Here is a 56,295-nt window from a genome sequence, read left to right on the forward strand (position 1 = left end):
CACCGTACGGACCAGGACGACCGATACCGCCACGCTGGCCGCCTTCGGCGTCGCGCTGGCGGCCGGCTCGCTGGTGCTCGAATATCCGGAGCTCATGCCGCTGTAAGCGGGAGGACCGGGTGGGGCGCGAAGCGCTCATACCCGTCCGATAGCCTCAACGGCCAGTGAGCCTCAAAAGGACTGTCTGGCCAGTGTTAGTTCAGAAGGGGAACCACACACATGCCCAAGATCAAGGTAGAGGGTCCCGTCGTCGAGCTTGACGGCGACGAGATGACCCGGATCATCTGGCAGTTCATCAAGGACCAGCTGATCCTTCCCTACCTCGACGTCGACCTGAAGTACTACGACCTCGGGATCGAGCACCGCGACGCCACCGACGACCAGGTGACGATCGACGCCGCCAACGCGATCAAGAAGTACGGCGTCGGCGTCAAGTGCGCCACCATCACCCCGGACGAGGCGCGGGTCGAGGAGTTCGGCCTGAAGAAGATGTGGAAGTCCCCGAACGGGACGATCCGTAACATCCTCGGCGGCGTCATCTTCCGCGAGCCGATCATCATGTCCAACGTGCCGAGGCTCGTCCCCGGCTGGACCAAGCCGATCGTCGTCGGCCGTCACGCGTTCGGCGACCAGTACCGCGCCACCGACCTGAGGATTCCGGGCGCGGGCACGCTGACCCTCACCTACACGCCCAAGGACGGCTCGGAGCCGATCGAGCTCGACGTCTACGACTTCCCGGGTTCCGGCGTCGCGATGGCGATGTACAACCTGGACGAGTCGATCCGCGACTTCGCCCGCGCCTCCATGCGGTACGGCCTGGCCCGTAACTACCCGGTCTACCTCTCCACGAAGAACACGATCCTGAAGGCCTACGACGGCCGTTTCAAGGACATCTTCGCCGAGGTCTTCGAGAGCGAGTTCAAGGCCGAGTTCGAGGCCGCGGGGATCACCTACGAGCACCGCCTGATCGACGACATGGTCGCCGCGGCGATGAAGTGGGAGGGCGGCTACGTCTGGGCCTGTAAGAACTACGACGGTGACGTCCAGTCCGACACGGTCGCCCAGGGCTTCGGCTCGCTCGGCCTGATGACCTCGGTCCTGATGACCCCCGACGGCCGGACCGTCGAGGCAGAGGCCGCCCACGGCACCGTGACCCGTCACTACCGTGAGCACCAGAAGGGCAACCCCACCTCCACCAACCCGATCGCCTCGATCTTCGCGTGGACCCGTGGCCTTCAGCACCGCGGCAAGCTCGACAACACCCCCGCGGTGAGCGACTTCGCCGCGAAGCTTGAGCAGGTCTGCATCGAGACCGTCGAGGGCGGTCAGATGACCAAGGACCTGGCCCTCCTCGTCGGCGGCGACGCCAAGTGGCTGACCACCCAGGACTTCCTGGCGGCCCTGGACGAGAACCTGAAGAAGAAGATGGCCTAGCCATCCCCGCGGAAGGGCCGCCCATCGGGCGGCCCTTTTCGATTTACGGGCCGCCCCGTCCGGGGAGCACGCCGTCAGGGTGCCGTCACGGCGCCGAGCACGATCAGGTCGTCGTCGGCGAGGCCGGTCACGCGGTGCGTCCGTCCGGTGACGGCGTCCACCCGGAAGAAGCCGGTGGGATGACCGCCTGCCTTGTCGGTCATCTTGACGACGACCTCGCGGGCGCTCAGCCAGCCGATGACCTCTGCCTTGGCGGGATCTGCCTTGGCGGGATCGCTCAGGGCGGGGAGCGGGAGGTGCCTGGACACCAGCCGCGACCGGGCGTCGATGATGTGGAGGCTGCCGGCCTCGGCACCCTCGGTTCCGACGGCGGCCACATGCCTTCCGCTGGGGGAGTCCCGCCAGACGCGGTAGTTCTTGCGGAGCCAGCCGGCGGCCTTCTCCGCGGCTGTCTCGTGCCCGGCGGGCAGGAGGGTCGTGGTCCCGGTGGTGAAGTCGGTCCGCAGCCGGCGCTTACCCAGCTGGACGGTGAAGTGGAGGCCGTCCGGGGAGACGCTCACCCGGGTGCCGTTCTCGGTGTCCGAGGGGACCAGCACGGGCGACAGGTACCGTTTCACGCCGCTGTGCAGATCGTGGGCGACGTACCGTCCCTCCGCCGCGCTCAGGTAGGCGATGCGATGCCCGTCGGAGCTGACGGCCGGACTCAGCGGCCAGGAGTCCCTGCCGTCGCTGTGCGCCAGCCGCTCCGCCGCGTCGGGAACGCTCATCGTGGACTCGCAGCGGTCCCGGCCCTCACAGGTCACGGAGCCGGGCGCCGAGCCGCCCGAGCCGCCTGAGCCGCTGCCGGCCAGCTTCAGTGTCCAGCCCGCGCAGACGACCTTCCCCGCCTGCGCCGGCGCGGCACCGTCACCCGCGGGAACGGTGCCGCCAAGACATCCGTCGGGGACCGCGTAGCGGATCGCGAGGGAGGTGCGCGGAGCCCGCCACGGCTGGAGGTCGGAGGCCGGCTCCGGACTGGAGGTGGGCGCGGCCTCCGTGGACTCCGTGGGAGTCGGAGGGGCCGGGTTCCGCTCGCCCAGAGCCGCGTTCCACGCGTGTCCCTGGGGGAACAGGGCGAAGGCGGTGATGAGGCCGATCGGGATGAGGGCCGCGACCGCAGTCAGGAAGGCTCCGCGGTTGCGGCGGCGCCGTAGCGCGCGCATGGACCGCGCGGTGAGGTCGGGGACCGATGCCTCGCCCGCCGCCGTGGCCATCCTCTTCTTCAGCCGGTCCACGTTGCCCTTGGTGAGTGTGGCCAACCCCTCGGTGATCTCTGATTCCACGGTCTCCACGGGGATGCCGAGGACGGTGGCCATCTCGGCGTGGGTCCTGCCGTCATGGAGGCAGGCGACGAGGAGGAGGCGCTGCCGGGGCGGGAGCCGTACCAGAGCGGTGGCTCCTGCGGCGGTCGGCCGGTGGAGGAAGCGGCGGTACAGGGCGATGTGGGCGTGCGTGCTGGAGTCCTCCCAGGGGGGCGGAGGCCAGCTGAGGCCGACCGTGCGCAAGGACCACAGGGCCAGGCGGATGGCCTGCTCGTGGCTGCCGGTGAGGAGGAGGGCCGTGCCGACGAGGGAACGCTGATCGCGCTGGATGAATTCGCGATAACCGATATATCGGCGCATGGGGGATTTGCTCCGGCTTGCCTGAGGGACGGTCAACGGTAGCGATCTAAGCGGCTGGAGTGCCAGCTTGGGGCGATTGTTGGTAATTGAGGAGGTCGGCGTGTCCGGCGCACCGCCTGCCGCCATGGCGGTGGCGGAGGCGGAGGCGGAGGTCACTTCGGGATAACGCCGCGGGCGGACGGGTCAAGGCATCGTAAAGTTTGGCTGGTTGGAGATTTACTAGACCATAGGGACGATGATGCCGGAGATCGCGCCGCTGGAAGCGGGGGAGCCGCGCCAATTGGGGCCGTTCCGTATCGTCGGCCGGATCGGCGAGGGCGGGCAGGGCGTCGTCTACCTGGGCGTGAAGGAGTCGGGGGAGCGGGCGGCGGTCAAGCTGCTGCACGTGAAATTCTCCGGCGACACGATCGCCAGATCCCGGTTCGCCCGGGAGGCACGGGCCGCGCAGCGGGTCGCCTCGTTCTGTACGGCGGGTGTGGTGAACGTCGATCTCGAAGGCGACACCCCCTACATCGCCAGCGAATACATCGAGGGCAGGTCGTTGCAGGAGGTCGTGGAGACCGGCGGACCGCTCCGGGGCGCGGAACTGCAGCGGCTGGCGATCGGCACGGCCACCGCTCTCACCGCGATCCACCACGCCGCGATCGTGCACCGCGACTTCAAGCCGGACAACGTGCTCATCGCCCCCGACGGTCCCCGCGTGGTGGACTTCGGCATCGCCCGCATCATCGACTCCACCGGCACGATAACCAGCCGGGCCATCGGCACCCCGGCCTACATGGCGCCCGAGCAGATCTCCGGCGACGACGTCGGTCCGTACACCGACGTGTTCGCATGGGGGGCGACGATCGCGTTCGCCGCGACCGGGGAGATCGCCTTCGCGGGCACCTCGATCGCGATGGTGCTGAACCGCATCCTCAACCACGAGGTGGACGTCGGCGTCATGCCGGAGCCACTGCGCGGAGTGGTCCGTTCCGCGATGGCCAAGTCGCCCGCCGCACGTCCCTCGGCCGACCAGATCCTGCTCCGGCTGCTCGGCCACCCCGAGACCGTGGACGCGTCACCGGCCGTTCTCAACGAGGGGGTTCAGGTCGCCGGTCCGGACACGGACGAGGCCACCAACCTCATACGCGTGCCGAGACCCCCCTCGGACCGGCTCGCCCCCCGTAAGCCGTCCCCGCCGCCGACCTGGCGGAACACGATCCCGGACCAGGACACGGATCCGGGTCCGCCCCGGCGTCCCCGCCGGGGGCGCTGGATCGCCGCCGCCGCCGTGGCCGTCGCGCTGCTGACCGCCGGCACGGTCACCGTGGCCGTCAACGGCTGGCCGCCGCGCTTCGGCGCCGCCGCCGGGCCCACCGAACCCGCTCCGGCGACGTTCGCCTCGGTGGCGGACAAGGCGGCGAAGACCGGCAGGCTCACCGTCGGCATGCGTGACTTCCTGCCGGGCATCGCGCTGAACAGCGGCGGCAGGTGGAGCGGATTCGAGGTGGACCTCGCCACCGAGATCGCCGCGGCGCTGGGGGTGCCCGCCGGCGGCATCACCTTCCGGGCGACCAGCAGGGAGGAGCGGCCGAGGCTGCTGGCCACCGGCGACCTCGACCTGGTCGTCTCGACCTACTCGATCAACGACACCGACGGCGTCACGTTCGCCGGGCCGTACTATCTCGCCCACGTCGACGTGCTCGTCAAGGACGGCTCCCCGATCCTGTCCGCGGCCGACCTGGAGGGCAGGCGGCTCTGCCAGCCCGCCTCCAGCGTCTCGGTCCGCGTCCTGCAGGGCAGGGTGAGGCAGCTGACGCTGGTCCCGGCCGCCACCTACACCGACTGCATGAACAAGTTGCTGGCCGGCGAGGTCGACGCGGTCCCCGGCGACGACCTGGTGCTGGCCGGATTCGGCAACCGGGAGAGCATCGGCTACAAGGTGCTCGGCCTGAAGCTGACGGACGAGCGCTACGCGGTGGCCATAAAGAAGGGCGACAAGCGCACGTGCAAGGCCGTGCAGGGCGTGATCGCCGACCTGTACAGGAGCGGCATGATGAAGAAGCTGCTCGACCGGCACTTCTCCAAGGTCGCCTTCGCCACCCGTGAGGACGGTCTCCCGGCCATGGCTAGCTGCGGCTAGAACCCTCGATCCGGTCCGCGGTCTCCCGGGCCCAGTCCCGTATCGTCCGCATCTGGCGGATTCCCAGGTCCAGGGCGTACTTCCCGAACTGCGCGTTCTCGTGTGAGGTCTGCTGCGCGGCCCGGAGGTCGTGGAGAGCCTCCAGCTCGGCGAGCTTGGCGCCGTAGGCCTCCGCCTCGGCGCGCAGCAGCGCCGCGGCCTCGTGCGGTTCCAGAGTGGGCAGCAGGAAGGCGCGGAGCGCCCCCTCGTCACGGAACGACCGTGAGGGCTCTCTCTCGATCAGCCACGCGCGCAGCTCCCGCGCGCCCTCCTCGGTGATCGCGTAGGTCTTCCGGCCGCGCGGCCCCTCCTCCTCGACCGTGATCAGGCCGTCGGCGGCCATCTTGTTCAGCTCCGGATAGATCTGGCTGTGCCGGGCCTGCCAGGCGTAGTTGATCGAGCTCTCGAAGAGTTTCGTGAGGTCATAACCGCTGGCGGGACCGGAGACGGTCAGCAGACCGAGGAGCGCGAACCGAAGGGACATGGCTCCATCATATCTATGGATTGACATGTAAGAAGTGACACGTCACCATCAACATGTGTCTAATGACTTATTGACCCCCTTGGAAGGGACACGTCCCAAGAACGGGCTGCTCCTGCTCGCCGTACTCGGCGGGATGTTCCTCGCGATGCTCGACCAGACGATCGTGGGCACCGCGCTGCCCCGGATCACCCAGGAGCTCGGCGGCTCCGGCCTCTACACCTGGGTCGTGACCGCCTACCTGCTGACCTCCACGATCACCGTCCCGCTGTACGGCAGGCTGTCGGACACCTACGGGCGCAAGCCGCTGCTGCTCGTCGGCGTCGTAGTGTTCCTGCTCGGCTCGGCCCTGTGCGGTCTCGCCCAGGACATGACCCAGCTCATCGCCTTCCGCGCGCTGCAGGGCCTGGGGGCGGGCGCGCTGCTGCCCCTCTCCCTGGCGCTGGTGGCCGACCTGTTCCCGCCGGACAGGAGCGGCCGGGTCCAGGGCGCGCTGGGCGGGGTGATGGCACTGAGCTACATCGCCGGCCCCTTCCTCGGCGGTGTCTTCACCGACCAGGCCGGCTGGCGCTGGGCCTTCCTGGTCAACCTCCCCATCGGCCTGGCCCTCGTCGCGATCATCGTGGTACGGCTGCCGCACGTCGCCGGCCAGGGGCGCGGCGTCCGCCCCGACTACCTCGGCATCGCGGTGTTCAGCGCGGCGATCAGCCTCCTGCTCCTCGGCCTGACCGAGAAGGGTCTGGACGGCCACACCTGGACCAGCGGGCCCGTGCTGTGGCCCCTCGTGGCCGCTGCCCTGCTCCTGCCGCTGTTCGTGCTCGTCGAGCGCGGTGCCGCACAGCCGATCGTCCCCCTGGAGCTGTTCCGCAACCGGACCTACACGCTGGCCAACATCGCCTCGTTCATCACCGCGTTCTGCCTCTACGCCGCGGTGGTGTTCCTGCCGCGCTACTTCCAGGAGGCCATGGGGCTCAGCGCCACCGACTCGGGGCTGCGCATATATCCCCTCATGCTCGGGATGGTGGCCGGCAGCGTGATCACCGGTGCCCTCATCTCCAGGACCCGGCGTTACAAGCCATGGCTGATCGCCGGGCCGTTCCTCATCGCGCTCGGTGCCCTGCTCTGCGCCGGGCTCACGGTCGAGACCCCGGGTCTCGCGCTCGCCGGATGGATGGCGTTGCTCGGCCTCGGCATGGGACCGATGCTGTCCGGCCTGACCGTGGCGGTCCAGTACGCGGTCCCGGCCCGGTTCATCGGCACCGCCAGCGCGAACCTGACCTTCTTCCGGCAGATCGGCGGCTCGGTCGCGCTGGCCCTCGCCGGAACCCTCTACGCCTCCGTGGTCCGGGACGAGGCGCCCGCCCACGGATTGACCGCGGCCCACGCCGCCGCCACCGCCACCGTCATCCCCTGGCTCGCCGCCGGCGGGGCGATCGTCGCGATCGCCGCGCTGGTCACCCTGCCCGGAGGCCGGATCAAGGCACTCGCCGCAGGACCGCCGACGCTGGACGGGTAACATCCGAGCGTCAGAATTCATCCTTCGAGTGGGGGAAGGTCATGGCCCAGACTCCCGTAAAGGTCACCGTCACCGGCGCCGCCGGTCAGATCGGCTACGCGCTGCTGTTCCGCATCGCGTCGGGCCAGTTGCTGGGCGCCGACGTCCCGGTCAAACTGAGCCTGCTGGAGATCCCGCAGGCGGTCAAGGCCGCCGAGGGCACCGCGATGGAGCTCGACGACTGCGCGTTCCCGCTGCTGAGCGGCATCGAGGTCACCGACGACGCCAACCGGGCCTTCGACGGCACCAGCGTCGCGCTGCTGGTCGGCGCCCGTCCGCGTACGGCCGGCATGGAGCGCGGAGACCTGCTCCAGGCCAACGGCGGCATCTTCGGCCCGCAGGGCAAGGCCATCAACGACAACGCGGCCGACGACATCCGCGTCCTGGTCGTGGGCAACCCGGCGAACACCAACGCGCTGATCGCCCAGCAGCACGCCCCGGACGTCCCGGCGGAGCGCTTCACCGCGATGACCCGCCTGGACCACAACCGCGCGCTGTCGCAGCTCGCCGCCAAGCTCCAGATCCCGGTCACCGAGATCAAGAAGATGACCATCTGGGGCAACCACTCCGCCACGCAGTACCCCGACCTGTTCCGCGCCGAGGCCGGCGGCAAGGTCGCCGCCGAGCAGGTGGACGAGGCATGGCTGCGCGACACGTTCATCCCGACCGTCGCCAAGCGCGGTGCCGCGATCATCGAGGCCCGGGGCGCGTCCTCGGCCGCCTCCGCGGCCAACGCCGCGATCGACCACGTCTTCGACTGGGTCAACGGCACCGAGTGGACCTCCGCCGCGATCCCCTCCGACGGTTCGTACGGCGTGCCCGAGGGACTCATCTCCTCCTTCCCCGTCGCCTCGCGCAACGGCAGGTGGGAGATCATCCAGGGCCTGGAGATCGACGCCTTCTCCCGCGAGCGCATCGACGCCTCGGTCCGCGAGCTCGAAGAGGAGCGCGCCGCCGTCCGCGAGCTCGGCCTCATCTGACCTCACGTCTGAGCCCGTGAAAAGGGGCCCCGGTCCGCCGGGGTCCCTTTTTCGCGCCGTGGAGAGTCTGATCGCTCCGGTTCCGGCCGGGTTGCCCGCCTCCCCCCAGACGGTCACTCTGCGGGGAATCGGCGGCGTGTCGCGCGTGTGGTGAAACGGCGCCCCGGCGTTAAATGATCATTGAGGTTCGGGGGATCGGTGTTCATGGCGCATGGTGTGGCGCGGGTCGTCGCTGGAATTGTCAGTCTTGCTCTCGTCGGAGCGCCCGGGGCGGTGCCGGCGGACCGTGGAGAAGATGATCCGATGGGGGCGGACCTGTCCGTGCGGATGGAGACCTCGCCGAAGGCCGCGCAACCTGGACAGCCGCTGCTCTACCGCGTCGAAGTGCACAACCTCGGACCCGAGGACGCCGTGCTGCCCCTGCTCACCATCCGGTTGCCCAAAGGGGTGGAGATCCTCCGTGTCAATGTCGCCGAGTGTCATTCGGGCACGGCGGCCAACGAGGTGGTCTGTCCCTCCGAGCGCGATGTGATGGCCGGCGACATCGGCGGGGTGATGATCAGCGGCCTGGTCCGCCCGGGTGTGCGGGGTCCGCTCACGGCGACCGCGACGCTCTCCTCGGAGGTCGTGGACGTGGACGAGACGGACAACACCTCCCGGGTGCTGACGGAGGTGGACGAGGGTGCGGATCTGGCGGTCCGGCTGTCGCGCAGGGCGCGTGTCGGCAGGCTGGTCGCGATGGGCGCGGTGGTCCGCAACCGGGGGCCACGGGCCGTCCGTGACGCCGCCCTCTTCCTCCACACCCGGCGGGCGCGCTTCCTGTCGGCGACAGGGGCGCGGTGCCGCTCGTATCTGGGCCTTGTCGGCTGCAGGCTGCGCGCGGTCCGCCCCGGCAGGCAGGTCAGCCTGCGGCTCGCCTTCCGTACTCACCGGGGCGTGCCGCGGGTCAAGGCGACCGTCTACTCCACCCATGTGGGTGACCGCCGCCCCGCCAACAACACGGCCCGTATCAACCTGCTTTAGAGCGCTCGGGCAGGGCGGTCCAGGCGTCGGAGACGATGTCCCGGACGGACGGGTGCTCCGGCTTCCACCCGAGCTCCCGCCGGATCTTCTCGGAGGAGGCCACCAGCACCGCCGGATCTCCGGCGCGGCGCTCGCACACGACTTCGGGGATCTCGTGTCCGGTGACCTCGCGGCAGACCGACAGGACCTCCCGCACCGAGAAGCCCGTGCCGTTGCCCAGGTTGTAGATCTTGTGTTCTCCCGTCGAGCAGGCCTCCAGCGCCAGCAGGTGAGCCCGGGCCAGATCGGCCACATGAATGTAGTCGCGGACGCATGTCCCGTCCGGAGTGGGGTAGTCCGTGCCGAACACGCTGACCGACTCGCGTGCGCCGAGTGCGACGGTGAGGAGGTTGGGGATCAGGTGAGTCTCCACGGTGTGTCGTTCGCGGTAGACCCGTCCGTCTCCGCCGGTGTAGGCGCCGCCGACGTTGAAGTAGCGCAGGCTCACCGCGGCCAGGCCGTACAGTCCGGCGAACGTGGTCAGCGCGGTGTCGACCGCCAGCTTGGACGCGCCGTACGGGTTGGTCGGCCGGGTGGGGTCGGTCTCCAGGACCGGGGAGCGTTCCGGCTCGCCGTACGTGGCGGCGGTGGAGGAGAACACGATCCGCCCGACGTCGGCGGCGCGCATGGCGTCGAGCAGGGAGAGGGTGCCGCCGAGGTTGTGCGCCCAGTAGAGCCCGGGACTCTCCACCGACTCGCCGACCAGGGACTTCGCTGCGAAGTGGAGAACGCCGTCCATCCCGGGCAGCACCTCCGCGGCCTCGGTGATCGACCCCTCGACGAAGCGTGCGCCCGCCGGCACCGCGTCCGCGTGGCCGGTGGAGAGGTCGTCCAGCACGGTGACCCGATGGCCCGCCTCGACGAGTTGCGCCGCGACGACGCTACCGATGTATCCGGCGCCACCGGTGACCAGCAGCTTCACAGAACCCCCTGTTTGATGGTGTGCGAGTCTGTTTATTTTTGTAAGGCTATCGCCAGCATATGCTTGCACATCAAATATCGGCCACAGCCGGAACGGGCGACGGCCACAACGGAGACAGTCTCGTGAACAGCGTCCTGGCGGACATCGCCTTGGTCATGCTTTTCGTATTGATCGGGGGGTTCTTCGCCGCCGCCGAAATGGCCATGGTCTCCCTCCGGGAGAGCCAGGTGCGCAAGCTCGACGCCCGGGGCCGCCGGGGGGCGAGGGCGGCCAAGCTCGCCCGCGACCCCAACCGCTTCCTGTCGGCGGTGCAGATCGGCGTCACCGTGGCCACCATGTTGTCGGCGGCTTTCGGCGCCGACACTCTCGCCCGGGAGCTGATCCCGATCGTGGACGGGTGGGGTGTGCCCAGGGCCGTGGCGGTCCCGTTCTCCCTGGTGCTGGTAACCCTGATCATCTCCTACGCCTCGCTGGTGCTGGGCGAGCTCGCGCCCAAGCGGATCGCCCGGCAGCGCGCCGAGGGGATCTCGCTGCTGGTCGCGCCCTTCCTGGATCGGATGGCCGCACTGTCGCGGCCGATCATCTGGGCGCTGTCCAAGTCCAGCGACGGCGTGGTCAAGCTGCTCGGCGGCGACCCCGAGGCCGACCGAGAGAAGATCTCCACCGAGGAACTGCGCGACATGGTGGTCGGCCACCAGGAGCTCGCTCCGGACGAGCGGCACCTGATCGCGGAGGTCTTCGCGGCGGGCAAACGGCAGCTCCGCGAGGTGATGCTGCCACGCACCGAGGTGGAGTTCATGTCCGCCGACACCCGGCTGGCCGAGGCCGCCGTCACGGCCGCCGCCATGCCGCACTCCCGGTTCCCCGTCTACCGCGACTCCTACGATGACATCGTGGGTTTCGTCCATATCCGGGACCTGCTCGATCCGGTGCTGACCGGATCCATCGAGCCGATCAGCGAGCTGGTGCCGATCCGTCCGGTCAAACTGGTCCCCACCAGCAAGCGGGTGCTGGCCACGCTCTCGGAGATGCGCCGCGAGGGACACCATCTGGCGATCGTGATCGACGAGTACGGTGGCACGGCGGGCATCGTCACCCTGGAGGACCTGGTCGAGGAGTTGATCGGCGACATCCGCGACGAGCACGACGTCGAGGACAAGCCGGTCGTGCTGCCCGCAGGGGAGGTCGAGCTCGACGGGCTGGCCAACCTCGACGAGGTGGCGACCGAGACCGGGATCCGGCTGGCCGACGGCCCCTACGAGACCCTGGGCGGGTTCGTCATGGCGGCCCTGGGCCATCTGCCGACGATGGGGGAGCGGGTGGAGATCCCGGGGTTCGAGATGTCGGTCACCGACATGGACGGCCGCAGGGTCTCGCGGGTCCGCATCAAACGCCGGGCCTGCCCGCCGGAGACACCGGCCTCCTCGGATCCGGAGAGTCCGGCCTCCTCGGGTCCAGAGGCGCCGGCCGCCGAGCCGGGGGCGCCGACCACTCCCGACACCTGACACAATTACGTGCTATGGCCAGTCCTCGCGTCCTGTCCGGCATCCAGCCCACCGCCGACTCCTTCCACCTGGGCAACTACCTCGGTGCCGTGCGGCAGTACGTCGCCATGCAGGAGGGGTACGACGCGTTCTACTGCGTCGTCGACCTGCACGCGATCACGGTGGACTACCAGCCGGAGGTGCTGCGCCGCCGCTCCAGGATCGCCGCCGCCCAGCTCTTCGCCGCCGGACTCGACCCGGAGCGCTCCACGGTCTTCGTGCAGAGTCACGTCCGCGAGCACACCGAACTGGCCTGGGTGCTGATCTGCCTCACCGGGATGGGCGAGGCCGGCCGGATGACCCAGTTCAAGGACAAGTCGGCGAAGTTCGGTGAGAGCTCGGCCGGCGTCGGTCTGTTCACCTACCCGATCCTGCAGGCCGCCGACATCCTGCTCTACCAGGCCGACCAGGTCCCGGTCGGGGCCGACCAGAAGCAGCACCTGGAGCTCACCCGCGACCTCGCGCAGCGCTTCAACCACCGTTTCGGTGAGACCTTCACGCTGCCCAGGCCGCACATCGTCAAGGGCGTCGAGAAGATCACCGATCTGCAGGACCCCACGGCCAAGATGTCCAAGTCGTCCTCCTCGCCCGGCGGCATCCTGGATCTGCTGGAGCAGCCGGGGCCGCTCCGCAAGAAGGTCATGCGCGCGGTCACCGACACGGGTTCCGAGGTCCTCGCCGACGACGAGAACAAGCCCGGGGTGACCAACCTGCTCCGCATCCAGTCCGCGCTGACCGGGACGCCGATCTCCGACCTTGAGGCCCGCTACGCCGGGCAGGGGTACGGCGCCTTCAAGAAGGACGTGGCCGAGGTCGTCGTGGAGAGTTTCACGCCGATCCGGGAGCGCACCGAGAAGCTGCTGGCCGACGAGGCCGAGCTCGACAGGATGCTCGCCGTCGGCGCCGCGCGGGCCCGTGTGGTGGCCGCCGAGACCATGGCCAAGGTCCGCGACCGGGTGGGGTTCCTGCCCACGCTCTAACCTCGGGCGCTTCCTCCGCCCGGGCGCTGTCCCCGCGGAACCGTCGCGAGTACGTGCCCGCGTCCACGCACGATGAGGCGGCGGTTGGGTAGGTGAAGCGAGTGAAAAGCGTGCGGGGACGGATCCGGGCGGTCCAGGAGCGGGCCCGGGAGAAGATCGAGGACGACCGGATCCGGTGGCCCTGGTTCGACCATCTGATCAGGAGCGTGCACCGGTACCAGGTCCAGTCCGGCGGCCGGCTCGCCGGGGCGGTGACCTACTTCGCGTTCCTGTCGTTCTTCCCGATCATCGCGCTGGCCTTCGCGGTCTTCGGCTACTTCCTGTCCGTCCGGCCGGACGCCGTCGCGACCCTGCAACGGGCCATCAACCAGTATCTGCCCGGCCTCGCCGACAAGCTCCCCATCCAGCAGATCGCCGACTCCCGGGCCAGTGCCGGGGCCATCGGCCTGGTCGGTCTGCTCTACGCCGGTCTCGGCGCGATCGACGCCCTGCGCGGCGCGCTCCGTGAGATGTCCATGACAGCCGAGCCCTCGCTCAACTTCTTCCTGGCCAAGCTCCGCGACCTGGCGGCCCTGGTCCTGATCGGCATCACGATGATCGTCTCGGTGCTGGTCGGCGGATTCGCCACTCAGGCCAGCGGGACCGTGGCCGGGTGGCTGGGCCTGTCGGCGTCGGTGATCGGCGGCGGCTCGGTCTGGCTCGTCGGCCTGGCGGTCAGCGTGCTGACCGACACTGTCCTCTTCGTGATCGTCCTGCGCTGGACGGGCCGCTCGCGGCAGCCGCTGAGGGTGGTGCTGCGGGGCGCGCTGGTGGGCGCGGTGGGCTTCGGCCTGCTCAAACAGCTGGCCGCGCTCCTCCTGGCGAGGACGCTCCACAACCCCATCTACGGAGCGTTCGCGGTGATGGTGGGACTGCTGATCTGGATCAACCTGTCGGCCCGGGTGGTTCTCTACTCGGCGGCCTGGACGGAGACCGCGTCGCTCGGCCCCCCGCCCAAGCCCACGCCGATCCCCGGTGGCGGCGCCCCCGTCTAGACCTCCAGGCGGTCTCAGCGCCCTTTAAGACGCTTTAAATCCTTTTATGCACCTTGAAGTGCTATTGGGGTGCTTTCATGCCTTCTGGGTCCGTTTGAGGGCCGTCGGGCCCCTCCCTAGCGGGGACGCCTGCGCATGCCGTACACCAGCCAGGACACGCCGCCGAGCAGGATCACCCCTATAACGGAGAGGCCCACCGGAAGGATCATTCCGGAGCCGGGTCCGGCCGTGTCGCCGGGCAGCGCCACCGGTGTCATCGCCGCCCCCGGCGGGGCGGCCTGGAGGGCCGGGCGGGTCGGCAGCGGTGCGGCGTCGGGGACCGGGTCCACCAGCCGGCCGACCGAGGTGACCTTGCCACGGGTGGCGAAACCCCAGTCGAGCAGGTCGGCGACCTCGTTCCAGAAGTAACCGTCGTGCCGCATGATCGACACGATGATCGTGTGACCGTCGCGCCTGGCCGCGCCGACGAAGCTGCCCAGCGCCTTGGACGTCCAGCCGTTCTTGACACCGATCATGCCCTTGTAGCGCCAGAGCAGCTTGTTGTGGTTGCCGATCTCGTAGTAGCCCTTGGGGGCTGGAAATTTGTCAGTCTTCGTGCTGATGTATCGCCGAAAATCGGGATTGGCGAGCCCGGCCCGGGCGATCAGCGCCAGGTCGTAGGCCGAACTGCTCTGACCGGGCTTGTCCAGCCCGCTCGGCGTCTTGGCCACGGTGTCGAAGGCATGGAGCCGCTTGGCCTCGGCGTTCATGTCCTGCAACGTCTTGGCCAGGCCGCCGTTGGCCTCGGCCAGCGCCATCGCCGCGTCGTTGCCCGAGACCAGGAGCAGCGCCTTGAACAGGTCCTGAACGGTGTAGAGGGGTTTGGAGACCAGGCCGACGGCGCTGCCCTCCTCGTTCACGGCACGGCTGCTCGGCCTGATCCGCTGGTTCTTGTCGAGCTTCGGGATGAGAGTGAGCGCGGTCAGCGCCTTGAGCGTGCTCGCGGGCAGATAGCGTCCGTGAGGGTCCTTGGCGGCCAGCACCTCCCCGGTGTCGGCGTCCGCGATCACGTAGGACCGGGCGGCCGTCTTCGGAGGCGCCTTCACCCCGGGCGGGGCGACCAGGCCGCGCTCGCCAAGCTTGGTGCCGCCGACGGGCTCGGTCTCGGCATGCGCGGAGCCGCCCAGAAAGACGGTCGTCGCGAGCAGCACCCCGATGGGTGCGACATGTTTCATCCCCATAGTGATCTCAGGGTAGCTTCGTACGGATTCGTATGAGGTGACCCACACGCTGACCAGGGAAGAGAGCTGGCAACGGAATACTGATGTCATGCAAATGTCGCGAAAGATCGCCGGATTTCTGATCGCCGTCGCCGTTTTTATGATCTTTGAGTGGATCAATCTCGGCTTCAACCTCGCGGACGGCCACCCGACGGCCTTCTACGTGGTGCACGGCATCCTGATCGCCGTGAACATCGTCGTGGCGATCGCGCTCGGCGTGCTCGGCCTACGCGGGCTGCTGGGAGAGCGCCAGCAGGGTCCTCCGGTGTAGCGCGGCGGCCTCTTCGGCCGAGTCGCCGATGCTGGTGAAACCGAGCTTGCCGAACTCCGGAACCGCGCCGAGCATGTGCAGGACGTTGCCCGTGCGGGACTCGCGGTCGAAGCCGAGGCCTCTGTCGTGGACCAGCTTGACGACCTCTCCGGGGGTACGGCCCCGCAGGCGGGTGGCGGTGCAGTTGTCGGTCGCCACGTAGTACTTGGACCGGCCGTCGCGCATGAGCGTGCCGGTGACGGGATCGTAGGCGGCGCCGGTGGTCAGCAGCGCGGCGCCGAACGGGTGCGTGGTCCCGCCGATGCGCAGGTTGATCTCGCACAGCAGGGGCCGGTAGCCGGCGTCGGTCTTGACGGCGAAGAAGTCCATGCCGAACAGGCCCACCACGCCCCGCCCGGCGAGGACCCGGGCGATCTGCTCGGCGCACGCGCCGACCTGGGCGCGGTACTCCGGGTGCGCGGGGAAGGAGCACCCCTGGTAGACGTCGCCGTTCGGGCCCCCGAGGATCTGCTCGTGCGTGGCGACCACGTCGTAGGCGCCGCCGGGGGTGATCCGCGCCAGCGCGCTGGGGGAGCGCAGGTGCAGGTCGTCGACGAACTCCTCGATCACCGCGCCCCGCTCGGCGATCTTCTCGGCGAACGTCGTCCACGTCTCCTGCGCCGCGGAGAAACTCGTGTGGCAGGCGGTGAGCGGCCGCTCGTCTTTGATCACGATGGCGTTGCCCAGCCCGGAGTAGCTGTTGTTGAGCTTGACCATCAGCTTGGACGTGGGGCTCAGCGCGCGGGCCGCGTGCTCCACCTCGGTCAGCGACCGCAGGTCGGCGAAGCCCCGGGGCATCGGCACCCCGGCCTCCTCGCCGATCATGCGTCCGCCGCTCTTGGACCCCAGGTGGGCCAGCGCGGTGGCCGGACCGTAGATCGGCAGGCCCAGGATCTCGGCGAGCCGCTCCTCGTGCTCGCTGACCACGAACGGCACCATCCACGCGCCCGTCGCGCGGCGGAGCGGCGAGCGGATCCGCGCGATGATGTCCGGGCGGCGCAGCAGCGACACGGTCAGAGGGTTGGTGTGCGGATCACCCAAACTGATCATTTGCAGACGGGTGCGGGCCTCGTCGGGGTCGTCGAGGAAGCTCAGGTAGTAGTCCACGATCGCGGTGTCCACCGGCATCGAGGAGAGGTAGACGACCTCCACGTCCGGCTGTCTCAGCGTGAGCAGGAGGAACAGCAGCCGTTCCTCGTAACACAGGACACCGGTGATCCTGCGCAGCTCATCCTGGGGGAGTGACAGTGACGGGATGACCACCAGGGTCCCCTCGTTCGGTTCAAAAATGCTTAATCTTGAATGCTTCTCCCCGAACGGGATGTTAGTGATCATATGCGGAGTGAAGCACGCATTTTTCTGGTTTACATCACTCTCTCTGGTTCGATGACCGGCACCTGAGGTCACGTAAATTGCCAGGTCGCCGATGTTTCAACGGGGCCGCTACCGACCACCACCGCGACGGCATCACCCGGTAGGGCTATCGCCCCCTAGTCCATCCGGGTCATAGGGCCTGGTCCGAGTGGGTCATGCGTCGCGGGAGCAGGGGATGGGACGGCAAAACATTTGGCTTAGATGTCGGCGGGCTGTCGCTGAGGAGGGATAAAGTCGATGTCATCGCCAGCACGCCGGTGGTCTCACACTGGTCTGCCACTTCCGTGCGGGCGGTTCATCGGTCGTGCTGGCGTGGCCTATGGCACCCACCCCGGCCCATCGGTGCGACGATCATTTTTTCGGACTGCTCCATGGATCGCACGATTCTGAGCAGTGGCACAGTGCGTCGACGATTCAGACTGCTGGCGCGGATGGGATGGTAACCAATGCGGGGGCGTAATTTTCGGGGAGAACTCGACACGTTCCTCGCCGGGCGTGAGCGGGACCTGATCGACTTCCGTCGTGACCTGCACATGCATCCCGAGCTCGCGTTCGCCGAATACCGCACGACACAGCGTGTCGCCGACCGGCTGACCGCGGCCGGCCTCGTCCCCTCGGTCCTCCCGCGCGGCACCGGCCTGATCTGTGAGGTCGGCAGCGGCGACGGGCCGACCGTGGCACTGCGGGCCGACATCGACGCGCTGCCCGTGCCGGACGAGAAGGATGTGCCCTACAGCTCCACCGTCCCCGGCGTGTGCCACGCCTGTGGCCACGACGTGCACACCACGATCCTGCTCGGCACCGCGATCTTCCTCGCCCAGCAGGCGGCGGCCGGACTGCTGCCCGGCAGGGTCCGGTTGATCTTCCAGCCCGCGGAGGAGCTCCCCGGCGGGGCGCTGGAGGTCATGGCCTCGGGCGGCATCAGCGGGGTCGACCGGATCTTCGGCCTGCACTGCGACCCCCGGGTGGACGTCGGCAAGGTCGGTCTCAAGGTCGGACCGATCACCTCCGCCTGCGACAAGGTCGCGATCCGGGTGAGCGGTCCCGGCGGGCACACCGCCCGGCCACACCTCACCGCCGACCTGGTCTTCGCCCTCGCCAAGATCCTCACGGAGTTGCCCGCCGGGCTGTCCCGCCGGGTGGATCCGCGCTCGTCACTGAGCCTGGTCTGGGGCAGGGTCGAGGCGGGCTCGGTGGCCAACGCGATCCCGGACGACGGCGTCGCCGAGGGCACCGTGCGCTGCCTGGACGAGGACGCCTGGCACGCCGCTCCCGACCTGATCAAGGCGCTGCTCGACTCGGTCGCGGGCGCCTACGGCGTCGAGGCCCGGATGGACTACGTCCGTGGCGTGCCGCCGGTGGTCAACGACGAGGTCAGCGTGCAGATGCTGGCCGAGGCCGCCGCGGGCGTCCTCGGGGAGGGTGCCGTCGTACCGACGCAGCAGAGCCTGGGCGGCGAGGACTTCGGCTGGTATCTCGAATCCATTCCCGGCGCCTTCGCCCGGCTGGGCACCCACAAGCCGGGTTCGCTCCAGCTAGGGGACATCCACCAGGGCACCTTCGACGTGGACGAGACCTGCATCGGCACCGGTGTGCGGTTCCTGGCGGCGACCGCGATGACCGCGCTCTGGGAGGGGCAGCGCCCCAGCGCCAGCGAGCCGCTCGTGTCGCTGAACCTGGACAAGTAGAGCGATGAATGCCCGGGGGCAATGGGCCATGACACCCGTGCCCCGTCGGCGGACTCCGGTGTCCTGACTCCCGGGACCGTGGGGGAGAACACATCTCTCCTCCCACGGTCGCGGCGACGGCCGGTGTCCGGGCGTCCGAATAGCGTCTTTTCTGGTCACAGTCGCGACTGAGGTCGGTAACAGGCAGGTTGCGGACTTGGGCGCTGGTTTGGAGTGGTGTATCCGACCAACTATCTTCCGTGCAGGGTTGCCGTGCGTTTCTTCGCGCGTGCACAAAATTTGGTACGGCGGAGAGATGGAGGAGTCACCTTGCTTCGCAGTCGGTTCGGCAAGATGGCAATGGTCACTACGGCGGGGGCCATGCTCATGGCCGCGGCCGCGTGTGGCGGCGGTAGTGATTCGGGAACGAGCGACGCGACCTCCGGGGCGAGCAGCGAGGCCCCCAAGGCGTCAGGCCTCAAGATCGGCCTTGCCTTCGACGTCGGCGGTCGTGGCGACAAGTCCTTCAACGACTCGGCCTACGCGGGCCTGGAGCGTGCGCACACGGATCTCGGCGCCGAGATCAAGGAGCTCAGCCCGTCCGCTGACGGTTCCAACCGTGGTGAGCTGCTCCGCCAGCTCGCCGAGGCGGGCTACAACCCGATCATCGGTGTCGGCTTCGCCTACGGCGATGACATCAAGGCTGCCGCCACCGAGTACCCCGACATCCAGTTCGCGGTGGTCGACTCGGCCTCCAACGCGCCGAACGTGACCGGCCTGCTCTTCGCCGAGGAGCAGGGCTCCTACCTGGCGGGCGTGGTGGCGGCAGAGAAGAGCACGTCCAGCCACCTGGGCTTCGTCGGCGGTGTCGAGAACGACCTGATCAAGAAGTTCCAGGCCGGTTTCGAGGCGGGCGCCAAGTCGGTCAAATCCGACATCAAGATTGACATCAAGTACCTGACCCCCGACGGCGACTTCAGCGGCTTCAAGGCCCCGGACAAGGGCAAGATCGCCGCCGAGAAGATGTACCAGGACGGCGCGGACATCGTCTACCATGCTTCCGGTGACTCGGGCCTGGGCGTCTTCCAGGCGGCGGCCGCAGCCGGCAAGCAGGCCATCGGCGTCGACTCCGACCAGTACGAGACGGTCAAGGAAGAAGACCTCAAGAAGGTCATCATGACCTCGATGATCAAGCGCGTCGACGTCGGCGTGTTCGAGTTCATCAAGGCCTTCCAGGGCGGCGCCAAGGGCGGCGAGAACAACGTCTACGACCTGAAGGTCGACGGCGTGGGCCTGTCCACCTCCGGCGGGTTCATCGACGACGTCGCCGCCAAGGTCGACGAGGCCAAGAAGAAGATCGTCGACGGTTCGGTCACCGTTCCTTCGAAGCCGTAAGTCCGTGCCCCCGCGTGTCCGAGCGGACCGCGGGGGGCGACCTCCGAGGGACGAGGTGAGTCATCCCTCGTCCCTCCCTCTCCATCACGATCCAGTGAGCCGGCCAGGCTCTCCAGGAGAACGCATTGTCGACGAGCCCGGACACCCTCGCCGCGGCGCCACCCGCCGTGGAACTGGAGGGAATCACCAAACGCTTTCCCGGCGTCGTCGCCAACCATGACATCCGGATCGCCGTCAAGCCCGGCACGGTGCACGCCATCGTGGGCGAGAACGGCGCGGGCAAGTCCACGCTGATGAAGATCCTGTACGGGATGCAGCGGCCGGACGAAGGCAAGATCAGGGTTAATGGCGAAGACGTCAACTTCCGTACCCCCAGCGACGCGATCGCGGTGGGGATCGGAATGGTGCACCAACACTTCATGCTGGCCGACAACCTGACCGTGCTGGAGAACATCGTCCTCGGCGCCGAGCCGAAGAAGGCCGGCCTGCTGGACACGGCGGGCGCGCGCAGGCGCATCAACCAGCTGGCCGAGACCCACGGACTCCATGTCGACCCCGACAGGATGGTCGAGGAGCTCGGTGTCGGCGACCGGCAGCGGGTGGAGATCCTCAAGGTCCTCTACCGCGGCGCCCGCGTCCTCATCCTCGACGAGCCCACGGCGGTCCTCGTGCCGCAGGAGGTCGACGAGCTCTTCGCCAACCTGCGCGAGCTCAAGGCCGAAGGTCTCACCGTCATCTTCATCTCGCACAAACTCGACGAGGTGCTGAGCATCGCCGACGCCATCACGGTGATCCGGCGCGGCACCACGGTCGCCAGCGTCAGCCCCGGCGCGGTCACCGCCAAACAGCTCGCCGAGCTCATGGTCGGCAGCGAGCTGCCCACCCCGGAGACCCGGGAGTCCACGGTCACCGACCGCGTCGTACTCGACGTGCGGGGCGTGACCATCGGGAAAGGCGCCGCCAAGCCGCTCCTCTCGGATGTCACCTTCCCGGTGCGCGCCGGCGAGGTCGTGGGCATCGCGGGAGTCGAGGGCAACGGCCAGTCCGAGCTGATCGAGGCCATCATGGGCCTTCAGCCGATCGACCAGGGGCAGATCCTGCTCGGTGAGCAGGACATCACGACCTGGTCGACGCTACGGCGGCGTGAGGGCGGCATCGGTTACATCCCGGAGGACCGGCACCGCCAGGGACTCCTGCTGGAGGCGTCCCTGTGGGAGAACAGGGTGCTCGGCCACCAGACCAGGGAGCCCGCCCGCAAGGGGATCTGGGTGAACCGCCCGGCCTCGCGCAAGGACACCGAGCGCATCGTCAGCGAATACGACGTCCGTACGCCGAGCATCGACACGTTCGCCCTGGCGCTGTCCGGCGGAAACCAGCAGAAGCTGATCGTCGGACGGGAGATGAGCGGTGAACCGAAGTTCCTCATCGCCGCCCACCCGACCCGTGGAGTGGACGTCGGAGCCCAGGCCGCCATCTGGGACCATCTGCGCAACGCCCGCGCCGAAGGTCTCGCCGTGCTGCTGATCTCGGCCGACCTCGACGAGCTGATCGGCCTGTCGGACAGTCTTCACGTCATCTACGGCGGGCGCATGGTCGCCCGTCTCGACCCGAGCCAGGTCACCCCCGAGCAGCTCGGCGGATACATGACCGGGGCCATCGCGGAGGAACAGTCATGATGCCCGCGAGGCTGCAACGCACCCTGCTGACCCTGGTGGGCGCTGCGGTGGCGGTCCTGCTCGCCGTCGTGGTGTCGAGCATCGCCATTCTCGCGGCCGGGGCCAGCCCGATCACCGCCCTCAAGGCGATGTTCGACTTCGGCGACACCCAGGCGCAGGTGGTCAACGCCATCACGTTCATCCTCAACCGCGCCGTCCCGCTGTTCATCGCCGGCCTCGCGGTCGCCATCGGCTTCCGGATGAACCTCTTCAACATCGGTGTCGAGGGCCAGTACCGCATCGCGGCGATCGTCGCCGCCTTCGTGGGATCCCAGTTCGTGCTGCCCGGGCCCATCCAGATCACCGTGATCATCGTCGTGGCGATGGTGGTGGGCGGGCTCTACGCGCTCATCCCGGCCATGCTCAAGGTGACGCGCGGGGTGAACGAGGTGATCTCCACGATCATGCTCAACTACATCGCGATCAACCTCGCGGCCTTCCTCGTACGTGGCCCGTTCACCGGGGAACGCGCGGAGGGGCAGCTCACGACGTCGACCCCCGGACTCCCTGAGTCGGGATGGTTCCCCAACCTGGACTTCCTGTTCCAGATGTTCGGCCTGCCCGCGCCCCGTGGCGGCCTGTGGGGCTTCCTCACCGTGGCGATCGTGGTGGGCGTGGTCATCTGGGTGGTGCTCGAACGGACCAGGTTCGGCTTCGAGGTCAAGGCCAGCGGCCTGAACGCCTCAGCCGCGCTCGCCTCCGGAGTCAACCCCAAGCGCATGGTGATCTCCGCGATGGTCCTGTCCGGCGCGATCGCCGGCCTCATCGGCCTGCCGGAGCTCCTCGGCCGCACCCACGCCTACGGCTCGAACTTCACCGCGGGCCTCGGCTTCCTCGGCATCGCGGTCGCCCTGCTCGGCAGGAACAAGCCGGTGGGCATCGCGATGGCCGCGCTGCTCTTCGGTTTCCTGGACCGGGCCGCCGCCCCGCTGCAGTTCGCCGAGATCCCCCCGTCCGTCATCGCCATCATCCAGGGCACGATCGTGCTCCTGGTCGTGATCGCCAACGAGATCACCAGCCGGGTGTCCATGCGCCAGGAGGAACGGCGAGCCGCCCGTCAAATCGGTACCACTAGCCAAGCAGAGGTGGCCGCATGACCACGTCCGTGGCCACCTCAGAGGCCCGCCGCGTGCGCCGTTACCATCTGGCGCTCGTCGGTGTGGCGCTGCTCATCCTGCTCCTGTCACTCGCCCGGATGGTCGCGGGTGCGCCGGAACTCACGTCCTCGGGGACGTTCTCGGCGGCCCTGCTGCTCGCCGTACCCATCGCGCTGGCCGGACTCGGCGGCCTGTGGGCCGAGCGCGCGGGCATCGTCAACATCGGCCTCGAAGGCATGATGGTGCTCGGCACCTGGTTCGCCGGATGGGCCGGCTACCAGTGGGGGGCCGCCGCCGCGCTGATCGCCGGTCTGATCGGCGGGGCGCTCGGCGGCCTGATCCACGCCATCGCGACCGTGACGTTCGGCGTCGACCACATCATCAGCGGTGTGGCGATCAACCTCCTCGGCCCCGGGATCACCCGGTTCCTGTCCGAGGTGCTGTACGCGCCGGGCACGGTCGCGGCGGACAAGGGCGCGGGCATCACCTCGTCACCCGGACTCGCCTCCGAGGCCCCGAGCGTCAGCCTGCCGATCCTGTCCAGCGGCCCCGACCTGCTCGGGAAGCTGGAGAACACGCACTGGTTCCTGGTCTCCGACATCGCCGGAATCCTGCGCGGTCTCACCCATGATGTGGATGTGCTGGTCATCCTGGCTGTGGCGCTGATCCCGCTGACGTTCTTCGTCCTGTGGCGCACGTCCTTCGGGCTGCGGCTGCGGTCGTGCGGCGAGAACCCGTGGGCGGCGGAGTCGCTGGGCATCAACGTCTACCGGACCAAGTACATCGCGACCGTCATCTCGGGTGCGATGGCCGGCCTCGGTGGCGTGTTCCTGGTCTTCGTCACCACCAAGTACGTCGAGGGACAGACCGCGGGCCGGGGATTCATCGGCCTGGCGGCAATGATCTTCGGTAACTGGCGGCCGGGTGGCCTCGCTGTCGGCGCCTCGCTGTTCGGCTACGCCGACGGTCTGCAGCTGCGCAGCTCCCAGTCGGTCACCGGGCTGCTGCTCTTCGGCGCCATGCTGCTGCTGATCTACACCGGTTACGAGGTCCGCAGGCGTCTCGCCGCGGGTGAGCCCGGTGTCCGGCAGTACACCGGTGCCGCGGTGGCCTCGCTCGCCGCGGTGGTGCTGCTCTGGCTCTGGCTGACCATCGACAAGCTGCCCAACGAGTTCGTCTTCATCACACCGCACGTGCTGACGCTGCTGGTTCTTTCGGCGGCTTCACAGAGCCTGCGAATGCCCAAGGCCGACGGCGTGCGCTATCGCCGAGGAGAGCAGCACTGATGGACCCGATCGACTGGGCCGCACTGAAGGCGGCGGCCGTGGAGGCCATGGGCAACGCCTACGCCCCCTACTCCAAGTTCCCCGTCGGCGCCGCCGCGCTGGTGGACGACGGCCGCATCGTGTCCGGCTGCAACGTGGAGAACGCCTCCTACGGCATCGGGCTGTGCGCCGAGTGCGGGCTGGTGTCCGCGCTCCAGGCCACGGGTGGCGGCCGGCTGGTCGCGTTCACCTGCGTGGACGGGCACGAGGAGCTGCTCATGCCGTGCGGGCGCTGCCGCCAGCTGCTGTTCGAGTTCGGTGGCACCGAACTACTCGTGGAGACCGTGGACGGCCCCAAGACGATGGCGGAGATCCTGCCGTACGCCTTCGGGCCCGACAACCTGAGTCGGGGGGACTGACAATGGACGCGATCGACGTCATCACCACCAAACGGGACAGGCGGGAACTGTCCGCCGAGCAGATCGACTGGGTGATCGACGCCTACACCAGGGGGGTCGTCGCCGACGAGCAGATGTCCTCCCTCGCGATGGCGATCCTGCTCAACGGCATGAACCGGCGGGAGATCGCCGGGTGGACCCAGGCCATGATCCGCTCCGGGGCCCGGATGGACTGGTCGGCGCTGCCTGGCCGTACCACCGACAAGCACTCCACCGGGGGCGTCGGCGACAAGATCACGCTGCCGCTGGCCCCGCTGGTCGCCGCGTGCGGCGGCTACGTGCCCCAGCTGTCCGGCAGGGGGCTCGGCCACACCGGCGGCACCCTGGACAAGCTGGAGTCCATCCCGGGCTGGCGGGCCTCCCTGTCCAACGCCGAGATGCTCGACGTGCTCGGCAAGGCCGGGGCGGTCATCTGCGCGGCGGGTGACGGGCTGGCCCCGGCCGACAAGAAGCTCTACGCGCTGCGCGACGTCACCGGCACCGTCGAGGCGATCCCGCTGATCGCCTCCTCGATCATGTCGAAGAAGATCGCGGAGGGCACCGGGGCGCTGGTGCTGGACGTCAAGGTCGGCTCCGGCGCCTTCATGAAGACCGTGGACCAGGCCCGCGAGCTGGCCACGACAATGGTCGAGCTGGGCACCGACGCCGGGGTCACCACCGTCGCGCTGCTCACCGCCATGGACCGCCCGCTGGGCCGGGCCGTGGGCAACGCCCTGGAGGTCGCCGAGTCCGTCGAGGTGCTCGCCGGCGGCGGCCCCGCCGACGTGGTCGAGCTGACCGTACGGCTGGCACGCGAGATGCTGCAGGCCGCCGGCCTGTCCGGGGGCAAGGACCCCGAGCAGGCGCTGAAGGACGGTTCGGCGATGGACGCCTGGCGCCGGATGATCAGTGCTCAGGGAGGCGACCCGGACGCCCTGCTGCCGAAGGCCGCCGAGACCATGGAGATCACCGCGCCCTCGTCCGGCGTGCTGTCCAGGCTCGACGCGTACGGCGTGGGCCTGGCCGCCTGGCGGCTCGGCGCGGGCCGGGCGCGCAAGGAGGACCCGGTGTCCTTCGGCGCGGGCATCACCCTGCACGCCAAGCCGGGCGACCTGGTCCGCGAGGGCCAGCCGCTGATGACCCTGCACGCCGACGAGACGTCCCGTTTCGAGCGCGCGCTCGGCGCCCTGGAGGGCGCTTACATCATCGGCGAGACCGCCGACCCCGACCTGCTCCCGCTGGTCATCGACCGCATCACCGCCTGACCGTCTGACGGCATGGTGACCCGGCCGCCGCCCGGCCCCCGCCGGGCGGCGACTCGGGACACGGGGGCCGCTCCCGGGGGCTAAGGGCTGTCGGGGGGCTGCTCAACCCGGGGATTCACCTGGGGGAGGGCGCTCATCGTCCTGGTGGCCAGGACGATGAGCACCAGACCACACAGCAGCAGCGCGACGAACTGGCCGGTGGTCACGGCTGCCATGGTCTGGGCGATCGGATCGGCCGCGTCGAAGGGGCCGGGAACGAGGTCGAGTGTCACGGGCACGACCAGGATCGCCAGTGCCAGTGGCAGGGAGGGGGTCCTCCTGCTGGGAGTCCGCAGATGTGTCCCGGCACAGACCACGCTCGCGACCAGAATCGCCAGACAGGCCAGTCCCGACTCGCCCAGCCACGGCCACACCCATGACCAGAACTGCCAGTTGACGACCGGCGCCAGCGCCACCCAGTTCAGCACGCTCAAGATCGCATAGAGCGCGACGCCGACGCCGACGGGCAGGGCGGCCACCCACCAGGGGTGGCGTAACCGCGGCACGTCACGGTGGAATCCGGCCATCAGCGCCAGCACAGGCACGACGGTCGGCAGGCTGTGCAGAAGAGAGTCCGAGAGGCCTAGAGACCAGCCCCACGCCCAGCTCTGGATGATGATGGGGCCGTAGAGCAGGGCGAGAGCGAGCAGCGCCAGTGTCTTCGCGGCGCGCGGGCGACCGCGGACGAGCGAGACGGAGGCCGCGCCCCACAGGAGATAGGTGCACATCCTCACGATGTCCCAGAGCCGATGCGCTGATCCGGCGGCACCAAGGGCCGCCTGGTAGTCGGCGGGTGACGGGCCGAAGCCCCAGTAGAGCCTCAGCAGGTCCGCGAGCCAGACACAGCTCATCACCGCCTGGAAGAACAGTCCCAGCACGGCTACCAGGCGGACCGCCTCGCCCCAGGCGAAGAACCTCGGCGCCGCGCCGGTGCTCCCCAGGCGCACCCGCATCGACAGGGCGGCCACGCTGGCGATCTCCGACCAGCGCGGCCGGGGGTTGTCGGCATCGGAGAGCCCTCCCGAACCCTCCAGGAAGGCGCCGACCATCTCCTCCTCCCGCTCGGCGCGGTAGGAGGCGGGTAACAGGCGCAACACGTATCGGTAGCGGTCTTCCAGAAGGCTCATGCCATACCCCCCGCATACCGGGCACGCAGCCGTTCGCGGGCGCTTTCCACGTTTCCAGCCAGCCGTACGGCCTCCGCCTCCAGGGCGCGCGCCCCGGACTCGGTGAGCCGGTAGTAACGGCGGAGCCTTCCCTGCTGCGCCTCCTCGCGGTCCAGCACCACCAGCTCGTCGGCGGCCAGCCGGTCCAGCACGCCGTACAGCGTGCCGATCTTCAACCGCACCCGCCCGCCGGATACCTTCTCGACCTCCTGCACGATCCCGTAGCCGTGCCGTGGCTCGTCGACCAGCGCGGTGAGGACGAGGAACGCGGGTTCCGTCATCGTCCGTGAACTCATGAAAACCAACATATCTTGTTAGGCAAGATATGTGGTGATTCAGGCATTGGAAAATCGCTGAGGCACGGTAATCAGAGCCAGGTAATCCCGTCGGAAACGGGCCCCGCACGCTTAGCCTGAGAAGGTCGATTCCCAGGAGGTGCAGGGCCATGCCCGAAGGCAACACGCTCACCACCTTTGGTGGCCGGGTCAGGTTTTTCCGTGATCGAGCCGGCATGTCGCGCGCCGTATTCGGTGAGTTGTGTGGCCGGAGCGGAGACTGGGCCAAGGCGATCGAGATCGGCAAGATCGGCATGCCCGGTCTGAACATGCTGATCCGCATGGCCGGGATCCTGCGGGTCGACGACCTCGCCGAACTCACCGGGGAGCAGCGTCTCACCACGGCCACCTACGGCAAGAACACGCATGACCAGGCTTCGGTGATCGTGCGGACCCTCGCCGCCTACCCGCTGGCAGTCTCCGACCGCGAACCGGTATCCGCTGACACGCTGGCGGCCAATGTCGCGCAGGCGTGGATGGTGTGGCATGGCTCCCCCAACCAGCGGACCGCTGTGGCCACGATCCTGCCCCGTCTGCTTGACGATGCCCGCACCTCCGTGCGGCTTCTCGAAAGCGTCGATCGGCGCCGCGCGCTGAGTTCGCTCGCGCAGATCTACCATCTGGTGCAGCTCTACCTGTCGTTTCAGCCGTACCCAGAGCTCATCCTGATGACCGGCGACAGGGCAATGCAGGCCGCCCAGGATGCCGATGACCCCAAGGCGATCGCGGCGGCGTCCTGGTATCTCAACCACGTGTGGCGTGATGCGGGGGAGCAGGCCGAGGCCCGGATCGACCTCGCCGACCAGGCCGGTCGGCTGCTGCGGCCCGAGAACGCCGAAGACCGTAGCCTCTGGGGCCTGCTGCAACTCGCCATGGCCCTGTCCCATGCCAAGATCGGCCGTCGTGGTGACGCTGAACGTCACTGGGACGGAGCACGCCGCACCGCTCAGTCCCTCGACGGGCATCACCCGTGGCTGATGTTCGGGCTCGGCATGGTCGACGCGTACGCCGTGACGATGGCCGCGGACCTGACCAACGGCCACGAGGCCACCAAGCAGGGGGACCGGATCGACCTGACCGCCATCCCGTCGAAAACCCGCAGGGCATTCCACACCGTGGAGATCGCCCGTGGCTTCTATCTCAGGAAAGAGCCGCTCGCGACCGTTCACCTGCTCAACAGGGCTTACGGCATCAGCCCCGACACGGTCGCCTTCAATCTGTTCACGCGCTCAGCCGTCAGCGAGTTGATGACCACGGGCGGGGCGACCGTACGAGACGAAGCGCGCGACCTGGCACACAAGATCAGGCTCGTACCCACCGCCTGATGCGGTGGGGAAGATCCCTCACCCCCAGGCGGGGAGGGATCCTCCCCGTCGAGGAAGGGGGAGAGGCGCTCCCTGTTCCCTCTTGTAACCGGCTGTTCACTAAGAGCATGCACTCCAGGTCCTCCCCGCTGGTCACCACCGGTCAAATGCTCCCAGTCGAGCCCTTTGCGGCACGCCAGGCCAGGGAACTGGTGAGTGTCCTGATCCGCGACCACGGGGTCGTCGCTGAGGTTCAGCCCTTCTCGTCGGCGGGGGAGGTCCTGATCTCCGTCTGGGTCGGGCTGGTCGTCCGTACCGACGGGCACCGCTTCCGGTGGATCGTGCCCGGCGTGGTGAGGGGGCGCGGTAGGCCGCTATGGACCTGGGCGGTCGAACCGGAGCGGGCCGCCGCCCGGCTGGCCGTCCTATATGGGGAGCTGCGGACCCGGCCGGTGGTGAACACGGTCCTCCGGGGTCCGCTCTCGGCCGACGACCTACTGGCCTACGCCGCCTGGGGGCGCCACGCGTCTCCCCGGTGACCCCGCCCCTCAACCATGTCGCCGATCCCTCACCCCTGCCACGGCCCCTCACTCATGTTCTCGCCCGTCACCCATGTCACTGCCCCTCATCCATGTCCTTGCCCCCCAAAGAACCGCTGGCAGGCCCTTTCCCGCCGCTGTGACCCCGCACCACGCCCCCGTAGCCGCGGGGTCGCCGGAGGTCTGCCAGTCCGAGTGGCCCCGGGACACGTCACCGGTATCCGATCGGCCCCCGGGGCCGTACCGGAAGACATCCCGGGGCCACACACCCACAAGCATGAGAGGAGTCGGCCATGATCCCCTGTCCCGGCACACCGGCGGCCAGGGTGTTGAACGCGATCACCTCCCGGCAGGCCGCGGTCGTCGCCGTCCACCGCCTGCAGGAGGCGCTCCACGCCCATGGCGTCTACACGGCCATTGCCTACGACGACGAGCGGCCACGACTGCAGGCCACGAACGACCTCACCGTGTGGGCCGACCCGGACGGCCTGATGTTCTTCTGGGTCATCGGCAGCGCCACCTCGGGCGCCCGGCGCACCGACCGTGCCGAGCGCGGTCCGGTCGCCGAACTGGACGGGGTCGCGCGCCGCATCGCCGGGCAGCTCGCCGTACCGCCGGAAACAGGGACGGTCGCGCCCTGAGATCTGAGGCGACGGTGGGTGCCGGGCTGGATCGGCTGCGGTTTTCTTGATCCGTTGGGACTGTTCCTGGATTTCGAGAACAATCCCAACGCTAAGTGGGGTGCCGCCCTTGGAGGGGTCGGCCGGAGCCGGAGGGGCGGGGTCGTTTCGGGGCCGTAGTGCGTTTCAGGTCCGTAGTGCGGCGTGCTCGGGTCGTGAGGGCTGCTCACGGCCGAAGACGTCGGACAGCACGGCGCGGTGGGTGGGCTGGGCCTCCGCGTGGCGGGCCCGGCCCTCGTCGGTGATCAGGACGAAGACGCCCCGCCGGTCGGCCTCGCACATCGCCCGGCGTACCAGGCCCGACTTCTCCAGGCGGGCGATCAGCCGTGAGCAGGCGCTCTGGCTCAGGTGGACCGCGTCGGCCACCTCCTGGACCCGGTATTTCTCCTGGCCACCCTCGACCATCTGCTCCAGGACCTCGAACTCGCTCATCCCGAGGCCGTGTCTCTCGGAGAGCTCGCGCTCCAGCGCGCAGGTGGCTGTGGCGTGCCTGGCCAGCACCTCTCGCCACGCGCGGACCACGTACCCCTCGCTCATGTCGCGGATCCTAGCATGCGCAAACATTAAATGCATGCGAATTAAATTCGTGTGCATTAGATGTGTGTGCACATATAGATAGCCCGTCCGCCGGCCGGACTCTGACCTCGGCCCTGACGTCCTGTCACCATCCGGATGTGGAAGATCTCTCCCGCCGGGTGAACCGCTCCCGGCTGCGGGGCATCTAACGGGGCAGGAGGCCCACCATGAAGCGCACCCGCGTCGCCCTCGCTCTCGCATCCGTCCCCCTCGCCCTGTCCGTCGCCGGATGTGCCGGCACCGCCGCGCCGGCGGACACCGCGTCCGCGTCCGCGTCCCCTTCCGTCACGGCCGCGCCGACCCCGCCGGTCTCCTCGCCCGACGCGTCCCCCCGGGCGGGTCTGAAGCCTCCGACCAGTACCAAGGAGGTCGAGGTCAGACGGGCCGTCGGCGAGCCGCCGACCGTCATCGGGGCTCGCTTCGCCGAACATGAGGGATTCGACCGGGTGGTGATCGATCTGAAGGGGGAAATGCCGGGATACAGCGTGCGGTGGGTGTCCCAGCTCGTCCAGGACGGGTCGGGCGACCCGATCGACGCCAAGGGCGGGGCCTACCTCCAGGTGTCGATGAACCCCGCCGTCGCGCACAGCGAGTCGGGCAGTCCCACCTGGGTGGGCGGGCCGATCTTCCAGGCGCAGCTGGGCAACGTGCAGAACGTCGTCAAGACCGGTGACTTCGAGGCCGTGGTGGGTGTGGGCATCGTCCTCGACCACAGGGCGGCGTTCCGGGTGACAGAGCAGAAGAACCCGAGCCGGCTGGTCATCGACGTCGCACACTGAGACCAATGACAAACTGGTCTGATGGTACGCAAAATCGACAGCGCCACACGCATCCCCGTCCCGGGTGGCAAGACGATCGACGAGTACGTCGGCAGGGTCAACAGCGGTGACGACCGCATCTCGATCGCGCACATGAAGGCCCCGGCCGGGTGGGACGAGCCGGCCCAGACGCCGGAGTTCGGCGAATACACCCTGGTGCTCAGCGGCGCGATCCTCGTGGAGCACGCGGAGGGCACGACCGAGGTCAGCGCCGGGCAGGCGTTCGTGAGCGAGCCCGGGGAGAAGATCCGCTACAGCTGCGGCCCCGAGGGCGCCGAGTACATCGCCGTCTGCCTGCCCGCCTTCTCGCCCGAGTCCGTCAACCGCCACGGATAGCCGTTCCGGACCTCGCGAAGGCGGAGTGTGACCGTCCGTATTTCCATGATCACTAATTAGGTATCCGAAGGTAAGATGATGCAATGAGTCAGCTACCCACCCTTGAGGAGATCCGTCGGGCTCCCAAGGTTCTGCTCCACGATCACCTTGACGGCGGCCTGCGGCCCGAGACCATCATCGAGCTGGCCCGCGAGTCGGGCTACGACAGGCTTCCCACAACCGATGTGGGCAGCCTGCGGACCTGGTTCCAGGAGGCCTCCGACTCCGGTTCGCTGGAGCGCTACCTGGAGACCTTCGACCACACGGTCGGCGTCATGCAGACGCGCGAGTCGCTGGTCCGGGTCGCCGCCGAGTGCGCCGAGGACCTGGCGGCCGACGGCGTGGTCTACGCCGAGGTGCGCTACGCCCCCGAGCAGCACACCTCCGCGGGCCTGAGCCTCGAAGAGGTGATCGAGGCCGTGCAGGAGGGGTTCAGGGCCGGTTCCGAGGGGCGCGGCATCCGGGTGGGCACGTTGCTCACCGCGATGCGCCACCAGGCCAGGTCCATGGAGATCGCCGAGCTCGCGGTCCGCTACCGCGACGCCGGCGTGGCGGGCTTCGACATCGCCGGGGCCGAGGCGGGCTACCCTCCCACCCGCCACCTCGACGCCTTCGAATACCTCCAGCGTGAGAACGCCCACTTCACCATCCACGCCGGCGAGGCGTTCGGCCTGCCGTCGATCTGGCAGGCGATCCAGTGGTGCGGCGCCGACCGGCTCGGCCACGGCGTCCGGATCATCGACGACATCACGGTGTCCGGTGACGGCGAGGCCAAGCTCGGCCGCCTGGCGGCCTACGTCCGCGACAAGCGCATCCCGCTGGAGATGTGTCCCACCTCCAACCTGCAGACCGGCGCCGCGGCCTCCATCGCCGAGCACCCGATCGGCCTGCTCCGCCGGCTGAACTTCCGGGTCACCGTCAACACCGACAACCGGCTGATGAGCGGGACCTCCGTCTCGGAGGAGTTCGCCAAGCTGTCGGAGGCGTTCGGCTACGGCTGGGACGACATGCAGTGGTTCACGATCAACGCCATGAAGTCGGCGTTCCTGCCGTTCGACGAGCGTCTGGCGCTCATCAACGGTGTCATCAAGCCCGGGTTCGCGCGGCTCAAGTGGCAGGCGTGAGCGGGCCGGTACGAGTGGAGTCAGCTCGATGAAGCAGGTGTTCCGATCGAGGACCGCGCTGGTCCTCGGCTGGATCTGGGTGGCGTTCGCCGCGTTGAACGCGGTGGATCTGACCGTCCGCTACAGCGGGCCGTCTTCGCTGGCGGCCGCCGCGGTGCTGGGGGTGCTGACCGCGGTGGTCTTCGTCACCTGCCTGCGCCCGGCGATCATCCTGGCCGGGGACGGCGTGCTGGTCCGCAACCCGATCAGGAACACCTACGTGCCGCTGGAAGCGGTGGACGGGGTCACGGTCTCCCACGCGATCAAGATCACATCCGGTGGCGAGAGCGTCCGCTGCTGGGCGCCGCAGGCCTCGGCACGCGAGCGGGCGGCGGCCGTACGGCGGGGCAACCCGGCGCGCACCGGCGGCCGGTACCGGACCGAGCCGGTGCGCTCGAAGGGGGAGCAGGCCGCGGCCGAGGCGCTGACGGGCAAGACCCACGCCGACTGGGTGGCCGAGCAGATCACCGAGCGGGTGGAGTCCGCCAGGCGGGCGGCCGCTCTGAACGCCAAGCGTGTGACCGCCGACGGCGCGGGTGCGCGTTCGGCCGAGCCGATTGCCGCCGAGCCCGCTGGCGGCGCTGTCACCGGGGCCGGGTCGATGAAGGTCACCTGGGCGCCGAGCGCCCTGGCCGCACTGCTGGCCGCGGCCGTCCTGGTGGTCGCCGCGTTCCTCGCCTGATCCCCGGCCTTCACCGGCAGGGGATCAGAGCACTACAGGCCCAGGGCCGCAGACAGGTCGGTCTTCAGGGCGTCGAGGTCCCGTACGGCCTGTGCCCGGGCGTCGGCGATCTCGTCCGTGACGGGGACGACGACCTCCAGGTAGCACTTGAGCTTGGGCTCGGTGCCCGACGGGCGGACGACGACGCGGGCACCGCCGGAGAGCCGGTAGCGCAGGCCGTCGGTGGGCGGGAGGCCGGCGGAGCCCTCGCTCAGGTCATCGGCGGACTCGACCTCGCGGCCCCCGAGCTCCACCGGCGGGGTGGCGCGCAGGCGGGCCATCGCGCCGGTGATCAGGGACAGGTCGTCCACCCGGACCGAGAGCTGCGACGTGGCGTGCAGGCCGTACCGGCGGGCCTGGTCGTCGAGGAGGTCGAGGAGGGTACGGCCGTCGAGCTTGGCCTGGGCGGCCAGCCCGGCGACGGTCAGCGCCGCGCCGATGCCGTCCTTGTCGTGGACGGGCAGGCCCGCGTCGGAGCCGACGCTGTAGCCCAGGGCCTCCTCGTAGCCGAAGACCAGCCCGTCCCCGGCCTTCATGATCCACTTGAAGCCGGTGAGGGTCTCGGCGTAGCGCACGCCGTACTCGGAGGCGATCTTGCCGAGCAGGGAGGACGAGACGATGGTGGTGGCCACCAGGCGTCCGTCGCCGGAGGTCTGCCTGATCACATGCTCGCCGAGGAGGGCGCCCACCTCGTCGCCGGTCAGCATCCGGTAGCCGCCGTCCGGCAGGGGCACGCCCACCGCGCAGCGGTCCGCGTCGGGGTCGTTGGCCAGCACGAGGTCGGCACCGACGTCCCGGGCCAGCTCCAGCGCGAGGTCCATCGCGCCCGGTTCCTCCGGATTGGGGAACGCGACGGTGGGGAAGTCCGGGTCGGGGACGGCCTGGGCCTCGACGGCCGCGGGGGCCTCGAAGCCCGCGGCCTCGAAGGCTCCGGCCAGCGTGGCGCCGCCCACGCCGTGCAGCGGGGTGTAGGCCACCCGCAGGCCGCGGGCGTCGCCGATCGGGAGCGCGGTCACCGCCTTCAGGTAGGCGGCCACCATGTCGTCGCCCAGGGTCGTCCAGGCGGGGTCGGCCGGAGAGCCGAGGGGCAGGTCGGAGACCTGGCCGACGGCGTCGATGGCCGCGGAGATCTCCGCGTCGACCGGCGGCACGATCTGCGAGCCGTCGCCCCAGTAGACCTTGTAGCCGTTGTCCCGGGGCGGGTTGTGGCTGGCGGTGACGGTCACGCCCGCGTCGGCGCCGAGGTGGCGGACGGCGAAGGCCAGCACCGGGGTGGGCAGCGGCCGGGGGAGGACGGAGGCGCGCAGCCCGGCGCCGGTGAGCACGGCGGCGGTGTCGTGGGCGAAGACGTCGGACTTGTGCCGGGCGTCATAGCCGATCACGACATGCCGTCCCGGGCCGAGAACCCGGGCGAGGCCGGCGGCGGCGCGCATGACGGTGACGCGGTTCATCCGGTTGGGACCCGCGCCCAGCTCACCGCGGAGACCCGCGGTGCCGAACTCCAGCTTGGCGCCGAACCGCTCGCGCAGCTCCTCCTGGTCGCCGCCCTCCAGCAGTGCGGCGAGCTCGGCCCGGGTCTCCGGGTCCGGGTCCTGGGCCAGCCAGGAGTGTGCAAGCCGTACGAGATCGCTGCTCATCGTCATCCCTTACTCCGGGCGGGATCCCGCCCCGTTCACCGTGTCGGACCACGGCCGTTTCCCCGCCCGTGGTCCGCCGGGCCGGCCGCCGGTCGTCTCCGTGGTCCGCCGGGCCGGTCGCCGGTCGTTCCTACAGCTTGCCGACGACCTTGGACAGCAGGACGCCCATGCGCGCGGCGGTGGCGCGGCCCACCTCCAGGACTTCCTCGTGGTTCAGCGGCTCGCCCACCAGCCCGGCGCCCGGGTTGGTGACCAGGGAGATGCCGAGCACGTCGGCGCCGCCCTCGCGGGCCGCGATGGCCTCCAGCACGGTGGACATGCCGACCATGTCGCCGCCGAGCGTCCTGCACATACGGACCTCGGCCGGGGTCTCGTAGGTCGGGCCGCGGAAGGCCACGTAGACGCCCTCCGCCATCGACGGCTCCACCTCGCGGACCAGGTCGCGCAGGCGCGGGGTGTAGACGTCGGTGAGGTCGACGAAGGTGGCGCCGGTGATCGGGCTGGCACCGGTCAGGTTGATGTGGTCGCTGATCAGCACCGCCTCGCCGACCTCCTGGGTCTCCGGGCGCAGGCCGCCCGCGGCGTTGGTCAGCACGATCGTGCGGGCACCGGCCGCGATCGCGGTCCGCACGCCGTGCACGACCGGGTCCACGCCCCGGCCCTCGTAGAGGTGGGTGCGGCCCATGAAGATCAGCGCGACCTTGTCCGACTCGGTCCGCACCGCGCGGATCCTTCCCGCGTGCCCGGCGACGGCGGGCGGCGCGAAACCGGGCAGGTCGGTCACCGGGATCTCGGCGATCGTCTCGCCGATCGCGTCGGCGGCCGGGACCCAGCCCGAACCCATCACCAGCGCGACGTCGACGGACTCGACTCCCAGGGCGTCCTTCAGTGCGGTCGCGGCGTCCTTGGCGAGTGCATAAGGGTCATTGGTCACGGCACAGAGAGTACTCGCCGTTTTTCCCGGATCGCACCAGCCGATTTCCCAGGTTCGCGACGCGGAATCCCGGGTCTGTGACGCGGAATCCCGGCCACCCGGTCCTGCCCGAGAGAACGGGCGGTACGGTCAGCTTCCGAGGGACGTGCAGGGGCGTCCGCGCAGGTTCTTGACGTAGTCGTCGGGTGCTCCGGCCTTCTCGGCCGCCTCGGCCAGGATGCCGAGATAGCGGGCGGAGGGCAGGCCGCCCTCGTAGCCGTCGAGCACGTAGAACCAGGCCAGGATCTCGCCCTCCAGGGTCTGCACCCGGAGTTTGACCTTGTGGTAGAGGCCGCGAGCCGCGCCCTCCCACTGGTCGAGGCTGGTCTCGTCCCACTCGGGCACGTCGTAGAGGACGACGAAGACCTGCTCCTCGGCGTCTTCCACGATGGTGGCGAGCGCGCCCTCCCACCCGAGGTCGTTCCCGCCGAAGGTCAGGCGCCAGCCCTGGAGCCAGCCCGATCCTCGCATGGGAGAGTGAGGGGCCCGCTGGGCCATCTGCTTCGGGTCCATGTTGCTGCCGTAGGCGGCGTAGACAGGCACGGCACCTAACAGTAATCGAAGAACGGTCGTACGCTCGCTCCGCCTCGGCGTCCCGGCGATTTTCTCAATGTTCTCAGCCGTTTCCGTGGTCCAGGGAGGGGACTCAGGGATGGTTGGTCCGGGGATGCGGGAGAATGGGGTACGTGACAAGGATCGTGATCATCGGTGGCGGGCCCGGCGGATATGAGGCGGCGCTGGTGGCCGCGCAACTCGGAGCACAGGTCACCGTGGTCGAACAGGACGGTCCCGGCGGGGCCTGCGTGCTGACGGACTGCGTGCCGTCCAAGACGCTGATCGCCACCTCCGTGCGGAAGCAGGCACTCCTCGACGCCAGCATGCTCGGCGTCCACTACACCGGTGGCCTCGACGGTGACGCCGGTGGTGTCATCGCCGACATGCCGCTGGTCAACAGGCGGGTGAAGGAGCTGGCCCAGGCGCAGTCGGCCGACATCGCCACGCGGCTGGCCGTGGAAGGGGTCGAGGTGGTCCGGGCTCCCGGACGGCTGGTCGACCCGCAGGTGGTCAGGGCCGGTGACCGGACGATCCGGGCCGACGTCGTCATCGTGGCGACCGGCGCGACCCCGCGCATCCTGAACGGCGCCGAGCCCGACGGGGAGCGCATCCTCAACTGGCGGCAGCTGTACGACCTGGAGGAGCTGCCCGAGCACCTCATCGTGGTCGGCTCCGGCGTCACCGGCGCGGAGTTCGCGGGCGCCTACCGTTCGCTCGGCTCGGAGGTCACGCTCGTGTCCTCGCGCGACCGGATGATGCCCAACGAGGACGCCGACGCCGCCGAGGTCCTCGAAGAGGTCTACCGGCGCCGCGGGATGAACGTCATGGGCCGTTCCCGGGCGGAGTCGGTCAAGCGCACGCCCGACGGTGTGGTCGTCACCCTGGAGGATGGCAGGACCGCCGAGGGTACCCACTGCCTGATGACGGTCGGCATGGTCCCCAACACCGCCGGAATCGGCCTGGAGGAGGCCGGCGTCATCCTCGACCGGGGCGGCTTCATCCAGGTGGACAAGGTCTCCCGCACCTCGGCGCCCGGCGTCTACGCGGCCGGTGACTGCACCGGGGTGTTGATGCTCGCCTCGGTGGCCGCCATGCAGGGCCGGATCGCGGTCTGGCACGCACTCGGCGAGGCGGTGCAACCGCTCCGGCTGGCCACCGTCGCCTCCAACATCTTCACCGACCCCGAGATCGCCGCCGTGGGCGTCACGCAGAAGGCGATCGAGGCCGGCGAGATCGAGGCCAACGTGGTCAAGCTGCCGCTGGCGACCAACGCCCGGGCCAAGATGCAGGGCTTCAACGACGGCTTCGTGAAGCTGTTCTGCCGCCCGCACACCGGCATCATCCTCGGTGGCGTCGTGGTCGCCCCCCGCGCTTCCGAACTGATCCTGGCGGTCTCGGTGGCCGTCCAGCAGCGGCTCACCGTGGACCAGCTCGCCCACACCTTCGCGGTCTACCCCTCCCTGTCCGGTTCCGTCACCGAGGCGGCCCGCCGTCTGATGCAGCCGACGACCCCCGGGGGCATCTGACCGGCCACGAGCGGGCCTTCTCAAGGAATTGAGACCCTCTCGTTCTCAAAGCCGGTCGTCACAGATGAGACGGCGTGCAACCACCAAGATCTGTCTCCCGCCTCCCGGCGCGATGAACGATCAGCAGTTGTTCCCCGATCCCGCACACCAGAGGGCAGCGATGGGAAGTGCCCGCAGCCGATCCCCGAAAGGGAGGGTTTCCTGTCCCGTATAGAGGACGAATCCCGCTACCCAGCGGTCGCCAAGCTTGTTAGCCAGGTGCTGGAGTCCTTTGAAGTCATCAGCGCGCACAGTTTCAGCGGCTTTGACCTCGATGCCGACCACCTCCCCTGACGCGCGCTCCAGGACGCCGTCCACCTCGACGCCATCGCGATCTCGGTAGTGATAGAGCCGCACCGGCTCTTCGGACCAGGTGAGCTGGCGGGCCAGCTCGCTCAGCACGAAGTTCTCCATGAGCGGACCGACCGGGGCGGTCACATCGCTGATCCGGGCCGGGGTAAGGCCGGCGAGGTGAGCCCCAAGTCCCGAGTCGATCATCAGGAGTTTGGGGGTCGCGATGGCGCGCGTGGTCGCGTTGGAAGACCACGCCGGAATCCGCCTGACCAGGTACACGAGGTCCAGGAGGTCCAGATACCGTTTCACCGTGGTCCTGGGCAGGCCGAGATCGCGGCTGATGTTGTCGATCACGGCCAGGCCGCCCATCCGCCCAGCGAGGATGTTGAGCAGACGCCGCATGTCGGCCGGATGCTCGATGTCCGACACCTGCTTCACGTCCCGGTTGATCAGATCGGTGACGTACGAGTCAAAGAAACGCGCCCTCCGCCGATGGGTTGAGCGATGAACGGCTTCCGGGTACCCCCCTCGCATCGCTCGGTCCAAATAGTCGGCTCGCCGAAGACGAGGTCGTGGGATCTCGATACCAACGCCGTTTCGGAACACCGCGTCGACGAAACCATCTGGCTGCCATTCGATCTCTCCTTGTGACAACGGCCACAATTCGATGGTCTCGGATCGGCCGGGGAGGGCGTCTGGAAGATCTTTGATCCCCAGCAGGCGCGCGGAACCGGTGAGGAGGAAGCGTCCAGGGCGAGGATCGGAATCAACTTCACGTTTGATGGAGAGAAGCAGGTCGGGTACGCGCTGGACCTCATCGATGAGCATGAGACCGTCGTGGTGGACGATCCCATCGGGATCCTCCCGGGCGGCGGCGCGCACGGCTGCCTGATCCAGGAAGAGCTCCCGCGAACCCGGAGTCTTGCGCGCGATCTCCTGGGCCAGGGTGCTCTTCCCTGTCTGCCGAGCACCATTGATCACCACCACCCGGGTGTCGGTAAGCGCCTCGCACGCCATCTCGTGCGCGCGTCGGGGAAAGAGCGCCAGGTCATCGATGTCCATACGGTGCAGCGTACGCCGTCCGCAGCTCCGCGATGGTGGATCTGCCGAGGGATACGTGGTGGATCTGCCGAAGGTTGCGTGGTGGATCTGCCGAAGAGTCTGTGGTGGATCTGCCGAGCCGATCACGTTCACGCGTGGTGTACGTCGGATCCCGCTCCGTTCGAGGCGTCGGCGCTGCCGTCGTTCCATCTCCCCGACCAGGAGATGAAGATCGGCAAGGACGCCCGGCTGGAGAGTGGAGAGCAGGACCTGGACAACGGGGTTGACGTCTGCTGGGGCTTCTACCTACGCGGCGACCGCTACGCGCACACGGCGATGGTCTGCTGCCCGAACCGGCACGCTCCCGGCTACCCCTGTCCCGAGCGGTGATCGCCTACGTTCACCAAAAGAGACGGCCTCGGCTCGGATCACCCAGAAAACCAGTAAGGATTCCCGAGCACACCGGCGGACGAAGATGAGATGAGTTGACCGTCGGGCTCGCCCGGGGTGTGTCGAAAACCGTACAGTCCCGACCGACGTCACCGAACAGTCCTTCGCCCTCGGCGAGATCCCCGGCGCGTTGTTCACGCCGCAAGGTGCCACCGGCCCCCGCCCGCTGATCCTGATGGGACACGGCGGCGGCCAGCACAAGAAGGCTCCCGGCGTCCTGGCCGGTGCGCACCGGTTCGCCGCCGAGGGCGGTTTCGCCGTCGCCGCGATCGATGCTCCCAACCACGGCGACCGGCCGAAAGACGGACAGTTCATCCAGTTCGCGGGCGACATGCGGGCCCGCATGGCCGGCGTGGTGGTGGGCGCGGGCCGTGGTGGAGCCTCCGGCCGTCGTCCCCTGATCAGGCATCCGCCCTGACCGGAGATGCCGTCTCCCGGGCAGGTCATCACGAGCATGTCGCCGATCGGTAATGTTCCCGGTGTTTCGGACATGGATGGATGACTGTTGATCCATGTGAGGAGCCCGGATGGGACCGAATTCCCACGGCCGGTTCGTGCAGATATACGAACATGCTTATCGCCCTATCTTGGGCTACGTCCTGCGCCGGTGTACGGACCCTGAGGACGCGGCGGACGTGGTCGCCGAGACCTTTGCGACCGCGTGGCGGCGAATCGATGAGATCCCGCCGGGGGACGAGGCCAGACTCTGGCTGTATGGCGTCGCCCGTAACACACTCGCCAACCATCTCCGCGGCGAACGGCGGCATGAGCAACGCGCCGCCGCGCTGCGCGAACAGATCATCGCCTCCCCGGTTCTGAGTGGCTCTCCACCGGCTGAGTACACGCAGCTCGGCCGGGTCTTCAGGGCTCTGCCCGACGATGACAGGGAACTGCTCTCACTGGTCGCCTGGGAGAAGCTCGACACCGAGCAGATGGCACGCACGCTCGGGATCACCCGCAACGCCGTACGTGTCCGGCTGCATCGCGCGCGCAAGCGGTTCGCGCGTGCCCTGGCCGACGCGGGCATCGACCTTCCGCTCCTCGAGAGGACTGCGCAATGAACCTGAACGATCTTGCCAGGGTGCACGACGACGAACTGGACGGCGAGCCTGCCGGGCAGGTGTCCGGAGCGGTCGCCCAGGCGCTGCTCACCTCGATCACGTCCGAACCACCAGGGCAGAACGAGAAGTCCCGCACCAAGAAGCTGCGCGGGCCGGTGCCGTGGCTGGCGTCGGCGGTAACTCTGGCTGCGGCCACGGCCCTGGTGGTCGCTCTGGTGACCGTGCCGGACGGGCAAGGGCCGGGGCCTTCGCCGGTCGCGACCTCGCCCGGCGAACAGGCGTCGGCGCGTCAGATCCTGCTCGCCGCGGCGACCGCGGCAGCCAAGGCCCCGGCGTCGGGCTCGTACTGGCGCACCACCACGATCAACGGTATGGACGCGGTCTCGCCTGACCATGGCTACATCATCAGGCGGACCAGTTCCAAGGACGAGTGGCTGGCGCACCGTCCCGGGGGACAGAGCTGGTGGATCGACCAGTACCTCGGCGCGAAGCCGCTCACCCGCCAAGACCAGGCTGCCTGGCGCAAGGCAGGCTCGCCGACCCGGTGGACCTTCCCCATGGACACGACCGGATACGTCGGCGTCAACTCGGGAGAAGTGGTGCGAGCCGCCGCGGAAGAGAAGGAGGCTTCGCGCCTGCGCGGCAAGTGGAAGAACTCGGGTGGGTCACTCATGAAGGAGCTCATCGGCTGGGAGGAGATCCGCCGCATCCCGTCCGGCGAACGCGAGCTCCGCGGCTACCTCGAACAGCGTGTCACCGCCAATGCCAAGGGCGACTCCGGCCAGGATCCGCAATCGCAGGAGTCGGCCCTCAGCGCGGCCTGCGTGGAGATCGTCTTCGGTCTGCCCGTCTCGCCCACCGTCCGCGCCTCCGCCTATCGCATTCTGGCCGGCATGCCCGAGATGAAGTCGCTGGGCAAGATGAAGGATCCGCTGGGTCGCATGGGCGAGGCCATCGGCTACCAGGTGGACCTGCGACCGGGGAGGACAGCAACCTACGATGTCGTGCAGATAATCGATCCCTCGACTGGTCTGCCCCTCGCGGAGTCGTCCACGACCACCGTCGAGCTCTCCGACGGCCGTACCGCGAAGGCCACCAGCTTCGTCGCCTACCAGCGGATGGGCTGGACCGACGCGGAGCCGCCACTGCCCCCCAAGCGCGATTGACCCCATGCCCCCGTGACGGGACTCGTCAGTCTCCGGCCCACCCGCAGATCCGAAGTCCGTACCGGCCCTAGTCGTGACGGAGTACGGCGTGGGCAGCACCGAGGCGCCGGGTTTCGTCGCGTTCGGAGTGGTCGCCCGATACGTCGTCGGCCCATTCGAGTAGTCGATGCAGGTGGACGTCAGCCGTGGTCGTGACGGTACGGGGGCTGCCGAGGGCGACTTCGCCACCGGTCCCGTCGATGGTGACGAGGGTGCCTTCACCGATGGTGCGTCCACCGGCTCTCACCGAGGCGTCGGCGACGTCAACGATGAGGTCGGTGATCCCCACGACAGCGGGTTTTCCCATCGCTCGTGCGACGACCGCGGCGTGGCTGGCCGGCCCGCCACGGGCGGTGACGATTCCGGCGGCGACCGCCAGGCCGCGCATGTCGTGCGGGGAGGTCTCCGGCCGTACCAGGATGACCGGGCCGTCCGCGGCCATGCGCACCGCTCCGTCGGCCGTGGTCGCCACCCTGCCCACCGCGACACCGGGACAGGCGCCCAGCCCTCGGGCCAGGATGTCGACCTTCTCGGTTGTCGCTATCCGGGGTGTGCGGACGTGCTGGAGATGCCGCGGTGAGATCCTGAGCAGCGCTTCGTGACGTCCGATCACGCGCTCGTCGGCGAGGTCGGTCGCTACGCGGACAGCGGCCCCCCCGACGAACCGGCCAGGCCGGACCTGCAAAATCCACAGCTCCCCGGCCTGGAAGGTGAACTCGACGTAGCACGCGTCGCGGTAGTGCCCCTCGACCCGGCTCAGGGCGTCGAGGAGGCCGGTCCACACCGCCGGTTCCCGGTCGGCGAGTTCGCGCAGGGGCCGGGTCAGCGATCTGCCGGAGACGACGTCTTCGCCTTGGTGTCCGAACAGGACTTCGCCGAACGGGACGTTCTCCCCGGTGTTGGGGTCGCGGCTGAACGCGACTCCGGTGCCGCTGTGGTCATCGAGGTTCCCGAACACCATCGTCTGCACGATCGCGGCTGTGCCGAGATCGTGCGGGACGTCATGCAGTTCGCGGTAGGTTCGGGCGCGCGGTGTGTCCCATGACGAGAACACGGCCTTGACCGCCAGCTCCAACTGCCGGGTCGCGTCGTCCGGAATCGGCCGGCCACATCGTTGCCGGATGAGGTTCTCGGCCGCTCCGATCTGTGCCTCCTCATCGCCGGTTCCTCGCCCGGGGGCTCCGCTGAGGCCATCCACGTCCAGGCCGGTGATCGCAGCGGCGAAGCCGGACAGGAACCGCAGCCGCGAATTCAGCGCGAACCGCGAGTCGCCCGTCTCGGCCGCCAACCCGGCCGTGGCTCCGGTCGTGAGGCCAAGGTTGAGGATCGTGTTCATCATGCCGGGCATCGACACGCCGGCCCCGGAGCGAACGGACACCGCCAACGGCACCTGTGATCCCCCGAAGTGGCGCCCGGTGGAGGCTTCGAGGTCGGTGATTGCTGTCGCGAGTTCGTCGTCGAGTCCGTCGGGAAGACGCCCGTCACGCAGGAACGCGCGGCATGCCTCTGTGGTGACAACGAACCCGGCGGGCACCGGCAACCCCAGACGGCGGAGGACCAGGAGGCCGTGTGCCTTGCCGCCCAGCATCTCCGCCGTCTCCTCGACCCGCGTGGAGAGCGGGCGAATCCATCTCATCCCCATCGGGGGATCCCGAGTGTGGCGAGCAGGTCTTCGTGAAGCTCGGCCCACACGGTGTGGTACGACGCGGTGCTGTCGGCCACGTACTCCAACGCGCCGGAGGTGGCGTGATCGAGGGCTTCGGTGAGGCGGGCTCGGTAGCGGCCGAATCGAGGCAATGCCGCGGACAGCTCGGCGCCGACGACGGCGGCACGCTGGTCGAACTCGGCGAATCGGGCGAGGACGCGGGCGTCGTAGGAGGGATCGCCATGGTCGTTGGCGGTCATGACACCGTCGATGGATCGGAGTTGCCATGCCGTGCAGAGGTCGAGCAGTTCTGGGTTGAGCACGAGAAAGCTTTCATACGCCGCTGTCACGGCGGCGCGAGCACCGGCTGACTCCAGCTCGTCGGTGATCCGTTCGGCATCTACGGCACGGCCGGTATCCGTCAGACCCCACCCGCCGAAGTCGCCGGCCATATGCGTGACGAGACCGACGACCGCGAGATCGATCAGCTCGGACTCGACGTCGGATTCACCGAGACCCGTGGTCGTGGCCAGGCGGGCGAGGCCGGCACTGCCGCCGCAGCGCAGGGCGTGGAGTACCAGCAGGCCGGTGTCGGTCGCAGGGAGCTCGGGTCGGGTCATGTCTGGGCACTCCGCGGCTGCGGGCCGTTCGAAGCGTCGGCAGTCGATGCCGCATACGCGGCGCCTCGCCCGTGGGCTCGGGCGACGATCGCGCCGCCCTGGACGTGTACGGCGGCCTCTGTCTCGTCGTCGAGGTCCGTCAGGCCGATCGCCGACGCCGTCAGGGCTTCGTCATCGAGGACCAGCCGGACGCGCTGCCAGACTTCGGGAGCGAACACATGCCGCAGACAGCCGATGAGGTCGGTGATTCTGAGCCGTACGAGGCGGCCCGTCTCGGCGGAATCATCCGTGACGATGGCCACCGTCACCTGCTCGCCGGGCCGAGCGGAACGGACGGCTTCCTCGGCGGCGGCAAGACGACCGGCCCCCAGCACCGCGATCAGACCATCGGCGCCGAAGTCGACCCGATCCCCGCTGATCTGATCCGCGAGTCCCGTGGGCGGATCCCATGTGTCCCCACACGGTTGTGCCGGAGCGACATAGGGCAGATACGACGGCGTCCAGGTGTCAGTGAGATCGATCCCAGCCAGATGCTCACACGCACGTGCCAGGTCGAAAGGGTCACCGAATCCCGGTGCGCTCTCAGCCAGGTGACCCGAACCGTCCAGCAGCGTCAGCACCAGCTCGGCCAGCCGTACGCGTCGCACCGGCATCGCGTGGGCCGGTTCGCACGATTCCAGCGCGATGGCGAGCAGCAACGCCTCCAGCCGGACGACCTGCGCCAGCACCGTTCGCCCGTGCTCGTCATCGAGGACGCCGACCAGCGAGCGCAGGTGCAGCCGCCCTCCCGAAGCCGTGTCGCCGACCAGGGGCAGCCGTTCAAGCCAGGTCCGGGCGAACACGCCCAGCGCCTCGGCCGGCGTCATCGGCGACGTCATCGGCGGCTCACCCGCGGTGGCGTTCTCGACCATGTCGATCAGCACCGCCAGATACAGCGCGCGCTTGCTCGGGAAGTTCGAGTACACCGCCCCGCGGGTCAGCTCGGCCCGCTCGGCGATCCGGTCGACCTTGGCCAAGGCGTAGCCGTGCTCGGTGAACTCCTCCCTCGCCGCCGCCAGCACGGACCTCCGGGTGCGCTTCTGCTGCTGCACCCGAGTCAGCCGAACCATCGCAGTTCCTTTCCCTAGACCGCCAGCATTAGGATACTCTCAAAATCCAGATGTTATAAACATCTGGATTGCGGAGTGACTGAGACGAGGGATGGTGACGGTGAGCGATCACGGGTTCGAGACCGAGGGACTGGCCAAAAGGTTCAGCAAGGTCACCGCGCTCGACGGTGTCAGTCTGGCCGTCCCGCGCGGGCAGGTGCTCGGCCTGCTGGGACCCAACGGTGCCGGTAAGACCACCGTGATCCGTATCCTCGCGACCCTGCTGCGCCCCGACAGCGGACGCGCATCCGTGGCCGGGTTCGACGTGGCACGCCAGCCGGGACAGGTACGCCGGCGGATCGCACTGTCGGGCCAGCACACCAGCGTGGACGAGGAGCTGACCGGGCTGGCGAATCTGGTCATGATCGGCCGGCTCCTCGACCTGCCTCGGCCGCAGGCTCTCCAGCGCGCCGCGGACCTGCTGGCCCGTTTCGGTCTGGAGGACGCGGCGAAGAGGACGGTGGCCGGCTACTCCGGTGGCATGCGCCGCCGCCTCGACCTGGCCGCGAGCATGGTCGGACGCCCCGAGGTGGTCTTCCTCGATGAGCCCTCGGTGGGATTGGACCCCGGCAAGCGCGACGAGCTGTGGCAGATGATCCGCGGCCTGAGCGCCGATGGCGTCACCGTCCTGCTGACCACCCAGTACCTCGAAGAGGCCGACGCCCTCGCCGACGCCATCACCGTCATCGACCAGGGACGGGTCATCGCCTCCGGCACTCCCGCGGACCTGAAACGAGAAGTCGGCGGGCACACCATCGCCGTGCGGCTGAACAACCCCACCGACACCGATGCGGCCGTCACCATCCTGGCCGATGTCGCCGGCCGGACCCCGGAACGCTCCACCCGCCACGAGTTGGTCGTGCCCGTCGCCGGTGACGAGGACTTCTTCGAGATCACCGCCCAGCTGCGCGAACACCGCATCGGCGTCTCCGAACTGTCGCTGCGTCTGCCCAGCCTCGACGAGGTCTTCCTCGCCCTGACCGGAGCACCTACCACCACCGCCAACGACACCGACGAACCAACGAAGGCCGCATGATGACCGCCACCGTGCCCAGCACCGAACAACCGCGTACCCGGCTGCTCGCCTGGCTCCGGCACAGCCTCGTGCTCGCCCGCCGCAGCCTCGCCAAGACCACCCGCAACCCCGGCCCGATCATCAACGGGGTCATCACACCCGCCCTGTTCATGGTGCTCTTCCTCTACCTCTTCGGCGGATCGGTGGCCGGCTCCACCGCCGGCTACCTCCAGTACCTCTTCCCCGGCATCCTCGTCATGGGCGCCGGCCTTGCCGGGATGGTCTCGACCGGCACCAACATCAACCTCGATCTCAAGAACGGCGTCACCGACCGGTTCCGCAGCCTGCCCATCAGCCGCCTCGCACCCCTGCTCGGCTCCGTGCTGGCCGACATCGTCCGCTACCTGCTCGCCGTCGCCATCCTCTTCGCCATCGGCGCACTCCTCGGCTTCCGCGTCCACGGCGGCCTCGCGGCCGCCCTTGCCGCCGCCGGCCTGGCCATCGGTTTCGGCTTCTGCCTCAGCTGGGTCACCGTGTTCTTCGGCGTCCTGGTCAAGAACGCCGACACCGTCCTTGCGATCAGCTTCATCAGCTTCCTGCCCTTGCAGCTCGGCACCAGCCTTGCCGCTCCCGTCGAGACCCTGCCCGGCTGGCTGCGAACCTGGGCCGAGATCAACCCCGTCACCCACGTCATGAACGCCTGCCGCGCCCTTCTCAACGGCACCCCGGTCGGCGACACCGTCACCACCACGCTCATCTGGTGCGCGGCCCTTTTCGTGGTGTTCTGCCCCCTGGCCATCCGCGCCTACAGCCGCCAACAATGACCCGGCCGCCGCATGCATCGGGACTGTGCGATAGCCGTCACGGGGCGTTCCGCCGGCTCCGCCGCCGGGTGGCGATGCCCCAGACCGTCATGGTGAGCGCCAGACCGGCCGCGCTGAACACGACCAGGACGAGCCCGGCCGACGGAGCGCGCCCGGTGCCGGTCGGCTCGGTGTCTCGAGGTCCGGCTTCCTTGGCCCGAGCCCCGGGCCGGATGTCTTCCGGTCCGGTCTCCTCGGGCCGTGCCCCGAGCCGGGTGTCTTCCGGTCCGGCTTCCTTGGCCGGTGTCCTGAACCCCGGGCCACGGGAGGTCCGGGCGGGCCGGTCGACGCCCGTCGGGGTGCCCCTGGAGCCGGTCAGATCCGCGCCGTCTGCCTGGGCGAAGGAGGTACCCTCGACCAGCGCGCCGGTGAAGTCGGCCTGGTTCAGCTCGGCCCCGGTCAGCATCGCCCCCGTCAGGTCCGCGTGCGGGAACTCCGCCTGCCGTGCCTCGGCGCCGCTCAGGAACGCGCCGCGCAGGTCGGCGTGGGCGGCGTGCGTCTGGACCAGGTTGGCCCCGCCGAGGTCGGCGCCGCGCAGATCGGCGTAGTGCAGCGTGGCCTGGGTGAGGTTGGCCTGTCTCAGGTCGGCGCCGAGCAGGACCGCTCCGGTCAGGTCCCGCTGGCGGAGGTCCACGCCGCTCAGCCTGGCCGCGGTCAGATCGGCGCAGCGCAGACTGCCGGGCAGCGGGAATCCCCCGCTGAAGTCCCCGCCCCTCAGATCGGGGCCCTGGCCGGGTCGGCAGGGCCAGGCCGCGGCCTGGGCGGGAGAGCTCATCGCCGCTGACAGCGCGGAGACCGCGGTGACGAGGGCCAAGGAGACGGAACGGCGCACGGGAACCTCCTCGAAAGCGGCCCCGATCGTCTCAGTGGATCACTGCATCCCGCTGGACATCCGCTTATATCTCCCGCATCTTCTGTACGGCGTGGCTGCCGGCGGGCAGTCGCAGGCCACCGGGGACCACCTGTCCGTCGTCGCCGTGGTTGATCGCGAACAGCCATTCGCCACGCCGTACCAGTTCGAGGGGGGAGGGTTCCAGCCCCAGCAGGCGGGCGTAGGTGTCGTCGGTGAGGCGGGTGGAGATGTAGAGGGCCGTGCCTGAGCCGTGCCGGTGGCGGGTGACCGCCGGTAAGCCCGCCAGGGCGGCCCCGGTGGCTCCGGCGGTCCCGGTGTCCTTGGCGGTTCCGGGGGCTCCGCCGTAGTGGGCCAGCGCCTCGGCGCCCTCCAGGTGGACGTGCTCGCTCCAGAAGGTCGCGGTGCCGACGGGATCGCCGCCGGGGGCGGACAGCGGGATCGCGGCGTCCGGGGCCAGTGGGTGGAACTCCTCGACCCGGATGCCGAGCAGGTCGCGCAGGGCCCCGGGATAGCCGCCCAGCCGGATGCGGGCGTGCTCGTCGGCGATGCCGCTGAGGTAGGAGACCACGAGGGTGCCGCCGCCCTCGACGTAGCGGCGCAGGTTCTCCGCGTCGGCGTCGGAGAGCAGGTAGAGGCTGGGGACGAGCACCATCCTGTATGCCGATAAATCGGCTGATGGATGGGCGAAGTCGGCGGTGACGCCGTGCCGGTAGAGCACGCGGTGTGCCTGCCGTACCGCGTCGAGATAGCTCAGCTCCGTGGACGGCAGACCCGGTGACTGGAGCGCCCACCCCGACTCGACGTCCCACAGGACCGCCGCCTCCGCCTCGACCGGTGCCAGGGTGGCCTCCCGGAGGGCGGGCAGGAGCGCGCCGAGCTCGCAGATCTCGCGGAAGATCCGTGAGTCCTGACCCGCGTGCGGCACCATGCCCGAGTGCCAGAGCTCGGCTCCGCCCCGCGAGGCCCGCCACTGGAAGAACATCGCCCCGCGCGAGCCCCGCGCGATGTGCGACAGGCTCAGCCTGGCGATCTCGCCGGGCCGTTTGGGGACCATGCGGGGTCCGGTGTAGGTCACCACCGCCTGCTCCATCAGCAGCCAGGGCTCCCCGCCGGACCAGCACCGCGCGAGGTCCGCGCCGAAGGCGGTCTCCGCCGGCGGGTCGGCGGCCGGGTAGTGGTCGATCGCGACCAGGTCCACCTCCCGGGCCCAGTGCCGCTGGTTCACCGGCACCCAGTCGCCGAAGACGAAGTTCGTGGTGACCGGGACGTCCGGGGTGAGCTCGCGCAGCACCGCCTTCTGCTCGCGGAAACAGTCGAGCATCTCGTCGGAGAGGAACCGCCGGAAATCGAGCGTCTGGGCGGGGTTGGGGAGGTACTGGGTGGCGCGGGGCGGCATGACCTGCTCCCACGCCGAGTAGTGCTGGCTCCAGAACGAGGTGGTCCAGAGGTCGTTCAGCGTGTCCAGTGTGCCGTGCCGTGCCTGGAGCCAGGTCCTGAAGGCGGCGGCGACGTGGTCGCAGTGGCACCACGTGCCGTACTCGTTGTGGACGTGCCACATGGCCAGCGCGGGGTGGTCGCGGTAGCGCTCGGCGAGTGCGCGGGTGATCCGGGCGGAGGCGTCACGGTACGGCGGGGCGCTCACGCAGTAGGTGTCGCGGCTGCCGTGGGTGAGCCGGACGCCGCTGGCGGTGACGGTGAGCGCGTCCGGGTGGGCCAGGCCGAACCACGGGGGCGGTGAGGCGGTGGGGGTGGCCAGGTTGACCCCGATCCCGCCGGTGTGCAGCAGGTCGAGGACGCGGTCGAGCCAGCCGAAGTCGTGGACGCCCGGTGCGGGCTCCAGCCGTGCCCAGGAGAACACCCCGACGCTGACCAGGTTGACCCCGGCCCGCCGCATCAGCTCGACGTCCTCCTTCCAGACCTCCTCCGGCCACTGCTCGGGGTTGTAGTCCCCGCCGTAACACAGCCCGCCGAACCCTCGGGGCCAGTCCACCGGCCACTCCCTTATTTGGATGGAATCTAAACTAATTATCCATGGGGCGCGGACAGGGCTCAAGCCGGGCTCCCTGTAGCCCCGGGGAGATTTTGGTTGGATTTGCCTGACCTGTGCTGATGTAGGGAGGTTCCGTTTGTAGATCACTTCCGCTGCCGTTCGTACGGTCCTGGCCGGGGTTGCGGTGTGAGGGTGGTCGATGTCGACCCCGGCTCCGGTGTGGCATGGTGGGCGCGGGATGGGGCAGGGCTATCGGCCAGAACCGGGCGGGGACGCCGACCGGTCGGGCGTGATGCGGAAGACGGGGTACTGCGCGGCGATCTGCTCGAACTCCTCCAGCGGTGCCTGCGGGTCCACCGGGATGTGGATGCGGCCCCCCGGTGAGCAGGCCAGGTAGCGCTCGCCCTGGTGGTCCGCGACGACCAGCGGGAAGGAGATGACGCGGCCGGTACGCCGGCCCGGCACCTGCCACCTGGCCGCCTTCGCCGCCATCCTCTCCACCCCCCTGACCTCGATACCTACTACTCCTTCGGCATCGACCTCCTACTGTCCGCGGTGAAGGCCACGGCCCCGAACGGATGAGGAGTTTCCGGCCGTCCTGGTGGGACAGCGGGTAATCGGCATGCCCGTCTTTGGGGGGCGATGAGGGAACCCGTGATGTCTCACTGCTCGCACGGACCGGAGCTGGCCAAACGCGCCCGCGCACGATGATGGCGTGGGCCATCGTCTTCACAAGTTGGCGCCTCGCAGGTGGACTCGGCCAGGTGGCTCTCCGGACTCCGGACAGGCTCTCAGCGGCCGGACGGCTTCCCAGCCGCTGGGCGGGCGATCCCGGCGATGAGCTCCAGCTGATCGAACTGGGTGTCGAGGGACGGCGCCGCGACGCGGCAGACGAGGTGTTCCGCGCCCGCCGCCGCGTAGTGGGCCAGCGTGGCGGCCACCTGCTCGGCCGGGCCCGCGACCATCGCCTGGATCGTCCGCACCGTCTCGTACGGCAGGCCGTACGTGGCCCGGCAGTAGGCGTCGAGCTGCCGTTCTCCCCCTTCCACGTCGTCGGTGACCAGCACCGTGACGAACAGCGCCGGGGTGACCGCGTCCACAGGGCGCCCCGCCGGCGCCGCGGCGCGCTGTACCGCCGCGAGGCCCGCCCGGTAGTCGGCGGGATCGGGCGGGTAGGGCAGCCACCCGTCGTAGAGCCGTCCGGCGCGCTCCAGCGCCGACGGGCTCGCCCCGCCCAGCCAGATCGGCGGCCCGCCGGACCGGTAGGAGGGCGTGGACTCGGGCAGCTCGTCGAAGCACAGCACCTTGCCGTGGAAAGCCCGCTTGCCCGCCCACAGCGCCCGCCACAGGGCCACCGTGTCGTCCAGCCGTCCGAAGCGGCGCTCCCACGGCACCTCCGACACCGCGTACTCGATCTCCGACCGGCCGGGGAAGCCCGCGCCCACGGTGACGACCAGTCGCCCAGCGGACAGGTGATCGATGGAGGCGAGCTCCTGCGCGGCCGTGACCGGACGGCGGAGGGCGGGCAGCAGCGTCGCCGTGCCGAGCGTGACGCGCTCGGTTGCCGACGCGAGGGCGGCGAGCATGGCCAGCGGTTCGACGCGCGGGCCGAGCAGGGTGTCGTTGGCCCACACCGAGTCGTAGCCGAGCCGTTCGGCGCGGACGCCGAAGTCGACCAGCCGCCGGGCGTCGTCCCACTGGCTGTGGTTGGTGGGGAGCAGGACCCCCAGTCGCATGTTCATGGGAACGGATCGTGCTCCGTTCCGGGAATGATGACAATTCCCTCGAAGGAATGGATAAGTCCGGCACACTGGGCGAATGGACTTCCCCCATGCCCTGCGCTCGATCCGGCAACGCCGCCGTCTCAGCCAGCTCGACCTCGCACTGCGCGCGGGCACGACGCAACGCCACCTCAGTTTCATGGAGAGTGGCCGCTCCCGGCCCGGCCGGTCCATGGTGGTACGGCTCAGCGAGTCGATGGAGCTGCCGCTGAGGGAGCGCAACGAGCTCCTGCTCTCGGCCGGCTACGCCCCTGTCTACCCGCAGACCCCGCTGGACGACCCCGGGTTGGAACACGTGCGCACCGCGCTGCAGCACATCCTGACCGGGCATCTGCCCTATCCCGCGATCGTCGTGGACGCGCGGCACGAGCTGGTACTCGCCAACGACGCGTTCGACCTGCTCACCGAGGGCGTCGCGGAGCACCTGCTGCGCCCGCCGGTCAACGTGCTGCGCCTCTCCCTGCACCCGGAGGGCCTGGCGTCGCGAATCGTCAACCTGGAGCAGTGGGCGCAGCACATCCTCGACCGTATCCCCCGGGACGACCTGTACGAGGAGCTGTCCGGCTACGTGCCGCACGCCGCGCCGGGCCCCGACCACGTGGGGTTCGCCGTCCCGGTAAGGCTGCGCTCGGCGCGCGGCGAGCTGCGGCTGACGACCACGATCACGACGTTCGCGACCGCGCTCGACGTGACCGTGGCGGAGCTGAAGCTGGAGGCGTTCCTGCCCGCCGACGCGACCACGGCGGCGCTGCTGGCCGGGTGAGCCGCGACCGCGGTGGCCGGTTCGTCAGAGACCGGGGAACATGTAGTCGGCGGTGATACGGCCGTCCTCGCCGAGCACGAGCACCTCCAGGCCGCCGCCCACCGCCTCGTCGCCCCCGACGGGCACCATCTCCCAGGTGAACTTGACGACGTCGTGCAGACGGAGGGCGTCGCCGCGGGGCCGGAAGAAGAACTCCCCGGGGGCGACGAACTTCTCGTAGGAGCGCACCACCCGCACTTCGATCTCGTCGTACCCGCGGGCCTCAAGGGTGGTGGAGTTGAAGCCCAGCCCCGCGGCGACCTCCCGGATCTCTTGGGGCGGCCGGAGGATGTGGGTCCCGTCCCCGGTCCACACCTCCTCGATCGCCTTTCGGCGCAGCCCGGCGTCCGGCTCGTTCCAGAGCGCGATGTAGCGGCCGGCCAGTTCCTGTGCATGGATATCGGTCACCGTTTCTCCTCGGTCGGCGGGTCCGTGTACCCACTCACCTTGTGAGAAGGGGCCTCCACCCGACAATTCCCCGGAGGGAATGGCCGACGGCGCACCAGCGCGTGTTCTGAGTTCGAATCTTCAGGTGGCCTCGTACCGCGCCGGTTCCTGCGCGGAGACCTCGACGTCGTCTGCGCAGGCCACCGGGTCCGGTCGGCCCGCGGCAGGTGGGGCCATTGACGTTTGTTGGTTTGGACGTAAAACTAATTCAGCTACAGGATGCCGAGCGCTGGAGTTCCCATGCCCTACCGTCCCCCCGTGATCGCGCATGAGTACTTCGTCGCGGACCCGCCGGAGCTACCCGTCCGCTCCCACGGCGAGAAGGGCCTGTCGGCGCTCGTCTCGGCCGAGCTGGTGGCGGCCGACGGGGCCGGAGTGACGCTCAAGGCCGTGACCTCGGCCGAGGAGACCCTCGTGGTCCAGGTGGGTGTGGCGGGCGAGGGCGTGATCCGGGTCCGGCTCGGCCAGGACATGGACGCGCGGACCCGCTCGGCCGCCGCGATCTCCATGGTCACCCCGGGCGCCTTCGCCGGGGCGCGGGTGGAGACGGGCGACGGGGCAGTCCTGCTCGACGCGGGCTCGCTCCGCGCGGAGATCACCCTGGCGCCGTGGCACCTGCGGTTCACCGACGCGACCGGGGCGACCCTGCTGGAGCAGGACCGGGGCCACACCGACATCAGCGGCCGGCTGCGCACGCTGCCGTTCGGCCGCTCCAGCGCGGGCGGCGCCGTGATCGGCTACCACGAGAGCTTCGCCGCCCCCGCCGACGAGGCGTTCACCGGGTTCGGCGAGTCGTTCACCCCGCTGGACAAGCGCGGCCAGCGGCCGGTCATGTGGAACTTCGACGCGTTCGGCGCCGAGTCGCAGCGGGCGTACAAGAACGTGCCGTTCTACCTGTCCAGCCGGGGTTACGGCGTGCTGGTGGACAGCGGGACGCCGGTGGAGTTCGACGTCTGCCAGTCCACGCACAGCTGCGTGCAGATCGTGGTACCGGACGACCTGATCGACTACTACGTGATCGCCGGCCCCACCCCGCCGGAGGTGCTCGACCGGTTCGACCTGCTCACCTGTCGCCCGCTGCTCCCGCCCAAGTGGGCGTTCGGCACCTGGATCTCCTCGGGGTTCTTCGTGGACAGCCAGGAACGGGTGATGGCGCGGGCACGGAAGATCCGGGAGCGGGGGATCCCGTGCGACGTGCTCCACCTGGACACCTACTGGCAGACCGACGGGAACTGGTCCGACCTGCGGTGGGACGCCACCAACTTCCCCGACCCGGAGGGGATGCTGGCTGAGCTGGATGCGATGGGCTTCAAGGTCTGCCTCTGGATGAACCCGTACATCTCCCACCTGAGCCCGGCGTTCCCGCAGGCCGCTGAGGATGGATATTTCCTGAAGAAGCCAGATGGCGAGGTCTACGTGGTCGACTGCTGGCACGGCTCCTACCCGGCCTGCGGCATCGTCGACTTCACCAACCCCGCCGCCGTGGCCTGGTTCCAGGGGCTGCTCCGGCCCCTGCTGGAGCAGGGCGTGCAGGTCTTCAAGACCGACTTCGCCGAGGGCGTGCCGCACGACGCGGTCGCGGCCAACGGCATGACAGGTACCGACCTGCACAACGTCTACACGCTGCTGTTCAACGACACCGTCTCCGAGGTGACCAGGGAGGTCGCCGGGCACGGCATGGTCTGGGCGCGCTCGTCGTTCCTCGGCGGGCAGCGCCACTCGGCGCAGTGGAGCGGCGACACCTACACCGGCTACCCGGCGATGGGCAGCACGCTCCGCGGCGGCCTGGCGCACGGCCTGTCCGGCATCCCGTTCTGGAGCCACGACGCGGGCGGGTTCACCGGCCGCCCCACCGACGACCTGTACGTCCGCTGGACCCAGTTCGGCGCCCTGTCCCCGCTGCTGCGCCTGCACGGCACCACCAGCCGCGAGCCGTGGGAGTTCCCCGAGGTCGAGACCCAGGCCGTCGAGGCGCTGAAGCTGCGCTACCGGCTCATGCCGTACCTCTACACGGCGGCGGTCCAGGCCGCGCGGACCGGGGCGCCGATGATGCGGGCGCTCTGCGTCGACTACCCCGGCGACCCGGTGGCCTGGCAGGCCGACCTGGAGTATCTCCTCGGCCGCGACCTGCTGGTGGCCCCGATGACCTCGCCGGACGGCGTCCGGAAGGTCTACCTGCCCGAGGGCGACTGGGTGGACCACTGGACGGGCGACGTGCTGGCGGGCGGCCGGTACGTCACGGTCTCCACGCCGCTCGACCGGATCCCGCTGTTCGTACGGCACGGCGCGCTCATCCCGGTCCTGGCCGAGCCGGACGGGGCCGTCGGGGACGGGCCGTTCGGAGAGATCACACTGGTCGGCTACGGCGTGGGCGAGAGCCGTACCACCGTCTCCGACCTCGACGGGGACACCACGGTCACCGCCGTCCCCGATGGGGACGGGCTGCGGGTGACCGTGTCGGGGAGCGCGCGGATCGCGGGCGTCGAGCTGGTGGGGGCCAGCGTCCCGGTCGTCATCACCACCATCTAGGAGACAACCATGTTCAAGGTGAGAACGGGCGTGGCCATGGCGGCCATGCTCGTGGCCCTGGCCGCCTGCGGGAGCACCGAGCAGGCCGCCGGCACGCCCGCCGCCCAAGGCCCCCGCGTCCTGAAGCTCTGGCACTACGAGGGTGCCGACAGCGCGATGGGCAAGGCCTGGGCCGAGGCGGTCAAGCAGTTCGAGGCCTCGCACCCGGGCGTTACGGTCACGTTCGAGGAGAAGGCGTTCGAGCAGATCCGCCAGTCCGCGGGCATGATCCTCAACTCCGACGAGGCCCCGGACGTCATGGAGTACAACAAGGGCAACGCCACCGCCGGGCTGCTGTCCAAGCAGGGCCTGCTGACCGACCTGTCGGCTGAGGCGGCCACGCGCGGCTGGGACAAGCTGCTCAGCCCCTCGCTCCAGACCACCGCGAGGTATGACGAGCGCGGCGTGATGGGCACGGGCAAGTGGTTCGGCGTCCCGAACTACGCCGAGTACGTGATGGTCTAC

Annotated in this window: 54 protein-coding genes (2 of these 54 only partly in view); 34 read left to right on the forward strand and 20 right to left on the reverse strand. The window is 69.4% G+C overall.

The features are described from left to right. Positions 1-106, forward strand: the end of a protein-coding gene (locus tag ACIN94_RS17735) for a DUF3017 domain-containing protein (protein ID WP_400706826.1). It extends 164 nt beyond the left edge of the window; the window shows 106 of its 270 coding nt (coding positions 165-270); its start codon lies off the left edge, out of view; its stop codon occupies positions 104-106. Positions 107-219: 113 nt separating this feature from the next. Beyond that, on the forward strand, positions 220-1,434 hold the full coding sequence (locus tag ACIN94_RS17740; protein WP_400706829.1) for an NADP-dependent isocitrate dehydrogenase: 1,215 nt from the start codon (positions 220-222) through the stop codon (positions 1,432-1,434). A 74-nt stretch (positions 1,435-1,508) separates the two neighbouring features. Here the strand turns inward: ACIN94_RS17740 and ACIN94_RS17745 are convergent, their stop codons facing one another. Next, a complete protein-coding gene (locus ACIN94_RS17745; protein WP_400706832.1) occupies positions 1,509-3,095 on the reverse strand; it encodes a sigma factor-like helix-turn-helix DNA-binding protein in 1,587 nt (528 codons plus the stop codon). Positions 3,096-3,330: 235 nt separating this feature from the next. Here ACIN94_RS17745 and ACIN94_RS17750 point away from each other — a divergent pair, with 235 nt between their 5' ends. Next, positions 3,331-5,220, forward strand: a complete 1,890-nt coding sequence (locus tag ACIN94_RS17750) for a bifunctional serine/threonine-protein kinase/glutamate ABC transporter substrate-binding protein (RefSeq protein ID WP_400706835.1) — start codon at positions 3,331-3,333, stop codon at positions 5,218-5,220. Here the strand turns inward: ACIN94_RS17750 and ACIN94_RS17755 are convergent. Then, entirely contained in the window at positions 5,207-5,743 is a 537-nt protein-coding gene (locus ACIN94_RS17755) for a PadR family transcriptional regulator (protein ID WP_400706838.1), read from the reverse strand. The two genes, ACIN94_RS17750 and ACIN94_RS17755, sit on opposite strands and share 14 nt — an antisense overlap. 70 nt (positions 5,744-5,813) lie before the next feature. On the opposite strand from ACIN94_RS17755, the gene ACIN94_RS17760 reads away from it, so the two are divergent. From ACIN94_RS17760 to ACIN94_RS17770, 3 genes are all read left to right on the forward strand, one after another. After that, complete coding sequence (locus ACIN94_RS17760) at positions 5,814-7,256, forward strand: MDR family MFS transporter (protein WP_400706841.1); 1,443 nt, start codon at positions 5,814-5,816, stop codon at positions 7,254-7,256. A 41-nt stretch (positions 7,257-7,297) separates the two neighbouring features. Further along, positions 7,298-8,275 (forward strand): malate dehydrogenase, encoded by a 978-nt coding sequence (locus tag ACIN94_RS17765; protein WP_400706844.1) that lies wholly within the window; start codon positions 7,298-7,300, stop codon positions 8,273-8,275. Positions 8,276-8,578: 303 nt separating this feature from the next. Continuing rightward, the gene (locus ACIN94_RS17770) at positions 8,579-9,298 is read left to right on the forward strand and encodes a hypothetical protein (RefSeq protein WP_400706847.1); all 720 of its coding nucleotides are present in this window, start codon (positions 8,579-8,581) and stop codon (positions 9,296-9,298) included. On the opposite strand, the gene galE is transcribed toward ACIN94_RS17770, so the two are convergent. Then, positions 9,285-10,259: a UDP-glucose 4-epimerase GalE gene (gene galE / locus ACIN94_RS17775; protein ID WP_400706850.1), complete on the reverse strand. Its 975-nt coding sequence runs from the start codon at positions 10,257-10,259 to the stop codon at positions 9,285-9,287. The genes ACIN94_RS17770 and galE overlap by 14 nt on opposite strands. Before the next feature lie 122 nt (positions 10,260-10,381). Between galE and ACIN94_RS17780 the strand changes: the two genes are divergently transcribed. The 3 genes from ACIN94_RS17780 (at position 10,382) to ACIN94_RS17790 (ending at position 13,817) form a co-directional block, all read left to right on the forward strand. Next, entirely contained in the window at positions 10,382-11,764 is a 1,383-nt protein-coding gene (locus tag ACIN94_RS17780; protein ID WP_400706853.1) for a hemolysin family protein, read from the forward strand. A gap of 14 nt (positions 11,765-11,778) precedes the next feature. Continuing rightward, on the forward strand, positions 11,779-12,783 hold the full coding sequence (gene trpS, locus ACIN94_RS17785; protein WP_400706856.1) for a tryptophan--tRNA ligase: 1,005 nt from the start codon (positions 11,779-11,781) through the stop codon (positions 12,781-12,783). A 101-nt stretch (positions 12,784-12,884) separates the two neighbouring features. Continuing rightward, the gene (locus tag ACIN94_RS17790) at positions 12,885-13,817 is read left to right on the forward strand and encodes a YihY/virulence factor BrkB family protein (RefSeq protein WP_400706859.1); all 933 of its coding nucleotides are present in this window, start codon (positions 12,885-12,887) and stop codon (positions 13,815-13,817) included. Between the two features lie 116 nt (positions 13,818-13,933). Here the strand turns inward: ACIN94_RS17790 and ACIN94_RS17795 are convergent, their stop codons facing one another. After that, entirely contained in the window at positions 13,934-15,031 is a 1,098-nt protein-coding gene (locus ACIN94_RS17795) for a D-alanyl-D-alanine carboxypeptidase family protein (protein WP_400706861.1), read from the reverse strand. A gap of 43 nt (positions 15,032-15,074) precedes the next feature. Between ACIN94_RS17795 and ACIN94_RS17800 the strand changes: the two genes are divergently transcribed. Beyond that, the gene (locus ACIN94_RS17800; protein WP_400706864.1) at positions 15,075-15,347 is read left to right on the forward strand and encodes an SCO4848 family membrane protein; all 273 of its coding nucleotides are present in this window, start codon (positions 15,075-15,077) and stop codon (positions 15,345-15,347) included. On the opposite strand, the gene ACIN94_RS17805 is transcribed toward ACIN94_RS17800, so the two are convergent. After that, on the reverse strand, positions 15,303-16,649 hold the full coding sequence (locus ACIN94_RS17805) for a peptide ligase PGM1-related protein (RefSeq protein ID WP_400706867.1): 1,347 nt from the start codon (positions 16,647-16,649) through the stop codon (positions 15,303-15,305). The genes ACIN94_RS17800 and ACIN94_RS17805 overlap by 45 nt on opposite strands. 557 nt (positions 16,650-17,206) lie before the next feature. Here ACIN94_RS17805 and ACIN94_RS17810 point away from each other — a divergent pair. The 7 genes from ACIN94_RS17810 (at position 17,207) to ACIN94_RS17840 (ending at position 25,601) form a co-directional block, all read left to right on the forward strand. Continuing rightward, on the forward strand, positions 17,207-18,448 hold the full coding sequence (locus ACIN94_RS17810; protein WP_400706870.1) for a M20 family metallopeptidase: 1,242 nt from the start codon (positions 17,207-17,209) through the stop codon (positions 18,446-18,448). Positions 18,449-18,757: 309 nt separating this feature from the next. Further along, the gene (locus tag ACIN94_RS17815) at positions 18,758-19,822 is read left to right on the forward strand and encodes a BMP family protein (RefSeq protein ID WP_400706873.1); all 1,065 of its coding nucleotides are present in this window, start codon (positions 18,758-18,760) and stop codon (positions 19,820-19,822) included. 125 nt (positions 19,823-19,947) lie between these two features. Further along, on the forward strand, positions 19,948-21,498 hold the full coding sequence (locus ACIN94_RS17820) for an ABC transporter ATP-binding protein (RefSeq protein ID WP_400706876.1): 1,551 nt from the start codon (positions 19,948-19,950) through the stop codon (positions 21,496-21,498). Continuing rightward, positions 21,495-22,634 (forward strand): ABC transporter permease, encoded by a 1,140-nt coding sequence (locus ACIN94_RS17825; protein WP_400706879.1) that lies wholly within the window; start codon positions 21,495-21,497, stop codon positions 22,632-22,634. Before ACIN94_RS17820 ends, ACIN94_RS17825 begins: the two co-directional genes overlap by 4 nt. Next, the gene (locus ACIN94_RS17830; protein WP_400706882.1) at positions 22,631-23,920 is read left to right on the forward strand and encodes an ABC transporter permease; all 1,290 of its coding nucleotides are present in this window, start codon (positions 22,631-22,633) and stop codon (positions 23,918-23,920) included. The genes ACIN94_RS17825 and ACIN94_RS17830 overlap by 4 nt, the downstream gene beginning before the upstream one ends. Further along, on the forward strand, positions 23,920-24,318 hold the full coding sequence (locus ACIN94_RS17835; protein ID WP_400706885.1) for a cytidine deaminase: 399 nt from the start codon (positions 23,920-23,922) through the stop codon (positions 24,316-24,318). The genes ACIN94_RS17830 and ACIN94_RS17835 overlap by 1 nt, the downstream gene beginning before the upstream one ends. A 2-nt stretch (positions 24,319-24,320) precedes the next feature. Beyond that, positions 24,321-25,601: a thymidine phosphorylase gene (locus tag ACIN94_RS17840; protein ID WP_400706888.1), complete on the forward strand. Its 1,281-nt coding sequence runs from the start codon at positions 24,321-24,323 to the stop codon at positions 25,599-25,601. 80 nt (positions 25,602-25,681) lie between these two features. Here ACIN94_RS17840 and ACIN94_RS17845 read toward each other — a convergent pair whose 3' ends face one another. Together ACIN94_RS17845 and ACIN94_RS17850 are read right to left on the reverse strand one after the other, a co-directional pair. Continuing rightward, positions 25,682-26,767: a hypothetical protein gene (locus ACIN94_RS17845; protein ID WP_400706891.1), complete on the reverse strand. Its 1,086-nt coding sequence runs from the start codon at positions 26,765-26,767 to the stop codon at positions 25,682-25,684. Next, positions 26,764-27,102, reverse strand: a complete 339-nt coding sequence (locus ACIN94_RS17850; protein ID WP_400706894.1) for a PadR family transcriptional regulator — start codon at positions 27,100-27,102, stop codon at positions 26,764-26,766. Before ACIN94_RS17850 ends, ACIN94_RS17845 begins: the two co-directional genes overlap by 4 nt. A gap of 149 nt (positions 27,103-27,251) precedes the next feature. Between ACIN94_RS17850 and ACIN94_RS17855 the strand changes: the two genes are divergently transcribed. From ACIN94_RS17855 to ACIN94_RS17865, 3 genes are all read left to right on the forward strand, one after another. Beyond that, positions 27,252-28,466, forward strand: coding sequence for a helix-turn-helix domain-containing protein (locus ACIN94_RS17855; protein WP_400706897.1), 1,215 nt, complete (start codon positions 27,252-27,254; stop codon positions 28,464-28,466). Between the two features lie 107 nt (positions 28,467-28,573). Further along, entirely contained in the window at positions 28,574-28,984 is a 411-nt protein-coding gene (locus ACIN94_RS17860; RefSeq protein ID WP_400706900.1) for a hypothetical protein, read from the forward strand. A gap of 293 nt (positions 28,985-29,277) precedes the next feature. After that, positions 29,278-29,625 (forward strand): hypothetical protein, encoded by a 348-nt coding sequence (locus ACIN94_RS17865; RefSeq protein ID WP_400706903.1) that lies wholly within the window; start codon positions 29,278-29,280, stop codon positions 29,623-29,625. 165 nt (positions 29,626-29,790) lie between these two features. Here ACIN94_RS17865 and ACIN94_RS17870 read toward each other — a convergent pair whose 3' ends face one another. Next, entirely contained in the window at positions 29,791-30,201 is a 411-nt protein-coding gene (locus ACIN94_RS17870) for a MarR family winged helix-turn-helix transcriptional regulator (RefSeq protein WP_400706906.1), read from the reverse strand. Positions 30,202-30,407: 206 nt separating this feature from the next. Here ACIN94_RS17870 and ACIN94_RS17875 point away from each other — a divergent pair, with 206 nt between their 5' ends. From ACIN94_RS17875 to ACIN94_RS17890, 4 genes are all read left to right on the forward strand, one after another. After that, positions 30,408-31,019 (forward strand): hypothetical protein, encoded by a 612-nt coding sequence (locus tag ACIN94_RS17875; protein WP_400706909.1) that lies wholly within the window; start codon positions 30,408-30,410, stop codon positions 31,017-31,019. 21 nt (positions 31,020-31,040) lie between these two features. Then, complete coding sequence (locus tag ACIN94_RS17880) at positions 31,041-31,394, forward strand: cupin domain-containing protein (protein WP_400706912.1); 354 nt, start codon at positions 31,041-31,043, stop codon at positions 31,392-31,394. A gap of 83 nt (positions 31,395-31,477) precedes the next feature. Further along, positions 31,478-32,557, forward strand: a complete 1,080-nt coding sequence (locus ACIN94_RS17885) for an adenosine deaminase (protein ID WP_400706915.1) — start codon at positions 31,478-31,480, stop codon at positions 32,555-32,557. A gap of 28 nt (positions 32,558-32,585) precedes the next feature. Further along, on the forward strand, positions 32,586-33,278 hold the full coding sequence (locus ACIN94_RS17890) for a hypothetical protein (RefSeq protein WP_400706918.1): 693 nt from the start codon (positions 32,586-32,588) through the stop codon (positions 33,276-33,278). A 32-nt stretch (positions 33,279-33,310) separates the two neighbouring features. Here ACIN94_RS17890 and ACIN94_RS17895 read toward each other — a convergent pair whose 3' ends face one another. The 3 genes from ACIN94_RS17895 to ACIN94_RS17905 all read right to left on the reverse strand — a co-directional run bounded on the left by ACIN94_RS17895 (position 33,311) and on the right by ACIN94_RS17905 (position 36,470). After that, complete coding sequence (locus ACIN94_RS17895) at positions 33,311-34,954, reverse strand: phospho-sugar mutase (RefSeq protein WP_400706921.1); 1,644 nt, start codon at positions 34,952-34,954, stop codon at positions 33,311-33,313. Between the two features lie 130 nt (positions 34,955-35,084). Then, on the reverse strand, positions 35,085-35,888 hold the full coding sequence (locus ACIN94_RS17900; RefSeq protein WP_400706924.1) for a purine-nucleoside phosphorylase: 804 nt from the start codon (positions 35,886-35,888) through the stop codon (positions 35,085-35,087). Between the two features lie 129 nt (positions 35,889-36,017). Further along, positions 36,018-36,470, reverse strand: coding sequence for a gamma-glutamylcyclotransferase (locus tag ACIN94_RS17905; RefSeq protein WP_400706927.1), 453 nt, complete (start codon positions 36,468-36,470; stop codon positions 36,018-36,020). A gap of 143 nt (positions 36,471-36,613) precedes the next feature. Between ACIN94_RS17905 and ACIN94_RS17910 the strand changes: the two genes are divergently transcribed. Continuing rightward, a complete protein-coding gene (locus tag ACIN94_RS17910; RefSeq protein WP_400706930.1) occupies positions 36,614-38,008 on the forward strand; it encodes an NAD(P)H-quinone dehydrogenase in 1,395 nt (464 codons plus the stop codon). A gap of 120 nt (positions 38,009-38,128) precedes the next feature. Here the strand turns inward: ACIN94_RS17910 and ACIN94_RS17915 are convergent, their stop codons facing one another. Next, the gene (locus ACIN94_RS17915) at positions 38,129-39,403 is read right to left on the reverse strand and encodes an ATP-binding protein (protein WP_400706933.1); all 1,275 of its coding nucleotides are present in this window, start codon (positions 39,401-39,403) and stop codon (positions 38,129-38,131) included. Positions 39,404-39,484: 81 nt separating this feature from the next. Here ACIN94_RS17915 and ACIN94_RS17920 point away from each other — a divergent pair, with 81 nt between their 5' ends. The 4 genes from ACIN94_RS17920 (at position 39,485) to ACIN94_RS17935 (ending at position 42,059) form a co-directional block, all read left to right on the forward strand. Continuing rightward, positions 39,485-39,772 carry a hypothetical protein gene (locus ACIN94_RS17920; RefSeq protein WP_400706936.1) on the forward strand — a complete coding sequence of 96 codons (288 nt, stop codon included), beginning with the start codon at positions 39,485-39,487 and terminating at the stop codon, positions 39,770-39,772. A gap of 190 nt (positions 39,773-39,962) precedes the next feature. Next, positions 39,963-40,250, forward strand: a complete 288-nt coding sequence (locus ACIN94_RS17925; protein WP_400706939.1) for a hypothetical protein — start codon at positions 39,963-39,965, stop codon at positions 40,248-40,250. Positions 40,251-40,359: 109 nt separating this feature from the next. Further along, positions 40,360-40,893: an RNA polymerase sigma factor gene (locus tag ACIN94_RS17930; RefSeq protein ID WP_400706942.1), complete on the forward strand. Its 534-nt coding sequence runs from the start codon at positions 40,360-40,362 to the stop codon at positions 40,891-40,893. Continuing rightward, positions 40,890-42,059, forward strand: a complete 1,170-nt coding sequence (locus ACIN94_RS17935) for a CU044_5270 family protein (protein WP_400706945.1) — start codon at positions 40,890-40,892, stop codon at positions 42,057-42,059. The genes ACIN94_RS17930 and ACIN94_RS17935 overlap by 4 nt, the downstream gene beginning before the upstream one ends. Positions 42,060-42,126: 67 nt before the next feature. On the opposite strand, the gene ACIN94_RS17940 is transcribed toward ACIN94_RS17935, so the two are convergent. Genes ACIN94_RS17940 through ACIN94_RS17950 form a run of 3 tightly spaced genes read right to left on the reverse strand, consistent with a single transcriptional unit; the run spans position 42,127 to position 45,472 of the window. Continuing rightward, the gene (locus ACIN94_RS17940; RefSeq protein ID WP_400706948.1) at positions 42,127-43,740 is read right to left on the reverse strand and encodes a pyruvate, phosphate dikinase; all 1,614 of its coding nucleotides are present in this window, start codon (positions 43,738-43,740) and stop codon (positions 42,127-42,129) included. Beyond that, positions 43,731-44,363, reverse strand: coding sequence for a transcriptional regulator (locus ACIN94_RS17945; protein ID WP_400706951.1), 633 nt, complete (start codon positions 44,361-44,363; stop codon positions 43,731-43,733). Before ACIN94_RS17945 ends, ACIN94_RS17940 begins: the two co-directional genes overlap by 10 nt. Further along, a complete protein-coding gene (locus ACIN94_RS17950) occupies positions 44,360-45,472 on the reverse strand; it encodes a TetR/AcrR family transcriptional regulator (RefSeq protein WP_400706954.1) in 1,113 nt (370 codons plus the stop codon). Before ACIN94_RS17950 ends, ACIN94_RS17945 begins: the two co-directional genes overlap by 4 nt. A gap of 100 nt (positions 45,473-45,572) precedes the next feature. On the opposite strand from ACIN94_RS17950, the gene ACIN94_RS17955 reads away from it, so the two are divergent. Together ACIN94_RS17955 and ACIN94_RS17960 are read left to right on the forward strand one after the other, a co-directional pair. After that, positions 45,573-46,547: an ATP-binding cassette domain-containing protein gene (locus ACIN94_RS17955; RefSeq protein WP_400706957.1), complete on the forward strand. Its 975-nt coding sequence runs from the start codon at positions 45,573-45,575 to the stop codon at positions 46,545-46,547. Then, a complete protein-coding gene (locus tag ACIN94_RS17960) occupies positions 46,544-47,350 on the forward strand; it encodes an ABC transporter permease (RefSeq protein ID WP_400706960.1) in 807 nt (268 codons plus the stop codon). Before ACIN94_RS17955 ends, ACIN94_RS17960 begins: the two co-directional genes overlap by 4 nt. 37 nt (positions 47,351-47,387) lie before the next feature. Here ACIN94_RS17960 and ACIN94_RS17965 read toward each other — a convergent pair whose 3' ends face one another. The 4 genes from ACIN94_RS17965 to ACIN94_RS17980 form a co-directional block, all read right to left on the reverse strand. Next, positions 47,388-48,221 carry a pentapeptide repeat-containing protein gene (locus tag ACIN94_RS17965; protein WP_400706963.1) on the reverse strand — a complete coding sequence of 278 codons (834 nt, stop codon included), beginning with the start codon at positions 48,219-48,221 and terminating at the stop codon, positions 47,388-47,390. Positions 48,222-48,285: 64 nt separating this feature from the next. Then, positions 48,286-50,232, reverse strand: a complete 1,947-nt coding sequence (locus tag ACIN94_RS17970) for a beta-galactosidase (RefSeq protein WP_400706966.1) — start codon at positions 50,230-50,232, stop codon at positions 48,286-48,288. A 249-nt stretch (positions 50,233-50,481) separates the two neighbouring features. Beyond that, entirely contained in the window at positions 50,482-50,724 is a 243-nt protein-coding gene (locus ACIN94_RS17975; RefSeq protein WP_400706969.1) for a hypothetical protein, read from the reverse strand. Positions 50,725-51,023: 299 nt separating this feature from the next. Continuing rightward, a complete protein-coding gene (locus tag ACIN94_RS17980) occupies positions 51,024-51,974 on the reverse strand; it encodes an LLM class flavin-dependent oxidoreductase (protein WP_400706972.1) in 951 nt (316 codons plus the stop codon). 76 nt (positions 51,975-52,050) lie between these two features. Here ACIN94_RS17980 and ACIN94_RS17985 point away from each other — a divergent pair, with 76 nt between their 5' ends. Continuing rightward, positions 52,051-52,776: a helix-turn-helix domain-containing protein gene (locus ACIN94_RS17985; protein ID WP_400706975.1), complete on the forward strand. Its 726-nt coding sequence runs from the start codon at positions 52,051-52,053 to the stop codon at positions 52,774-52,776. Positions 52,777-52,800: 24 nt separating this feature from the next. Here the strand turns inward: ACIN94_RS17985 and ACIN94_RS17990 are convergent, their stop codons facing one another. Beyond that, a complete protein-coding gene (locus tag ACIN94_RS17990) occupies positions 52,801-53,223 on the reverse strand; it encodes a hypothetical protein (protein WP_400706978.1) in 423 nt (140 codons plus the stop codon). A 297-nt stretch (positions 53,224-53,520) separates the two neighbouring features. Between ACIN94_RS17990 and ACIN94_RS17995 the strand changes: the two genes are divergently transcribed. Next, positions 53,521-55,791, forward strand: coding sequence for a TIM-barrel domain-containing protein (locus ACIN94_RS17995; protein ID WP_400706981.1), 2,271 nt, complete (start codon positions 53,521-53,523; stop codon positions 55,789-55,791). Positions 55,792-55,800: 9 nt separating this feature from the next. Beyond that, a protein-coding gene (locus ACIN94_RS18000) for an ABC transporter substrate-binding protein (RefSeq protein WP_400706984.1) crosses the window boundary here: on the forward strand, positions 55,801-56,295 show its 5' end (the start). 810 nt of this gene lie beyond the right edge of the window; only the first 495 of its 1,305 coding nucleotides appear in the window; the start codon lies at positions 55,801-55,803; its stop codon lies off the right edge, out of view.

Source organism: Streptosporangium sp. NPDC087985 (assembly GCF_044741965.1).
Lineage (GTDB): Bacteria > Actinomycetota > Actinomycetes > Streptosporangiales > Streptosporangiaceae > Streptosporangium.

Excerpts from the sequence above, each read along its gene's own strand:
- ACIN94_RS17740 (WP_400706829.1), top strand. The coding sequence starts at position 220 with ATGCCCAAGATCAAGGTAGAGGGTCCCGTCGTCGAGCTTGACGGCGAC.
- ACIN94_RS17745 (WP_400706832.1), bottom strand. The coding sequence starts at position 3,095 with ATGCGCCGATATATCGGTTATCGCGAATTCATCCAGCGCGATCAGCGT.
- ACIN94_RS17750 (WP_400706835.1), top strand. The coding sequence starts at position 3,331 with ATGATGCCGGAGATCGCGCCGCTGGAAGCGGGGGAGCCGCGCCAATTG.
- ACIN94_RS17755 (WP_400706838.1), bottom strand. The coding sequence starts at position 5,743 with ATGTCCCTTCGGTTCGCGCTCCTCGGTCTGCTGACCGTCTCCGGTCCC.
- ACIN94_RS17765 (WP_400706844.1), top strand. The coding sequence starts at position 7,298 with ATGGCCCAGACTCCCGTAAAGGTCACCGTCACCGGCGCCGCCGGTCAG.
- ACIN94_RS17770 (WP_400706847.1), top strand. The coding sequence starts at position 8,579 with ATGGGGGCGGACCTGTCCGTGCGGATGGAGACCTCGCCGAAGGCCGCG.
- trpS (WP_400706856.1), top strand. The coding sequence starts at position 11,779 with ATGGCCAGTCCTCGCGTCCTGTCCGGCATCCAGCCCACCGCCGACTCC.
- ACIN94_RS17795 (WP_400706861.1), bottom strand. The coding sequence starts at position 15,031 with ATGAAACATGTCGCACCCATCGGGGTGCTGCTCGCGACGACCGTCTTT.
- ACIN94_RS17810 (WP_400706870.1), top strand. The coding sequence starts at position 17,207 with ATGCGGGGGCGTAATTTTCGGGGAGAACTCGACACGTTCCTCGCCGGG.
- ACIN94_RS17825 (WP_400706879.1), top strand. The coding sequence starts at position 21,495 with ATGATGCCCGCGAGGCTGCAACGCACCCTGCTGACCCTGGTGGGCGCT.
- ACIN94_RS17830 (WP_400706882.1), top strand. The coding sequence starts at position 22,631 with ATGACCACGTCCGTGGCCACCTCAGAGGCCCGCCGCGTGCGCCGTTAC.
- ACIN94_RS17835 (WP_400706885.1), top strand. The coding sequence starts at position 23,920 with ATGGACCCGATCGACTGGGCCGCACTGAAGGCGGCGGCCGTGGAGGCC.
- ACIN94_RS17840 (WP_400706888.1), top strand. The coding sequence starts at position 24,321 with ATGGACGCGATCGACGTCATCACCACCAAACGGGACAGGCGGGAACTG.
- ACIN94_RS17845 (WP_400706891.1), bottom strand. The coding sequence starts at position 26,767 with ATGAGCCTTCTGGAAGACCGCTACCGATACGTGTTGCGCCTGTTACCC.
- ACIN94_RS17850 (WP_400706894.1), bottom strand. The coding sequence starts at position 27,102 with ATGAGTTCACGGACGATGACGGAACCCGCGTTCCTCGTCCTCACCGCG.
- ACIN94_RS17855 (WP_400706897.1), top strand. The coding sequence starts at position 27,252 with ATGCCCGAAGGCAACACGCTCACCACCTTTGGTGGCCGGGTCAGGTTT.
- ACIN94_RS17860 (WP_400706900.1), top strand. The coding sequence starts at position 28,574 with ATGCACTCCAGGTCCTCCCCGCTGGTCACCACCGGTCAAATGCTCCCA.
- ACIN94_RS17865 (WP_400706903.1), top strand. The coding sequence starts at position 29,278 with ATGATCCCCTGTCCCGGCACACCGGCGGCCAGGGTGTTGAACGCGATC.
- ACIN94_RS17870 (WP_400706906.1), bottom strand. The coding sequence starts at position 30,201 with ATGAGCGAGGGGTACGTGGTCCGCGCGTGGCGAGAGGTGCTGGCCAGG.
- ACIN94_RS17875 (WP_400706909.1), top strand. The coding sequence starts at position 30,408 with ATGAAGCGCACCCGCGTCGCCCTCGCTCTCGCATCCGTCCCCCTCGCC.
- ACIN94_RS17880 (WP_400706912.1), top strand. The coding sequence starts at position 31,041 with ATGGTACGCAAAATCGACAGCGCCACACGCATCCCCGTCCCGGGTGGC.
- ACIN94_RS17885 (WP_400706915.1), top strand. The coding sequence starts at position 31,478 with ATGAGTCAGCTACCCACCCTTGAGGAGATCCGTCGGGCTCCCAAGGTT.
- ACIN94_RS17890 (WP_400706918.1), top strand. The coding sequence starts at position 32,586 with ATGAAGCAGGTGTTCCGATCGAGGACCGCGCTGGTCCTCGGCTGGATC.
- ACIN94_RS17895 (WP_400706921.1), bottom strand. The coding sequence starts at position 34,954 with ATGAGCAGCGATCTCGTACGGCTTGCACACTCCTGGCTGGCCCAGGAC.
- ACIN94_RS17915 (WP_400706933.1), bottom strand. The coding sequence starts at position 39,403 with ATGGACATCGATGACCTGGCGCTCTTTCCCCGACGCGCGCACGAGATG.
- ACIN94_RS17930 (WP_400706942.1), top strand. The coding sequence starts at position 40,360 with ATGGGACCGAATTCCCACGGCCGGTTCGTGCAGATATACGAACATGCT.
- ACIN94_RS17935 (WP_400706945.1), top strand. The coding sequence starts at position 40,890 with ATGAACCTGAACGATCTTGCCAGGGTGCACGACGACGAACTGGACGGC.
- ACIN94_RS17940 (WP_400706948.1), bottom strand. The coding sequence starts at position 43,740 with ATGGGGATGAGATGGATTCGCCCGCTCTCCACGCGGGTCGAGGAGACG.
- ACIN94_RS17945 (WP_400706951.1), bottom strand. The coding sequence starts at position 44,363 with ATGACCCGACCCGAGCTCCCTGCGACCGACACCGGCCTGCTGGTACTC.
- ACIN94_RS17950 (WP_400706954.1), bottom strand. The coding sequence starts at position 45,472 with ATGGTTCGGCTGACTCGGGTGCAGCAGCAGAAGCGCACCCGGAGGTCC.
- ACIN94_RS17960 (WP_400706960.1), top strand. The coding sequence starts at position 46,544 with ATGATGACCGCCACCGTGCCCAGCACCGAACAACCGCGTACCCGGCTG.
- ACIN94_RS17975 (WP_400706969.1), bottom strand. The coding sequence starts at position 50,724 with ATGGCGGCGAAGGCGGCCAGGTGGCAGGTGCCGGGCCGGCGTACCGGC.
- ACIN94_RS17980 (WP_400706972.1), bottom strand. The coding sequence starts at position 51,974 with ATGAACATGCGACTGGGGGTCCTGCTCCCCACCAACCACAGCCAGTGG.
- ACIN94_RS17985 (WP_400706975.1), top strand. The coding sequence starts at position 52,051 with ATGGACTTCCCCCATGCCCTGCGCTCGATCCGGCAACGCCGCCGTCTC.